The organism is Pigmentiphaga sp. YJ18 (assembly GCF_038066655.1).
Classification (GTDB): Bacteria; Pseudomonadota; Gammaproteobacteria; order Burkholderiales; family Burkholderiaceae_B; genus Pigmentiphaga.
In genome coordinates, this window is record NZ_JBBUKU010000001.1 from 1 (window position 1) to 56,047 (window position 56,047).

Here is a 56,047-nt window from a genome sequence, read left to right on the forward strand (position 1 = left end):
ACCCTGCCGCAAGGCCCCTTCTTTTGGTCGGCTGCTTCGCTGCGCCCGCTTATGCGTAACCGCTGCTGAAACTGCCTTCCTCACCCTTCGCTTGCTTCGCTGCGCCGTTCGCGTTGCGTTGTTTGCATCGAGAAAGAGACTATAGCACGCATTGAAATCGGCACGCAAATCGATCCAGGCTTTCTTGTCAGTTTCGTGACCGGAATCGGGCCTTTTCAGGCCCCGATACAGCGCGCAAAGCGCGCTGTATCGCCGTTTGGCATGGGCAAAAAAAATTTTTACGACTCGCTGGCAGAGGCTCCTGCCCCACTACTACTTATGCTGGAACGACGGAGGGCGCTTGGCGATGAAGGCATCCATGCCTTCCTTCTGGTCGTGCGTGCCGAACAGCGAATGGAACAGGCGTCGCTCGAACTGCATGCCTTCGGCCAGCGGCGTCTCGAAGGCGCGGTTCACCGCTTCCTTGGCCATCATGACCGAGGGCAGCGACATCGAGGCAATGACGGTGGCCATTTCGATCGCCTCGTCCAGCAGCTTGTCCGCGGCCACCACGCGCGAGACCAGGCCCGCGCGTTCGGCCTCGGCCGCGTCCATCAGCCGGCCGGTCAGCACCAGGTCCATGGCCTTGGCCTTGCCCACCGCGCGCGGCAGGCGCTGCGTGCCGCCGGCGCCGGGAATGATGCCCAGCTTGATCTCGGGCTGCCCGAAGCGCGCCGTCTCGGCCGCCACCAGGATGTCGCACATCATGGCCAACTCGCAGCCGCCGCCCAGCGCATAGCCGGCCACGGCCGCGATCACCGGCTTACGGATGCGGCGCAGGGTCTCCCAATTGCAGGTGATGAAGTCCGAGGCGTAGGCCTCTATATAGGAGAGGTCTTTCATCGCGCCGATGTCGGCGCCCGCGGCAAAGGCCTTTTCGCTGCCGGTGATGACCATGGCGCCGATATCGGGATCGGCGTCGAACGCCAGCAGCGCCGCTCCCAGCTCGTCCATCAGCGCGTCGTTCAGCGCATTGAGCGCCTTGGGACGATTCAGGGTCAGCAGGCCGACCCGGCCACGATTTTCGACCAAAACCAGAGCTTCGCTCACGTCCACACTCCTTCCTATATATAGATGTACCCCGGGGGCGCCTCAAGCATACCTGCACCCGCGGCACCCGCGGCTTGAGTTTCCCCCCGCCATGGCGCACCATCTTCGGTTCCGTATCTCGAGGAAAGGACATGGCTGGAGGAGCAAGCAGCGGCCGCAGCATCATCGGACTGCTGCTGGCCGCGGGCCGGGGATCGCGCTTTTCGGCGGACGGCAGCGCGAACAAGCTGCTGGCCCGCGTCGACGGCCGGCCGGTCTGCGCCGGGGCGGCCCAGGCCCTGCGCGGGGCGCTGCCCCGGGTGGCGGCGGCGGTCTCGCCCACGGCTCCCGGGGTGGGCGAGGCGCTGCGGCAGGCCGGATGCGAGGTCATCGTGTGCGACCGCGCCGCCGAAGGCATGGGCGGCACGCTGGCGCAGGCCGTCTCGTGGCTGTCAGCCCGGGAGCAGGCGGCCGGCAACGAAGCGCCCGCCTGGTGCATCATGCCCGCCGACATGCCCTGGGTGCATGCCGATACTGTAGCGGCGCTGCGCGACGCCTGGCTGGCGCTGCCTCCGTCCCGGCGCGAACGCGCGGTGCTCGCGCCCACCTATCGCCAGATGCGTGGCCACCCGGTCCTGCTTGGACCGGACTGGGCCGCGGCGCTGGCGCAATTGCAAGGCGACGAAGGCGCCCGCGCCCTGATCTCCGGCCAGGTCACCCCCCTGGCCGTGGAAGATCCGGGCTGCGTTCGCGACGTCGACACGCCGGACGACCTGGCGCCGGGCCCGACGCTCCTGGGATGAGGAGCCCCCTAGGCGCTGACGCGCAGCGCCATGGATGACCAACATGAAGGAACCTATGCAACGGACCGCCGTTTCCAATCGCCCCGCGCCTCGCCGGCGCGCGTCCCAGCCGGACACGCCCATGGCCGAAGCCATCTCTTACCGCCTGGAACTCATCGATCCGGCCGGGCACCGCTGCCGGGTCACGATGTCCATTCCCGACCCCGACCCGACCGGGCAGTGCGTCAGCCTGCCCGCCTGGATACCCGGCAGCTACATGATCCGCGACTTCGCGCGGCAGATAGAAAGCATCGAGGCGCGGGCGTGGGGCCGCAAGATCGAACTGAGCAAGCTGGACAAGCAGACCTGGCAGGCCGCGCCCTGCCGCGGGCCGCTGCAGATCGTCTGCGAGATCTACGCCTGGGACCTGTCGGTGCGCGCCGCGCACCTGGACCAAAGCCACGGGTTCTTCAACGGCACCAGCGTCTTCCTGCGCGCGGCCGGCCACGACGGCGTGCCCTGCCTGCTGGAACTGGTGGCGCCGCGCGGCCTGGACTGGAAGGTCTACACCAGCCTGCCCGAGGCCGAGGGGCATCCCCAGCGTGCGCCGCGCCACGGTTTCGGCATGTACCGCGCGCCGGACTACGACGCGCTGGCCGATCACCCCATCGAGATGGGCACACCCCAGGTCGCCAGTTTCGAGGCCTACGGCGCGCGGCACGAGCTGGTTTTCACCGGCGACATTCCCAACCTGGATCTCGAACGGCTGGTGACGGACATCCGCAAGATCTGCGAGAAGCAGATCGCCTTCTTCGAACCGCGGACGCGGCGGGCGCCGTTCCTGGACAGTTCGGACCGCTATGTCTTCATGACCATGGTCACCGGCGACGGCTACGGGGGCCTGGAACACCGTTCGTCCACCGCGCTGATGACCTCGCGCTCGGACCTGCCCGTGCAGGGACGGCCCGAGCAGACCGACGGCTACCGCAACTTCCTGGGCCTGGTCAGCCACGAGTATTTCCACACCTGGAACGTCAAGCGCATCAAGCCCGCGGCCTTCGCGCCCTACGACCTGGACCGTGAGAACCATACGCGGCTGCTGTGGCTGTTCGAGGGCTTCACGTCCTATTACGACGACCTGTTCGTGCTGCGGGCCGGCGTGATCACCGAACCGGACTACCTGCGCACGCTGGCCAGGACGGTATCCCTGGTGCACGCGGCACCCGGCCGCTTCAAGCAATCGGTGGCGGAAAGTTCGTTCGACGCCTGGACGCGCTACTACCGCCAGGACGAGAACTCGCCCAACGCCATCGTCAGCTACTACACCAAGGGCTCGCTGGTCGCGCTGGGGCTGGACCTGCTGCTGCGGCACGAAACCGGCGGGCGCCACAGCCTGGACGACGTGATGCGGCAGCTGTGGGCGCGTTATGGCCGCGATTTCTACCGGGGCGGCGCGCGCGGCGTCGAGGAAGACGCCATGCCGGACCTGATCCGGGAAGCCACCGGCGTGGACGCGCGCGATTTCCTGCGCCGCCACGCCTACGGCCGCGAGGACGTACCCTTGGCGGAACTGCTCGCGCAGCAGGGCTATGCCCTGACCTGGAAGGCCTCGTCGCCGCTTCCTTCCCTGGGCGTGAAGACCGCGCGCCAGGGGGAGGACCTGCGCCTGGCCACCGTGTACACGCTCGGCCCGGCCCACCGGGCGGGGCTGTCGGCACAAGACGTGCTGGTGGCCATCGACGGCCTGCGCGTGCAGAACGGCAACCTGGACAAGCTCCTGGCGCGCTACCGGCCCGGCGACCTGGTCGAGATCCATGCGTTCCGGCGCGATGAACTGCGCCGGTTCACGGTGAAGCTCGAGCCGGCGCCGGAAACGGAGTGCGTGATCGCGGCGGCCTGACCCGGCCGCCGGCCCTCACCAGGCGACGGGTTCCCGCCCCTGCTCCGCCAGCCAGCGGTTGGCGGTTTCGAAGTGCCCGCACCCCAGGAACGGCACCGGCGGGCGCCGGGCCGACAGGGGCGAAGGATGATTGGCCATCAGCACCAGGTGTCTGCCGCCGGGCGGCAGCAATGCCTGCTTGGCCTGCGCGTGCGCGCCCCACAGCATGAAGACCTTGGGCGAAGGTTCGCGCGCGATCGCGGCGATGACCGCGTCGGTGAACGCCTCCCAGCCCTGCTTCGCGTGCGAGGCGGGCGCGCCGTCTTCCACCGTCAGCGACGTATTGAGCAGCAGCACGCCCTGCCGGGCCCATCGCTGCAGATCGTTGCCGAAAGCGGCGGGATTGCCGCCGAAGCTGGCCGCGATCTCGTTGAAGATGTTGCGCAGGCTGGGCGGCCGCTTGAAGCCGTCCGGCACCGAGAACGCCAGGCCCTGGGCCTGGCCGGGGCCGTGATAGGGATCCTGCCCCAGGATCACGACCCGGGTGGACTCCGGCGTGGCCAGATCCAGCGCGCGGAACGGCAAGGCCGGATAGATCACCGCGCCCGCTTCCCGGCGCAGGTCGACGAAGCGCCGCAGCGCGTCGAACGACGGGCTGGCCAACGCCTCGGCCAGCAATTCGCGCCAGCCGGCAGGCAGGCGATCCACGTGGCCTTGCAGCGGTTCGGCCAGGCGGTTGCCCGGCTCCGCCGCGAACAGATCGGCGGGCGCGCTCACTGGACTACCCTCCTGTCGCTGCGCGACATCCTCCCCGAGGGAGGTCGCGCGCCCTTCGGGCGGCCGGGCGGGCGCGCTCATGCGAACAGCCGCGACAGTTCGGCGCCGGGATCGGGCGCCCGCATGAAGGCCTCGCCCACCAGGAAGGCGTTGACGCCGTACTCGCGCATCTGGCGGACCTCGGACTGGCCCAGGATGCCGCTTTCCGTGACCACGCGCTTGCCGGCCGGAATACGTGGCAGCAGGTCGATCGTGTTCTGCAAGGAGACCTCGAAAGTCCGCAGGTTGCGGTTGTTGATGCCGAGCAGGCTGGTACGCAATTCCAGCGCCGTATCCAGCTCGGCCGCGCCGTGGACCTCCACCAGCACGTCCATGCCGAGTTCCAGGGCCAGCGCTTCCAGGTCCCGCAACTGCGAGGGCGCCAGCGCGGCCACGATCAGCAGGATGCAATCGGCGCCCATCGCACGCGCCTCGACCACCTGGTAGGCATCGACGATGAAATCCTTGCGCAGCACGGGCAGCGCGCACGCGGCGCGGGCGCGGCGCAGGTAGTCCTGCGATCCCTGGAAGAACTGCACGTCGGTCAGCACGGACAGGCAGGCCGCGCCATGCGTGGCATACGAGGCCGCGATCTCGTCGGGCTGGAAGTTCTCGCGCAGCAGACCCTTCGAAGGCGAGGCCCTCTTGATCTCGGCGATGACGCCGGACTGGCCCGCCGCCACCTTGGCCTCGATCGCCTGCGCGAAGCCCCGCACGTCCTGCCGGGCCTCGGCTTCGCGCCGCAGGTCGGACTCGCTGCGAAGCAGGCGCGCGGTGGCGACCTCTTCGGCCTTTACTTCCAGTATGCGTTGGAGAATGTCACTCATGACCCACCCATCAAGATTCCTGTGCGAAGGCGGCTTATTGCGCCGCCTTCCTGGTGAACGATACGAACTCGTCCAGCCGCGCGCGCGCGGCGCCGCTGGCGATCAGCTCGAAGGCCTTGCGTATACCCTCGGCCACCGATGACACGGTATTGCCGGCATACATGGCCAGGCCGCCGTTCAGCGCAACGATGTCGCGCGCGGGGCCTGGTACGTTGGACAAGGCTTCCAGCACGAGTTCACGGGATTCGTCGCGATTGGCGACTTTCAGGCTGCGGTTGGACACCATCTGGAGACCGAAGTCCTCGGGATGGATCTCGTATTCGTGCACTTCGCCGTCGCGCAGCTCGCCCACCATGGTGGCCGCGCCCAGCGAGGCCTCGTCCATGCCGTCCTTGCCGTAGACCACCAGCACGTGCTTGGACCCCAGGCGCTGCAGCACCCGCACCTGGATGCCGACCAGGTCGGGATGGAACACGCCCATGAGCTGGTTGGCGGCGCCGGCCGGATTGGTCAGCGGCCCCAGCAGGTTGAAGATGGTGCGCACCGCCAGTTCCTTGCGGATGGGCGCGATGTTCTTCATGGCCGAGTGGTGAACGGGCGCGAACATGAAGCCGATGCCGGTGGCTTCGATGCATTCGGCCACGGCCGCGGACGGCAGCATGACGTTGGCGCCCAGCGCCTCCAGCACGTCGGCGCTGCCCGAGGACGACGAGACCCCGCGATTGCCGTGCTTGGCGATCTTGGCGCCGCCGGCCGCCGCCACGAACATGGCCGCGGTCGAGATGTTGAAGGTATGCGCGCCGTCGCCGCCGGTGCCGGCCAGGTCGACCAGGCGGTCGGTATCGGGAACCTGCACGCCGTCGGCGAACTCGCGCATGACCTGCGCGGCCGCGGTGATCTCGCCTATGGTCTCTTTCTTGACGCGCAGGCCCATGATGAGCGCGGCCGCGGTCGCCGGCGACATCTCGCCGCGCATCAGCATGCGCATCAGCGACAGCATCTCGTCGTGGAATATCTCGCGGTGTTCGATGCAACGCACCAGCGCTTCGGTCGGGGTAATGGACACCATGGACTCCTTGGGAAATCGTTGCCGCTGGTTCATGCGTTCAACTGCAGGAAATTGCGCAGCAAGGCATGGCCATGCTCGCTCAAGACGGATTCGGGGTGGAACTGCACCCCGTAGACGGGAAGGCTGCGGTGGCGCAGGCCCATGATCTCCCCATCGTCGGTCTGCGCCGTCACCTCCAGGCAGTCGGGCAGGCTGTCGCGTTCGATCGCGAGCGAGTGGTACCGGGTGACCGTGTAGGGAGACGGCAAGCCTTGGAACACGTCGCTGCCCGTATGGGTCAGGGCCGACGTCTTGCCGTGCATGATCTGCCGCGCGCGGACGATTTTGCCACCAAACGCGGCACCGATGGACTGGTGGCCCAGGCACACGCCCAGGATGGGCACCTTGCCGGCATAGGCCTGGATGAGCGGCACCGAGATGCCGGCCTCGGCGGGCGAGCACGGCCCGGGCGAGACGCAGATGCGCTCGGGCGCCAGGGCCGCGATCTCGTCCAGCGTGATCTGGTCGTTGCGATACACCCGCACGTCCGCGCCGAGTTCGCCGAAATACTGGACCAGGTTGTAGGTAAAGGAATCGTAATTGTCGAGCATCAGCAGCATGCCGCTCTCCCCGTGGAATCGAACAGGCCGGTGGCCGGGAACACGTCGGCGATCGCGCCGTCCGGGAGCTGGCGCCACCACGCGAGCGACGAGCCACGATGCACGTGTGCGGGGGTTCGGCTGGCAAGGGGGGATACTGCTGGATACACGGACAATCTCCTGGATCGGGAGCCGCCGTGCCGGGGGAGCTGTGTGAATTCGCGACCTGCCACCGGTTACGGCGGCAGGGTGCAGTTCTCGAACCGCAACAACGTGCCGCTTCCTAGCGGAAGCGCCACCACTGAGCTGCTTGGTTCGAAACGATGCGGTTCATGTCTTGAAGTGAGTCGGGAGCCGCGGCCATGTGCGCGTTTCAGCTCCGGCGGGAATTCTAGCGCGTCCGCGTTTCGCTTGTCGAACGGAAGAAATGGGGACGGAACAAGAACGTCCCCACCGCCTTCTTCCCTAAAACGGCACCCCGTCCAACCGCCCCATCTTGCCGCTGGCGAAGTCGCGCTTGGCCTGCAGCAGGCGCTCGGGCGTGTCCATCACGAACGGCCCACCGAAGAAAATCTGCCCCTGCGCCGGCGGCCCGCCCAGCAGAGCGACGTCTGCGGGGCCCTGCGCCGTGGCCCGCAGCTCGACCGAGTCGCCGGGCGCCAGGACCGCCAGCGCGCCGGCGCCGAGCGTCCTGCCATCGCCGAGATCCAACTGGCCGTCCAGCACGACCAGGCCCAGCTCCTCTTCCGGCACCGGCAGCACGGTACGCCCTCCCGAAGCCAGCCGGACATGTGCCAGCAGCGTGGGCATGGTCGTGGCCATGGGGCCGGCATGCCCACCGATGTTTCCCGCGATCACGCGCACGCGCGCGCCGCCCTGTTCGAATTCGGGAATGCTGCCGCGCCGGAAGGACGCATAGGCGGGCTCGATCAGCTTCTGTCCGGGTGGCAGACTGGTCCAGAGCTGCAGGCCATGGCGGCCGCCGGCCGGCTGCTCGGCGTGGAGCATGCCCCGGCCGGCCCGTATCCATTGGGCGTCGCCCGCGCCCAGGCGGTCGCGGAAACCTTCGCTGTCGCGGTGCTCGACCTCGCCCTCCAGCAGGTAGCTGATCACCTCTATGCCCGCGTGCGGATGCGGCGAATCGCCGATGCCGCGCCGGGACCGATGGCGATAGTGGTCGATGAAAACGAAAGGCCCCAGCGAAATCCGGTCCCGCTGCGGCAACGCGCGCCACAGCAGCATGTCGCCGTCATCGATGACGCGCTGCGCGGGCAGCACGGCGGATACAAGGCGTTCGGTCATGATGAAGATTCTCCTGTCGTCGTTCAGGCGCCGGCCGCGGCCAGGCCGTCGATCCGCAGCGTCCCGACGGCGCCGTGCATCTCGATCGGCGCGATGTCCTTGCCGTGGACCACCACGCCGCCCGCGATCTCGATCTCGCGCGCCGAACCGCCGGACTTGACGCTGAGCGCGATGGCCGACAGCTTCACGACCACGCCCTTGACCAGCGAATCGCCGGTGCCGCCAAAGGTCTCGATGCCGCGGCGCACCGACAGGCGGCCGATGGGCTGGCTGATCTGGATCCCGACCGCGCCGTCCGCATGCGTGACGAGCCGGTCGAACTCCGCCACGTTGACGGTACCGTCGTAGACGTTGAAGGCGCGCGCGCCCTGCCCGAAGGTTTCGATGGGCGCGTGCACGCGCAGTTCGTTGACCACGCCGAAGTTGACGAAGCCGATACCGCTGGGGCCATACGAGGTCAGCTTTTCCCGCGCGTCCCAGCGATCCACCGTGCCCCAGTTGTCGAGCACCATGTCGTTGACGCCGTAAGTCACGACCGGCCCGAGGTTGCGCACCACGTCGACGAAGGCGTTGCTGACGGTGAACACGCCGCCGGTGATCTGGTCGGGCGTGCCGGCGGGAATCCGGCCGTCGCTATGGACCGCGCCGGTTTCCAGCAGGGACACAGCCAGGCGCCCTCCCCCGGCCATGCCGCTGACGAAGATCCCGCTGCCCAGCACGGGTGCGGTGGGCCGGCCGGCCGACAGGCCGGTCAGGCGTGCGCTGATGGTCACGGCGGCATCGTCCTGCATGTTCCACAACGTGAAGGCGCCCTGGGTCACGTAGACGCCATAGCCTTGCGGCCGGTCGGCCCGGGCCCGCGCATCGGCCGCGACGATGTCCAGTCCGTCGACCTCGACATGGCCCGCGCGGACCTTGTCGCGGGCCAGGATCTGGACCTGTCCGACGGTGGTCACCGCCGCGAGGCGGATGCGGCCCAGCCCGTCCACCCCGGTATCGTTGAAGATGGCTCGCCGGTCGGGCGAGGCTTCGATGCGCAGGTCACGGATCTCGTTGTCCTCGCTCAGCTGCACGCCATCGCTGCCCGCGGCGAAGGCCAGGACCGCGCCGGCTTCCCCGCCGACCAGGGACTGGCCCGGCAGCAGCCGGATCGAAGGCAGGCCGGACAGCAGCCCGCCTACGGCGATGACCTGCCTGCCGGCGTCCTGCACGGCAGCTTGAAGTGCTTCGGAAGTGGTGACGAGTGCTTGCGATGCCATAATGGCGCTCCTGGATGATGGAAGGCCGCGGTAGCCGGCCCGAGAAGCCCTACTCTAGGCTTGGGGGCGATGCCGATGAAGGGGACGGCGGGCACTTCATTTGTGCCCAGCCGGCATCAATCCATGGATCGCGCGGACGAATGCGCGCACAATGCTCGTCGGACGATGCGGGGCGAACGGCATGAACGAAGCGTCAGGCAAACTGGACACGGTGGAGATGTTCTGCGCGGCGGCCCGGGCCGGGAGCTTCACCGCGGCCGCGACCGTGCTGGGTACGACGCCTTCGGCGATCAGCAAGGCCGTGCGGCGCCTGGAGGACAGGCTGGGCGTCAAGCTGTTCGCGCGAACCACCCGCGCAATCCGGCTGACGGACGACGGACAGGCCTATTACCGCACGTGCAGCCAGGCCCTGGAAAACATCCACGACATCGAGCGTTCGCTGACGGGACACCGGCTGCCACGCGGCGAACTGCGCATCAGCGCTCCCGCCAGCTACGGCATCAAGCGGCTGATCCCGCTCGTGCCACGCTACGTGGCGCACCATCACGGGCAGGTGAAGGTGACCGTCTCGGTCAGCAACGCCGTGGCGGATTTCGTGATGGACGACGTCGACATGGCGATACGCATCGGCGAGGTCGCGGACTCGCGGCTGGTCGCGCGGCCGCTGCACCCGGCCAGCCCGCGCATCGTCGCCTCGCCGGCCTATCTGCGCCGGCACGGCACGCCCGCCACGCCAGAGGACATGGCCAACCACGCCTGCCTGGGATTGATCATGCCCGACAGCGGCCGCGCCATGCCCTGGACCTTCGCGCCGTCGGCTGATGGCATGGCCACGCAGGTCCGGCTCCAGCCCGCGATGAACTTCGACCATCCGCTGGGCACGCTAGCGGCCGCGTTGAGCGACGCCGGCCTCGCGCAGTTGCTGGACTTCACCGTCGAGGACGACCTGCGCAGCGGCCGCCTGGTGGAGGTCCTGGCCGCGTGGCGTCCGCCAGCCCAGCCGGTTTCCGTCGTCTGGCCCGGCAATCGCCATGTGCCCGCCACGGTGCGCAGCTTCGTGGATTTCCTAGTCGATACCGCCCACGCCTGACCGGCCCTATCAAATCCCTTTATCGCCCACCGCCTCGATTCGATTGGCGCCGATGCCGCTCGCGTTCGCATAATCATCCCACCTCGATGCCCCGGCGCGGCCGGACGCATCCGGGGCCAATCGGAGACGTGTCGATGCGATTCGCGGTAACAGAGATAGTCGAGGACTTCGTGGGCGAAATCGAGGACTTCCCCTTCGATGCCATCGACCAGGATGTCGTTGCCCAGTTGAAAGCGGCGTGGTTCCGCTACCCGGTCCTGCGCTTTCGCGGCGTCCGGATCGGCGATCGGGAGCAGGTGGCCTTCAGCCGTGCGCTCGGCCCGGCGGTGTTCCATCCTCGGCAGCTCCAGGAAGGCAGGAATGCCGAGTTCCCCGAAATCCTGGTCATCAGCAACAAGAAGAAGGCCGACGGTTCGCCGGCGGGCGACCTGGGCGACGGCGAAGTGCGCTGGCACACGGACACCTGGTTCGTCGAACAGCCGCCGTCGGCCGCCATTCTGCGGGCGGTCGAACTGCCCGACCAGGGCGGCAACACGTATTTCGCCAACATGTATGCCGCCTACCAGAGCCTGGACACGGCAATGAAGGCGCGCCTGGACGGCCTCGCCATCCATCACCAGTCGGTCGTCGACGGACGCGGGGAGGTCAGGCTGGGCAAGACGCCGCCGGCATCCGACGACTACGCCGCCTGGGCCGGCGTCGATCACCCGCTGGTCCGGCGGCATCCCGGATCCGGCCGTCCATGCCTGTACCTGGGCGGCGATCGTCCGCACCAGTCCATCCCCGGCATGCCCCAGGACGAAGCGGCGCCGTTGCTGGCGGCCCTGTGGGCGGCGGCCACCGATGCCCGCCACGTCTGGGCGCAGCAATGGCGGCCCGGCGACATGATGATGTGGGACAACCGCTGCCTGCTGCACAAGCGCGATGCCTTCGACCCGCGATCCGTGCGGCGCCTGCATCGGACCACCGTCGAGGGCGAGCGGCCGATCGCGGCGGAGCTGGCCCATGCCTGAGGCAGCCTTCCGCTTCGGCGACCTGCCGGCGCCCCTGCCGCCCGAGCTGCGCGCGCTGGCCGACGGCCTGGAACCCGCCGCGCTGGGCCACCTGCTGGACCAAGGCTTCACCGGACCGCGCCACCGCCATCTGGCGGGCCGCCGCGAGCCGTCGGTGGGCATGGTCGTGACCTGCTTCAGCCCCGGCGCTGACAACGCCATCGTGCATCACGCGGTTTCCCGCCTGCGGCCCGGCGATTTCCTGGTCATCGCACGCGGCCCGGACCGCCCCGAGGCCTGCCTGGGAGGCGGTCTGGCACTGGCCGCCGAACGAGCGGGCTGCGCCGGCATCCTGGTGGACGGCCCGGTCACGGACGTGCAGGAACTCCGGCAACTGGCCTTGCCCGTCTGGGCGGTCGGCCTGACCGCGCTGACCTGCAAGCGCCACTATGAAGGCGGCACATTCTGCGAGCCCGTCTCCATCGATGGCATGGACATCGCCCCCGGGATGCTGGCGCTGGGCGACGAGAACGGCGTGCTTTTCGTGGACGGCCCCCGCCTGCAGGCATGCGCGCCGGAGGCGAAGGCGCGGCAGTCCGCGCAGGCGGAACGCTATGCCCGGGTCCGCGCGGGCGGGCGCCTGGCCGCGCTCAACGGCACGGACGAGGCGTTCGCGCGGATCCTGGCGGAGACGGCGCGATGACCCCGTTCTCCCTGGAGCCCAAGCGATACGACGAACTGGTCCGGATCCGGCGCGACATCCACCGCCATCCCGAACTCGCGTTCGCGGAGCGGCGCACCGCGGCCATCGTCCGGCACGACCTGGCCGAGTTGGGGCTCGATGCCGTTTCCGGCGTGGCCGGCACCGGCGTCGTGGCGGTGCTGGACACCGGTCGCCCCGGGCGCACGGTCGGGCTGCGCGTCGACATGGACGCCCTGCCCATGACGGAAACCGCCGACGTGCCGTTCAAGTCCGAGGTGCCGGGCGCGGCCCACACCTGCGGCCACGACGTGCATTGCGCCATCGGACTGGGCGCGGCCTCGCTGCTGTGCGAGCGGCGGCACACCTTGCGCGGCCGCTTCAAGTTCCTTTTCCAGCCTGCCGAGGAAACGCTGGAGGGCGCGCGGGCGATGATCGAGGCGGGCGTGCTCGAGGCGCCGGCGGTGGACGTGCTGCTGGGCTGCCACAATTCACCGCAGCTGGACACGGGCCGGATCGGCTACCGGCACGGGGCGTCCATGGCCTCGTCCAGCGCCTTCGTCATCGACGTTCGCGGCGCGGCCGGCCATGCCGCCCATCCCCGCTCCGGCGTGGATGCCTTGCAGGCCTTGCCCATGCTGCTGACCGGGCTCAACGCGATACGCGCCAAGGAAGTCGCCGCCGACCAGCCCCTGATCCTTTCCGTGGGCCGGATCCAGGGCGGCCGCGCGCGCAACGTCATCTGCGACGCGGTCACGCTGGAAGGCACCTGCCGGACGCTCGACGACGCCGTGCGCGGCGAGGTCGAGGCCGCGCTGCGCCGGCTGGCGCAAGGCACGGCCACGGCCACGCGGACGGCGGTGGACGTGCAATGGCGTACCCTGGCCCCCGCGCTGGTCAACGACCGCGACACCCTGGAGCGGGCCATCCGCGCGATCGAACGCGGCCTGGGCGCCGGCGCCCTGGTCGCACTCGATGCGCCGTCGATGGGCGGCGAGGATTTCGCCTGGTACGGACAACATGTCCCCGTCGCGCACCTGCGCATCGGATCCCGTTGCGCGGGACCCTCGACACAACTGCACCAAAGCGATTATTTCTGCGACGAACGCGCCATCGAGGCCGGGGCCCTGGCCCTGGCCGCGGCGGCGGCCGAGCTGGCCGCGACCTGACGCGGCGCCGTTCGCACCTACCCTGCAAGGAAACCCTCATGGAACGACGACGATTCCTGTTTGGCCTGGCGGCGGCCGCCGCGATGCCCACGGCCCGGTCCCAGAGCCGGCCGATCCGTTTGCTGGTCCCCTTCGCCCCCGGCGGCGCGACCGACGTCATCGCGCGCGAGATCGCGGTGCTGATGGGAAAACACCTGGGCGCCGCCGTGGTGGTGGAGAACCGCGGCGGCGCGGGCGGATCGATCGGCACCTCGGAAGTCGCGCGCGCCGCCCCCGACGGCTACACGCTGGGACTCGCCACGCAATCGACCCACGCGGTCAACCCCGTCGTCTACCGCAAGGTGGGATACGATCCCCTGACCGACTTCACGCTGCTGGGGGAGATCGCGCAGGCGCCCGGCATCCTGCTGGTCAACAGCAAGGTGCCGGCCACGACGCTGGCGCAATTCGTGCAGCATCTGCGCAGCCATCCCGACCAGTTGACCTATTCGTCCCCCGGCAACGGCACCATCGGCCACGTCTGGGGCGAACAGTTCAAGCACTCGACCGGCACGGCCATGCTGCACGTGCCGTACAAGGGCGCCTCGCAGGCCCTGGCCGACCTGGTGGCGGGCCAGGTCGATTCGACCTTCACCTCGGTCGCCTCGGCCATGCCCTATCTGCGGAACGGCCGGGTACGCGCGCTGGCGGTAAGCTGGCCCAGGCGCCTGGACATGCTGCCCGCGGTGCCGACCTATGCCGAGGCGGGATGGCCGGACAACAACCAGCCGACGTGGTACGGCCTAGTGGGACCGGCCGGCCTTGCCGAGGACACGCGCGGCGCGCTGCGGGCCGCCATGCGGGCCGCGCTGGACGACCCCGGCCTGCGGGAAAAGTACCGCGGACAAGGCGTGTTTCCCGCCCTGGGCACGCCGGAGCAGTTCGCGGCGACCATCCGGCGCGACATGGACAGCATCGCGGCCATCCGCAGGACTGCCCAGATTTCGGTGGACTAGCCGGCGTTTCTGCCCGATCATCGTCTCCGGTTTTCTTCCAGGCGGACGATAGACCTTGGCATTGAAACTCAGGCAGATCGAAGCCTTCCGGGCGGTCATGCGGGAAGGCAGCATGGTGCGGGCCAGCTCGGCGCTGGCCATCACCCAACCGGCCGTCAGCTACCTGATCGGATCGCTGGAAAGCGCCGTGGGTTTCGCGCTGTTCCGGCGCGAGAAGGGCAAGCTCATTCCCACGCCCGAGGCGCACCAGCTCATCGACGAGGTCGACCGCCTGTACGAAAGCGTGGACGAGGTCGAGGCGGTGGCGCGGCTGATCGCCAATCACCAGCGCGCGGTGCTGCGCATCCTGCTGACCCCCGCCCTGTCCACGGGCGCCTGCGTCCAGGCCATCGGCCGCTACGCGGCGCGGCACCCGGGCATCCGCCTGGACATCGATACCGCGCACCGGGCGACGATCCTGCGCCGCCTGCTGTCGGGCCACGCCGACCTGGCGGTGCTGTCGCTGCCGGTGGAAACGGATCGGATCGTGGCGACCAGCGTCTTCACCAGCGATCTGGTCTGCGTTCTTCCGGCGCACCACGAACCGCCCCGGCCGAACACCATCACCCCAGGCGACCTGGCGGGCGTCCCGTTGATCGGGCTCAAGCCCAGCGGCGTGATCCGCCCCATCGTCGACCGCTGGTTCTCGGCGGCGAACGTCACGCCACGCTTCGACATCGAGGTGCGCGATGCCTGGACCGCCATCGAACTCGTGCGCGGCGGCGCGGGTGCCGCCATCGTGAGCCGCATCAGCGTCCCGCCTTTCGGCGCGGATCCGCTGCGCGTGCTGACGCTCGCGCCGGCCGGGCACATCGAGATCGGCATCGTGTCGCCGGCCTCGCTTCCCGTCCACCGTACGGTGGGCGCCCTGGCGGATTTCCTGCGCGAGCAGATGCGGCTCAAACCGTGCGCCGCGTCTTCATCAACATGTCGTAGAGCAACTGCGCCACCGGACTGAGCTGCCTGCCGCGCCGGTGGATCAGCCCGATGTCCCGGCTGACGGCCGGCTCGCGCAGGGGCTTGCTGACCAGGGCCGCATGCCGGCCCTTGGGCATGGCCAATTTCGGCACGACGCCTATGCCCACTCCGGCTTCCACCAGGCTGACCAGCGCGGGGACGTGCTGGACCTCGCAGAACCATCGCGGCTGCTGCGCGCTATGCGCCAGCGCCTGGTCCATCAGGAAGCGGTTGCCGCTGCCCTGGGCCAGCCGGATGAAGTGATGATCGGCCAGCTGCGCCCAGGTCAGCGTGCGCCGCGCCGCCAGGGGGTGGTCGCGCCGAAGCGCCACCACGAAGGGTTCGTTCAGCAGGGGCTGGTAGGTGATCTCGGCGTCCTGCGTGCCGATGTAGGTCAGGCCGAAATCGGCATCGCCGCGCGCCACCGCCGTCAAGACTTCGGACGATGACTCGTCGATGATGCGGATACGGATGCGCGGATATTGCTGGTGGTACTGGTGGATGACCTCGGGCAGGAAATAGGCCACCGCCGACGGCACGCAGGCGATGGTGACCTCGCCCGACAGCTTCTCGGCCACGTCCTGGATCCCTATCAGGGCGCTCTCGAGCTCGTTCAGAACGTTTCTTGCGCGCGGCACGAAGCCGCGTCCTATGGTCGTCAGCTGGACCTTGCGCGTGGTCCGCTCGAACAGCTTGACGCCCAGGGCATCCTCCAGCTTGTCCACTCGCCGGGACAGCGCGGACTGCGACACGTGCAGGGACTCGGAAGCGGCTCGGAAGCTTCCCAGGTCCGCCACGGCAAGAAAGGCTCGCAGATCGGCCAGGTCGAATTTCATGCGTTTTTGTCAAGAATCCATCCAATTTTTGCACTTTACTCCCATTTGTCCGTCGCCCAAGATGCGTTCCATAGCCTTCTTTCCCTACGCAGGAACGCCTCATGCCCGCCACCGTTGTCCCGCCCCCGAAATATTCCGAAGCAGAACTGACCCGCCTGGGCATCCTGGCATTCCGCGCGCTCGGCCTGCCCGAGCAGGACGCCCAGGACGTCGTCCGCGTGCTGGTGCTGGCCGACATGTTCGGCTTGTCGACCCACGGCCTGAGCCGCCTCGAATCGTATGGCGATCGCCTGAAGGTCGGCGGTATCGCCGCGCGCGCCCAGGTAACGGTGAGCACGGTGGCCCCCGCGCTGCGCCTGGTCGACGGCGGCAACGGCGTCGGCCCGCTGGTCGGCATGCATGCCCTGCGCGCCGCCATGGAGGCCGCGGGCGAATGCGGCGTGGGCGTCGCGTTCGCCCGCGCCAGCAATCATTTCGGCCCGGTGTCGCCGTACTCGCTGATCGCCGCCCAGAGCGGCTTCGCCAGCATCATCGGCAGCAACGCCACCACCACCATCGCCCCCTGGGGCGGCAGCGACGCCAGGCTGGGCAACAGCCCGATCGGATTCGGCGTCCCCAACCCCGGCGGCGATCCCTTCCTGCTCGACATGGCGATGAGCGTCGTCGCCCGCGCCAAGATCCGCCGGGCCCTCAAGCAGGGCCAGCCCATCCCCGATAGCTGGGCCACCGACCAGGCCGGCCGCCCCACCACCGACCCGGCCGCCGCGCTGGACGGCTTCCTGCTTCCCATCGGCGGGCACAAGGGCTATGGCCTGGCCCTGATGGTGGACCTGTTCGCCGGCCTGCTGTCCAACGCCGCCTACCTGACCCACGTGAAGTCGTGGGTCGAGGCGCCGGACGAGCCGCAGAACCTGGGGCACTTCTTCATCCTGATCGATACGCGCCGGCTCGGCTCCACCGCCTGGCTGGCCGAGAGGATGAAGGACTTCGCCGCCATCCTGCACGGCAGCTCGCCCATCGATCCTGCCCACCCCGTCATCGTCCCGGGGGAAATCGAACTGGGCCGGCTGGCGCGCAGCCGCGCGGAGGGCATCGAACTGGATGCCGACACGGCCGCCCTGCTGGCCGCCTACGCCGCGCCTCGTTAAGGCCACGGCCAGACCAAGGAGGAAGACATGAAGACACTGGCAACGCTGGCGATGCTCGCCCTGGCACTGCCCGGGCACGCGCCCGCCGCGGACAAATATCCATCCAGGCCCGTGCGGGTCATCGTGCCCTACGTCGCAGGCGGCGCCGCCGACATCACCACGCGGGTGGTCGCCCAGAAGCTGTCGGACCGCCTGGGCGCGAGCTTCGTCGTCGAGAACAAGCCCGGCGCCAACGGCATGATAGGCACGGACTTCGTCGCCAAGGCCAAACCGGACGGCTATACCCTGCTGGCCGATGCCAGCGGGCCGCTGGTCGTCAACCCCTCCTTGTACGAAAAGGTGCCGTACGACCCGGTGAAGGACCTCATACCCGTCAGCCAATTGACCAGCTACCAGTACGCGCTGGTCGTGCCCGCGGCCTCGCCGCTGCACAGCCTGGACGACCTGGTCCGCGCCGCGCGGGCGCAGCCGGGCAAGCTCAGCTACGGGTCGGCCGGCATCGGCGCCGGCGGCCACCTGGCCGGCGAACTGCTGGCGCTGATCAGCAAGACCGAACTCACCCACGTTCCCTACAAGGGCAACGCCCAGGCCCTGGCCGACATCCTGGGCGGACAATTGTCCTTCACCTTCGACACCATCGTGACCGCCGTGCCGCACATCCGCGCCGGCAAGCTGCGCGCGTTCGCGGTGTCCGGCCCGGCGCGCTCGCCCGCGCTGCCCGACGTGCCCACCATGGAAGAGCTCGGCTACAAGGGCTTTCACATCACGCAGTTCCAGGGCATGCTTGCTCCCGCCGGCACCGATCCGGCCATCGTGAAAACCCTCAACGACGCGGTGGGCGCCGCCATGCGGGAACCCGACGTGGTCAAGCGCCTGGCCGACGAAGGCGGCTACGAGATCGTTGCCGGCTCCCCGGCGGATTTCGCCCGGCTGATCGCGACCGAACTCGACATGTACCGGCGTCTGATCCACGACGCGAACATCAGGATGCAATGAACATGACCACGATCGATGTCCTGGTCCAGGGCTACCCTGGACGCGCGACCCATCACGGCGGGCTGGGTTGGAGCACGGTGACGCTGGTGCGCACGGGCGGCCGCAACGTCCTCGTCGACGTCGGCGCCTTCGGCGCCCGCAAGCCCATCCTGAAGGCGCTTACCGAACGCGGCGTGCAGCCGGCCGACGTCACCGACGTGGTCCTGACCCATGCCCACTACGATCATGCGGTCAACTTCACGCTGTTTCCGTGGGCCACCGTCTGGATCGGCGACGAGGAACTGAGCTGGGCCGCCGCGCAGCCGCCGGGTTTCAACCCCATTCCCGAGCTTTACGTGCGCGAGCTGTGCGCCTCGCCGCGCGTGCGGCGCGTGCGCGACGGCGAAACCTTCCTGCCCGGACTGCAGGCCATCGCGGCCCCCGGCCACACGCCCGGCCATCTCCTGTTCTACCTGACCGATACGGAAGAACCGGTGCTGTTCACCGGCGATGCGGCCAAGAACCGCGCCGAACTGCTCAGCATGAGCGTGGCGGACACCGACGACGCGCGGGCCAGCGCCCGCAGCCTGGAAAAAATCTGGCAGCTCTGGAAACAGCGGCCCGGCACCTTGCTGGTCCCCGGCCATGACCTGAGCATGCGCCTGGACGCCGAAGGCCGCCCTGTCTATGTGGGCGAACGCGCCGCGGAAATCGGCGTCTGGTTCAGCGAAACGCTGCAACAGGCCAGGATCGACCTCTGCTGCGCACCCCGGCTCGATTTCTCTGAACTCGCGAACGACTGACCATGCCCATCACTCCCGACGTACGCGCCGCCTTCGCCCCCAACGGTGTGCTCCGCGCCTCCATCAACATCGGCAATCCCATTCTTGCCTCGCTGGATGCAGGCAGCGACACGCCGCGCGGCGTATCGGTCGACCTGGCGCGGGAACTGGCGCGCCGGCTGGACCTCCCCATCGAACTGAAGGTCTTCAAGAGCGCCGGCGAATCCGTTCGCGCGGTCACCGATGAAGCGGCCGACGTCGGCTTCTTCGCCATCGACCCCGAACGCGGCCAGGGCATAGGGTTCACCGCGCCCTACGTGATCATCGAGGGATGCTACCTGGTGCCTCATGACTCGCCGCTGCGCGACAACGACGAAGTCGACGCCGCCGGCACCACCGTCGTGGTCGGCCGAGGCAGCGCCTACGACCTGTTCCTGACCCGCGCGCTCCAGCATGCGACGCTGCTGCGTGCGCCCACCTCGCCATCGGTGGTCGAGGTCTTCGTGAAGGAAGGCGCCGACGTCGCCGCCGGCGTGCGCCAGCAGTTGGAGGCCGACATGGCGAACCGCGAAGGACTGCGCCTCCTGCCCGGACGCTTCATGGAAATACGTCAGGCCATGGGCCTGCCCAAGGGCCGCGGCGATGCGGCCGCCCGGGTGCTGCGGACCTACGTGGAAGAAGCCAAGGCCTCCGGCTTCGTGGCCGAGGCCCTGGAACGCCACCGGATCGAGGGCGTATCGGTGGCGCCGGCGGATTGACTCGAACGCGCAGCTAGGCAGGTCAACGCGGGACGGGTATCGCCAAGTGCAGCGTTTGATTGCAGGTATATCCTGTCATCGTCCGACTCATCAACTGCGCAACCTTGGCGTCCGGTGCTATCTGCGGGTAGGACGCCTTCAAGTACGCCTGAGCCTGCTCGAGCCTCTCCGAACGAGCGAACATCAATTTCTTCTCTGAAATGAGGTACTGAAAATCCCCGAGATAGAGGACCTCGCCCGGTTTCGCCTGGAAGGTAATGACGTCCTGGCCGTTGCAAGGCCTGAACGCCGGTCCGATGAGGCCCTCTCCAAGCACCTGAACAATGGCATGTGCCTCGCTCGGCTGGTTTGCCGACACACGAGCCACGATGTAACCGTTTTCAGGCCGGACATTGAACTCTCCGACACGCCAATCCGAATTTTGAAAAGTCGTCGGCGTGACAACGCCTGGCTTGACTGCAATCCGATAGGCTGGACTGACGCCCATGATTACAACGGCTTCGGGCGAATTCGATCCAAAGACTGTGCTTCTTTCGATATTCTGCATTGACATGCAGCCTGTAAGTACCAAAGCGGTGATACAGGGGCTCAGGACTCTTGAAACAAGGCGAAGATGCATGGGCATACCGTTGGCGAGTTGGGACAGGGCAGGTGCGGCCCCTGCCGCTGGTGATCTTGTATCCAAGTACGACGGGGATCCTATCAGACCGGATCATCCAACCCCAGCTGCACCTGCTCCGCCGCCCGCAGCACCGCCCGGGCCTTGGCCTCCGTTTCCGCCCATTCCTTCTCGGGCTCGGAATCGGCCACCACGCCGGCGGCCGCCTGCGCATACAGCATGCCGTTCTTGATCACGCCGGTGCGGATGGCGATGGCCAGGTCCATCTCGCCGCCGTAGCTCAGGTAGCCCGCCGCCCCGCCGTACACGCAGCGCCGCACCGGCTCCAGTTCGTCGATCAGCTCCAGCGCCCGCACCTTGGGCGCGCCGGACAGCGTGCCCGCCGGGAAGGTCGCGCGCAGCACGTCCATGGAGCTCATGTCCCGGCGCAACAGCCCGGTGACGTTCGACACCAGGTGCATGACGTGCGAATAGCGTTCGATCGCCAACTGGTCGGTCACCTGCACCGAGCCGATCTCGGCGATGCGGCCGACATCGTTGCGGGCCAGGTCGATCAGCATGACGTGCTCGGCGATTTCCTTGGGATCGGCGCGCAGTTCCTCGGCCAGCGCCAGGTCTTCCTCGGGCGTGCCGCCGCGGGGGCGGGTGCCGGCCAGGGGCCGGATCGTGACGCGGCTGCGGGTCTCGCCCTGTTCCTGCACCGCCTCCTGCCGCACCAGGATCTCGGGCGAGGAACCCACGACGTGGAAGTCGCCGAAGTTCCAGAAGTACATGTAGGGCGACGGGTTGAGCGAACGCAGCGCCCGGTACAGCGACAGCGGCGAATCGCGGAAGGGCTTGGCGATGACCTGGCCCACCTGGACCTGCATCAGGTCGCCGGCGGCGATGTATTCCTTGGCCTTGAGCACGGCCGCCAGGTAGTCCGGCTTCTGGAAGTCGCGGCGCGTCTCGGTGACCATGCTGGCCTGGCTGTACGGGATCTCGGCCGGGCGGCGCAGCTGCGTGCGCAAGTCCAGCAGGCGGGTGCGGGCGCGGGCATAGGCCTCGCGCTGGCCAGGGTCGGCGTAGACCATCAGGTAGAGCCGCCCGCTCAGGTTGTCGATGATGGCCAGTTCGTCGATCAACAGCAGCAGCAGGTCGGGCACCGGATCGCCCATGCCGGCGGGATCGGGCTTGGTGCAAGGGCCAAGCCGGGGCTCGATGTGCCGGACCATGTCGTGGCCGAAGTAGCCGGCCAGGCCGCCCACGAAACGCGGCATGCCGGGGCGCAGCGCCACCTTGAAGCGTTTCTGGTACTCGGCGATGAAGGCCAGCGGGTCGCCCTCGTGGCGCTCGACCACCTGGTCGTCGGTCACCACCTCGACGTTGCGGCCGCGCGCCCGGATGAAGGTGCGCGCGGGCAGGCCGATGAAGGAATAGCGCCCGAAACGCTCGCCGCCCACCACGGACTCCAGCAGGCAGCTCATGGCGCCGCGCCGGGGCCCGCTCTGGGCCAGTTTCAGGTAGAGCCCGAGGGGGGTATCCAGATCGGCATAGGTCTCGGACACCAGCGGGATGCGGTTGTATCCCTGGGAGGCCAGGGCCTGGAATTCGACTTCGGTCATGCTTGCCTCGTATCGCGTGGAATGTTGCGGTTCCGCCGGAGACCTTGTCCGGAACGCACGAGCAGACATGCCCCGACGGTCCGGCAGGACTCGGGCGGGGAGATTCGTATCGGGTTTTTTTGCTAGGGGCCGGTCAGCGCGCTGGCTGACGGCCGGAGAGAATCACCACCACCCGGCAGACGAACGCCACCAGCGCCACCAGGCGCGGGGTTGGGCGGACGACCGGATCATGGCAACCATATGTACGGGGAAAGACCCTGGGAGTATCTGGAGCAACGAACTAGAACGACGCCGGCGGAACCACCGTGGTCCGGGACAGGACCTGCGACTGGGAAATCCACAGCGCCGCGTCGACAAGCGTGGAAACTATACCATCGGACTCGATGGCATGCACATCCCGCCCCTCGTTGTAGCCGTAGGGCACGAGCAGCACGCGGCAGCCGGCCGCCTTGGCCGCCGACGCGTCGTTCATGGAGTCGCCCACCACCACGGCCTCGGCCGGCGTGACGCCCAGCAGTTCGCAGGCGTGCAGCACGGGATCGGGATCCGGTTTCTTGCGGGGGACGCTGTCGCCGCTGACCACGGCGTCGAAATAGGCGCGCAGCCCGATCCGTTCCAGCAGCGGGCCGGTGAATTCGGCCGGCTTGTTGGTCACGACCGCGATGCGCAGGCCCTGCGCCTTCATGGCCTGCAAGCCCTCGAGCACGCCGTCGAAGATGCGGGCGGTCTCGCCGTTGACCTCCTGGTAGGCATCGCGGAAGACGTCCAGCGCCTCGGGAAAACGTTCCTGCTCGGCGCGGCCGTCCAGGCTGCCCGACAGCGCGCGGTGCACCAGGTTCTCCATGCCCTTGCCGACGAAGGTGGCAATGACGTCCTCGCGCAGCGGCACCAGGCCGAACTCGACCCGCATGATGTTCGCGGCGCGCGCCAGGTCGGGCACGGAATCCACCAGGGTCCCGTCGAGGTCGATCAGTACGGCGCGAAAACTCATGCTGGCTCCTTGCTTCCCGGGTTCGGGCTCAGGCGTAGGACGCGTCGCCCTTGGCGATCTGCGCACGCATTTCCTTGATGACGGCCGCGTAGTCGGGCTTGCCGAAGATCGCCGATCCGGCAACGAAGGTATCGGCGCCCGCCGCGCGGATGGCGGCGATGTTGTCGGCCTTCACCCCGCCGTCGACCTCCAGCGCGATGGCGCGGCCGGTTTCCGCCTGCCAGCGGTCCAGCCGGGCGCGCGCCTGGCGCAGCTTGTCCAGCGTGGACGGCAGGAAGCTCTGGCCGCCGAAGCCGGGGTTGACCGACATCAGCAGCACGATGTCCAGCTTGTCCATCACGTAATCCATCCAGTCCAGGGGCGTGGCGGGATTGAACACCAGCCCGGCCTGACAGCCGTGGTCGCGGATCAGCGCCAGGGTGCGGTCGACGTGGCGCGAAGCCTCGGGATGGAAGGTGATGACGTCGGCGCCGGCCTTGGCGAACATGGGGATCAGCGCATCCACGGGCTCCACCATCAGGTGCACGTCGATGGGCACCTGCACGTGGGGGCGGATGGCCTCGCAGACCATGGGGCCAATGGTCAGATTGGGCACGTAATGGTTGTCCATCACGTCGAAATGTATCCAATCCGCACCGGCGGCCACGACATTGCGCACCTCTTCCCCCAAGCGGGCGAAATCGGCGGATAGAATGCTGGGGGCGATACGCGTGGAAGCGGGCCCGGAAATGGTGAAGGCTGGCATAAGATATTCCGTTTACAGGAGCAAGCCGCGGGACATCCCAGCGGACGCCGAGCCCGCGGATGCCGGCCCGGCCGGATGCCTCCCATTGTAGAAGCTTGTCAGACCCCTATGGCGCACGCATGAAATCTCATGAACTGACGGTTACCGTACAGCCCCGCTACCTGGCCGACCAATCCGATCCGGGCAAGCGGCAGTACGTCTTTGCGTACACCATCCGCATCACCAACAGCGGATCCGAACCCGCCCAGCTGATCAGCCGTCACTGGATCATCACCGACGGCAACCAGCAGGAACAGGAAGTCCGGGGCCTGGGTGTCGTGGGCCAGCAGCCCTTGCTGCAGCCCGGAGAAAGCTTCGAATACACCAGCGGGTGCCCGCTCTCGACGCCGGTCGGCACCATGCGCGGCACCTACCACTGCGTCGGCGAGAACGGCATGCCCTTCGAGGTCGACATCCCCGAATTCGTCCTGGCCATGCCCCGTACGCTGCACTGATGAGCGCCCCTACTCCTCGCCGGCATCTGTCCCAGAACGCAACGGTGGGGACACAGGATGCAGCGGATCCGGCTTTGCCGGTCCGCTCGCATCGCCCCCTGGGGGGCGCGCGGAGCGCGTAGGGGGGGGATTGACCCTACCTCGCATGGTCCACACCACGATGAAGACGAGTATGGAAAGCGCCAGGAGCGCTTCCAGCAGGAGCAACCACATAATGTCCCTTCGCGAGTTCATTGCCAGAAACTGGCATTGCCGCCAATTTAACCGCTTCCCCCTGCCCGCGCTTGCCCTGGCCGCGGCCGTGGCCGGCTGCGCGCAGCCGGCCGGCACGGTGCAGCCCCAGCAGGACGCGGGCGCGGCGCCGTCCCAGCCCGCCGTGACCGCCCCGCCGGCCACGGCCGCACCCGCGCCGGTACCCGACAGCGCCCGGCCGCTGCCCCCGCCGGTCCCCCGCCCGTCCAGCAAGCCGGCCTTGCAGAGCAGCAAGCACTTCGTGCGAGGATCCTGGCAGCAGTTGCCCGGCTGGCGGACCGATACGGTCGAGGCCATATGGCGGCCGTTCCTGGCCAACTGCCGGTCCATCATCCTGCGCACCGGCCGGCCGGTCTCGAATACCGCCCCGCCCATGGCCGATCCGTATGCCTGGCAGCAGGCGTGCGCCGCCGCGCGCGACCTGCCGCCCACGCCCTCGGCCGACCAGGTGCGCGCGTTCATGGAACACTGGCTGCAGCCCTGGTCGGTGCGCGGCCCTGGCAGCGAAGTCGCCTCCGGCCTGGCCACGAGCTACTACGAGCCCCTGGTCCACGCCTCGCGCGAGCGCGGCGGCGCCTATCAGTGGCCGCTGTACGCGGTCCCGGCCGATCTGCTGACCATAGACCTGGGCGGCCTGTATCCGGAGCTGGTGGGCAAGCGCGTGCGGGGCAAGCTTGACGGCAAGCGCGTCGTTCCCTACGACACCCGCGGCGAGATCGAGCGGCCCGAACGCCAGCCGCCGGCCATCGTCTGGGTCAACGACCCGGTCGACGCCTTCTTCCTGCAGGTGCAGGGCACGGGCCGCGCGGTGCTGGACACCGGCCCCGGCCAGGGCAGCACCATACGCGTGGCCTATGCCGACCACAACGGCCATCCCTACGTGTCGATCGGCAAGTGGCTGATCGACAAGGGGGAACTGACGCTGGCGCAGGCCTCGATGCAGGGCATACGGGCCTGGGCCCAGCGCAACCCGGCGCGCGTCAAGGAAATGCTCAACGCCAACCCGGCGGTGGTGTTCTTCCGCGAGGAAGCCGTGGCCGATCCGTCCGAGGGCCCGCGCGGCGCCATGGGGCTGCCCCTGACACCCCATCGTTCGCTGGCCGTGGATCCGTCCATCGTGCCGCTGGGCAGCCCGGTGTTCCTGTCGACGACCCAGCCGGCCTCGCGCCAACCCATGAACGTCGTGGCCCTGGCCCAGGACACCGGCACGGCCATCAAGGGCCCGGCCCGGGTGGATCTGTTCTGGGGATTCGGCGACGAGGCCGGGGAAATGGCCGGCCGCATGAAGCAGCCGACCCGGCTGTGGGTGCTGTGGCCGAAGAACGAAGGGGTGCCGGCGCCCGCGCGCTAACTCTTGCGCCGCCGGGCGCGCGCCGGCTGCACGTCGGCGCGCAGGCCGCGCGCCTCCTGCTCGAACGCTTCGTACAGCCGCTGGGCCGGGACGGTCAGCGGCGCGTCGGCCCGCGCCACCAGGTGGATCGTGGTCGCGGGCAGATCGTCCGCGATGGGCAGGGCCACGAGATTCATCGCCGGACCATGCCGCTGGAAGAATCCCTCGGGCACGACGCCCAGGATGTCCAGGTCCGGCAGGATGGCCAGCAGCGTGGAGAACGACTCGCACTCCAGGTGCACGTCGGGCGCGGGCAACCCGCGCGACTCGAAGTCCATCCGCCGCGGGTCGCCCGGCCCGCCCGCCGGTCCCGTCAGTACCCAGGCCGCCTGGGCCAGGTCGGCCAGCCGGGTACGGTCCGCCAGCGGATGGCCGCGGCGGGCGGCGATCAGGTTCCGGCTCGTGAAGATGGGGTGGATGGCCAGGTCGCGGCGCGCGCCTTCCACCGGCAGCGGCCCGATCGCCAGGTCCAGTTCCCCGGCGCGCAATTGCGCGAACATGCGCGGATACAGCGTATCGACCAGCCGGATCCGCACCTGCGGCCAGCGCGCCCGGAAGCGCGCCAGGGCGCCGGGCCCCAGCAGGATGGCGCCGCCGGGCGACAAGCCCACGGTGACGCTGGCCTGGGCATGCTCGGTGTGCCAGGCGATCTCCTCGCGCGCGCGCCCCAGTTCGCGCATCACGGTGGCCGCGCGGGCGGCCAGCATCTCGCCCGCGGGCGCCAGCCGCACGCCCTTGGCCGTGCGCAGCACCAGCGTGGTCCCGAACTCGTCTTCCAACTGTCGCAGCGATTTGGTCAAGGCCGGCTGCGAGACGTGAAGCGTCTCGGCCGACGCGCGCAGGCTGCCGGTCTGGGCCAGCACGAGCAGGAGCTGCAATTGTTGGAGGCGCATCGTCCGGAGGGTGATAACCCCAAGTAATCGATATCAAAAAAAGCGAAGAGCCTGTCCGCGCCGCGAAGCCTAGGATTGTCCGTAACGAGAACGGCCAAACCTTACTCCGGGAGTCGCAATTGTCCAAGCGCGTGAAGAACATTCTCTTCATCATGTGCGACCAGCTCAGGGCCGACTACCTGTCGTGCTACGGGCACGAGCGCCTGATGACCCCCAACCTGGACCGCCTCGCCGCGCGCGGCGTATTGTTCGAGCGGGCCTACGTGCAATCGCCGGTCTGCGGCCCCTCGCGCATGAGCTACTACACCGGGCGCTACGTCCAGTCCCATGGCGCGAGCTGGAACTTCGTGCCGCTCAAGGCCGGCGAGATGACCCTGGGCGATCACCTGCGGCCGCTGGGCGTGCGCTCGGTGCTGGTGGGCAAGACGCACATGCGGGCCGACCTGGCCGGCATGTCCCGGCTGGGCATAGACCCGGACTCGACGGTGGGCGTGCGGATAGGCGAATGCGGCTTCGATCCCTACGAACGCGACGACGGCATCCACCCCTACTCGGGCCACGACCCCGACCCCGCCTACAACGACTACCTGCGGCGCAACGGCTGCGACGGCGACAACCCCTGGGAAGCCTGGGCCAACACCGGCACCGACAGCGATGGCCAGGCGCGCTCGGGCTGGTTCCTGAAGTACTCGCGGCTGCCCGCCCGCGTTCCCGAGCAGCACTCCGAAACGCCCTACATGACCCGGCGGGCCATGGACTTCATGCGCGAGGCCGGCGAACAGCCCTGGTGCCTGCACCTGTCGTACATCAAGCCGCACTGGCCCTACATCGTGCCCGAGCCCTACGCCTCGATGTACGGTCCGCAGGACGTGCCGCCGGTAGCGCGCAGCGAGGCCGAGCGCCAGGATCCGCATCCGGTGTACGCCGCCATGATGAAGCACCGCGTGTCGCGCACCTTCTCGCAGGACGGCGTGCGCGAGGCGGTGATTCCCGCCTACATGGGACTGATCAAGCAGATCGACGATCAGATGGGCGTGCTGTTCTCGTTCATGGAGGAAGCGGGCCTGATGGACTCGACCATGATCGTGTTCACGTCCGATCACGGCGACTACCTGGGCGATCACTGGATGGGGGAAAAGGACCTGTTCCACGAGCCCGTCATCCGCGTGCCGCTGATCGTGTACGACCCCGACGCCCGGGCCGACGCCACGCGCGGCACCCGCTGCGCCGACCTGGTCGAGGCGGTGGACCTGGCCCCCACTTTCCTTGACGTCTGTGGCGGCGCGCCGGTGCCGCACGTCATGGACGGCCGTTCGCTGCGCCCGCTGCTGTTCGGCCAGCGCCCGGCGGACTGGCGGCGGGAAGTGGTGTGCGAGTACGACTACGCGTTCCAGGACGCCCGCATCGAACTGGGCACCGCCCCGCGCGACGCGTGGATGCGCATGATCTTCGACGGGCGCTGGAAATACGTGCTGTTCGAGGGCTACCGGCCCATGCTGTTCGACCTCGCATCCGATCCCGACGAGTTCATGGACCTGGGCGCGTCGCCGGCGCCCGAACACGAAGAAGCGCGGCGGCGCCTGCACGAGGCGCTGTTCCGATGGGCGCTGCGGCCCCGCCAGCGCGTGACCGTGCCGGACGCCGCGATCGAATCGGTGGAAGTCCAGCCCCGCATTTCCGAGGGCGGCATCCTGATCGGCTACTGGGACGAGGACGATCTGGCCCGCGCCCGGCAGTCGTTCAAGCCCCGGTTCTCGTCCACCAACCCGCTCGTCCGGTCGACTCTCGACCGCCTGACGGGCAAGCAGGGAGCCCCGCAATGAGAAACGAAACGCCCGACATCACCCGCGCCCACACCGGCATCGACGGCGTGTCGTGGAACATCCTCGGCCAGGTGTACGTGCCCAAGCAGATGTCCGAGGACAGCTTCTCGTGGCACGCCACCTTCCCGGTCGAGACCTTCGTGCCGCCGCACATGCATCCCCACCAGGACGAGTACATCTTCGTGCTGGCCGGCCGCATCGACCTCATCCTGGACGGCAGGAAGCAGACCGCCGGCGCGGGCGACCTGGTGCGCATGCCGCGCGGCATCCCGCACGCCTTCTACAACAACTCCGGCGCCCCCGCGACGGCGTTGTTCTGGGCGGCCCCCTCGGGCAAGCTGGTCGAGCTCTACCAGCGCATCCACAATATGTCGAACCCGGCCGAGGTCGTGCAGACGGCCCGCGAATACGACGTCGTCTTCCTGCCGCCGGTCTCGGCCGCCGCCTGAAACCACCCCGGTTGCCTCTTCCTCGGAGTGCCCAGCCATGCCCCTGTTACGTAGCGTATTCGCGGCCCTGCTGACGGCCGCCCTGGCCGCGGGTCCGGCCTGTGCCCAGGACTACCCGTCCCGGCCGATGCGCATCATCGTGCCCCTGCCCCCCGGCAGTCCGCCCGACGTGCTGGCGCGCCTGGTGGGCGAACGCCTGCAGGCGGCCTGGCACCAGCCCGTGGTGGTCGAGAACCGGCCCGGGGCCACCGGCATGATCGGACTGGCGGCCGTGGCGCAGGCCCAGCCCGACGGCTACACCATGGGCATGATGTTCCTGACCCATACGGTGCTGCCCGCGCTGTTCGGCAAGGTGCCCTATGACACCGCCAACGCCTTCGCGCCCATCTCCAACCTGGTCTGGATCTACAACGTGCTGACCGTGCCGCAGGGATCGGACATCGCCACGCTGGACCAGCTGATCGCGCGGGCCAGGAATGCCCGTGGCACCGTCACCTACGCATCGGGTGGCAACGGCTCTCCGGCGCACCTGATCGGCGAAGGCTTCGCGCAATTCGTCGGCGCGCAGATGCTGCACGTGCCCTACAAGGGGCCGGCCGAGGCGGTGCAAGGCTTGCTGTCGGGCGACGTCTCGGCCATGTTCGCGACCTCGTCGGTGGCCGTGCCGCTGGTCAAGGCGGGCAAGTTGCGCGCGCTGGCGGTGACCAGCCCCACGCGCCTGGCCACGCTGCCCGACGTCCCCACGCTGGAGGAAAGCGGCGTGCGCGGCTTCAGGATGAAGGAATGGGAAGGCCTGGTCGCACCGGCCGGCACGCCGGCCGCGGTGATCGCCAAGTGGCATGACGAACTGGCCCGCATCATGGCGCAGCCCGAGGTGCTCAAGCAGGTTCGCGAACTGGGCATGACGCCCGCCGACCCTCACACGTCGGCGGAATTCGGGACGCTGATCCGGTCCGAGCTGGACACCTGGACCCGGTTCATCGCCAAGGCCGGCCTGCGCCCCAATTGAACGCCGGTGCCGGCCTGGCCTGCGGATGCTAGCTGGCCTTGCCCAGGGAATCGAGTTTCTGGCGCAGCCGTTCGGCGGGAATCGCGCCGCCCACCCGGGTGTCGTCGCCGAAGATGATGGTGGGAGTGCCGGTTACCTGCAGCTTCTTGCCCAGCGCCAGCAATTCCTTGAGCGGCGCGTCGCAGGTGCCGGCCTTGGGCGCCTTGCCGTTCAGCATCCATTCGTCCCACGCCTTGCCCTTGTCGGGCGCGCACCAGACCGCCTGCGACTTGACGGTGGAATCGGGCGACAGGATGGGATAGAGGAAGGTATAGATGGTGACGTTGTCGATGCCTTCCATCGACCGGCGCAACTGCTTGCAATAGCCGCAGTTGGGGTCCTCGAACAACGCGATGCGCCGCGAACCGTTGCCGCGCACCTGCTTGATGGCCAGGTTCAGCGGCAGCTCGTCGAACTTCACGGCCAGCAGTTGTTCCTTGCGTTCTCGCGTCACGTTCTTGCGGGTCGAAGCGTCGATCAGGTTGCCGTCCAGCACGAAGCTGACTTTCTCGTCGGTGTAGACCAGCTCGCCGCCGATGCGCACCTCGTACAACCCGTAGGGCGTGCGGGACACGCCTTCGACGCCCACTTCGCCGAAACGCTGCACGAAGCGCTGCTTGACCGCTTCCTCGGTGGTGGGGGCGTTCTTGTTCGCCGCTTGCGCCCACGCCATGGACACGGGCGCGGCCATGGCCGCGGTCAGCAACAGGGAAGTCAGCATGCGTTTCATCGAATCTCCTAAACAATCGGACCGCGCCCGTCAGGCGCGAGTTCCTGTACCCGAAGCGCCATTCACCAGCATACGCTTGAGCAGGGGCATACGGTCCACCAGATCCAGCCCGGCGTTGCGCAGCCACGCGACCGGCGCCGCCTGGGTACCGAACAGATGGAACAGCCCGTCGGTGACTGCGCGCATGGCCAGCAGCGGTTCCGCGCGCGACCGCTGGTAGCGGCGCAGCAGACGCGGATCGTCGACGGGCCGGAACGGCTCGCGGCCGCCCAGCACCTGCGCCAGCGCCTTCACGTCTCCCAGGCCCAGGTTCAGGCCCTGCCCGGCCAGCGGATGCACCACGTGGGCGGCATCGCCCAGCAGGACGACGCCCCGGTGGGCGAGCTGGGAGCAGTGTTGCAGGACCAGCGGAAAGCCGAACAGCGGACCGCGCACGCGCAACGCGCCCAGCCGGCCCCCGGTGGCCGCGGCCAGCCGGGCCTGCAGCGCATGCGCGCGGTCCGGCTCGGGCAGCGCCAGCAAGGCGGCGGCCTGTGCGGCTGGCATCGACCATACCATCGAGACCTGCGGCCCATCCTGGGTGTCGGGCATGGGCAGCAGGGCCAGGATGCCATCGGGCGTGAACCATTGGCAGGCGCATTCCTGGTGCGGCAGCTCCGCGCTCAGGTGCGTGACGACGCCGGTCGCCCCATAGGCCGATCGCTGGGCGGACAGCCCCGCGGCCTCGCGCAATGTCGAGTCGGCCCCGTCGGCCGCCACCGCCAGCCGCGCCCGCAGGGCCTGGCCGCCGGAGGTCCGCAGGGTCACGCCTTCTCCGTCGCGCCCGGCTTCGAGCCCGACGAAATCTTCCGTGGTCCAGCGTATGCCGGACCACTGCACCGCCTGCCGCAGGACCCGCTCCAGTTCACGCGATTCGGCGATCCAGGCCAGGTGGTCGCAACCGGCCTGCCACGCAGACAGATCCAGCCGGCCGGGGCGATCGCCCCAGGCGGGCCGGTCGCCCAGGATTTCCATGCGCCGCACGCCGGTGATGCGCTCGGCCGGCAGGGCATCCCAGATCCCGAGATCCGCCAGCAGGTCGCGGCTGGCCGGCGACAGCGCGTAGACGCGCGGATCGAAGCTGCCCGCCTCGGGTGCCGGCAAGGGCGCACGCGGCCCGAGCAGGCCCACGCGCAGCCCCTGGCGGACCAGCGCGAGCGCGGCGGCCAGCCCGGCGATGCCGGTGCCGACGACGAGGATGTCCGCTTGGGAAGAAGTGGCTTGGATCATGGCTGGAACGACGTTACAGGCGCCAGTGTACAGCGCCGGACTCAGCCTTCCGCCGCCTGGTCCTGCAATTGCCGGTAGTAGTGGGTCAGCACTTCCTGGCCCGTACGCACGCGCCGGTTGCTGGGGCAGGGAAAGCGCAGCACCACGTCGAGCCGCTTGGGATCCACGGGCTCGATCACGGCCAGCGGCTCGCTGGCGGGCAGCGCGATCAGGTAGGCGCCCTCGATGTGCCGGAAATGCACGTCGGCCTGTTCCAGCCAGGGCTCGCACACTTCCCTGCCCGCCCGCAGCAGCCGCTCCTGGGCCGCCGGAATGTCGTCCCCCGGCTCCAGCGGCACCCGCACCGACTCGAGCACGAAGGTGCCCATGGCCGAGATCGTGCGCACGGGATTGAGCAGCAGCATCATGTTGGGGAAGCGGCAGACGCGGCCCGTGACCAGGCCCGACGACGTCTGCTCCAGCAGCGCGGTCGTGAACAGATCGATGGTCAGCACCTCGCCCTTCATGCCGCCGATCTCGATCACGTCGCCCACCGAGTAGGTCCGCTGGGTCGCACGCATCAGCGAGCCCAGGGCGCTCATCACGTATTCCTTGCTGGCAATGGCCACCGCCGCCGCCAGCGCCGCCACCGACAGCGCGAAATGGCGCAGTTGGCCGCCCCAGATGAACAGCATCAGCAGCATCGTCACGATGACGATGGAGTTGCGCACGGTCAGGTAGCTGGTGCGGCGCTCTTCGGTCGAGCCCGAGCCCTTGCCCCGGTAATAGCGCGTGGTGGCGCGCGTGGCGAACATGGCGGCGAACAGCACCACCAGCGACACCACGAGCTGGGCGGGAGTGTCGGAGGCGGTGAACCACGCCACCAGCCGGTCCCAGAGCGAAACGATGACATCCATGAAGCGAAAAGGCATGCGCCTGAATGAGCGATCACGCCATTCTACGTTGGCACCGGCCACATGCGCGGTGTATGGTGACGCCTGGGCGCATCGTCGCCCAGGCGGTGCGCCCTGCAAGCGGCGTGCCCCACCCGGGAAGCGGCCGCGCCGCTCTCCCGTGCCCGACCGCGTCTCGCGACGCACTCCCTTCGAGCCCCGCCCCGGCCGTTCGCGGCCACGCAGCAAACGGCGGCGGACTCGTCCAACCCCACTCCGAATGGCAACCCGTCATTGAGGATGTCCCGCCGCATGCGCGCCATGCGGCCTGGTGCAATAAGGAGAACGCATCGATGTTCAAGACCCGTCATATCGCTCCCCTCGCCTTCGCCCTCGCAGCCGCTCCCGCCTGGGCGCAGGCGCCGCTGAAAACCGACGGCAAGTGGCGCGGCTCCATCAATGCCGGCGCCAGCCTGGCTTCCGGCAACACCGACTCCACGTCGTTCAACCTGGGCGCCAACGCGGGCCGCGCCACGGACCTGGACCGCCTGAACTTCACGCTGACCGCGCTCTACGGCACCAAGAAGGAAAACGGCAGCAGCAGCGAAACCGCCAACCTGCTGCGCATGGGCGGCAAGTACGACCGCGACATCACCGACCGGACCTTCGGCTTCGGCTCGCTGGACATCGAACACGACAAGCTGCAGGAACTGGACATGCGCGGCGTCGCGGCGGCAGGCGTCGGGCGGCACATCATCAAGACCGAGAAGACGATCTTCGACCTGTTCACCGGCCTGGCCTACAACCACGAACGCTTCACCACCGAGACCCGCAATTCGACCGAACTGCTGCTGGGGGAAGAGTCCACCCACATGATCTCGGACACGACCTCGCTCAACCAGCGCCTGGCGCTCTACCCCAACATCAGCGACGGCGGCGAGTACCGCATCCAGTTCGACGCCGGCATCACCACGTCCATCACGAAGAAGATCGAGCTCAAGGTCACGCTGTCGAACCGCTACATGAGCAATCCGCAGCCGGGGGTGAAGAAGTCGGACACGCTGCTGTTGACGAACATCGGCTACCGCTTTGAATGAATAGCCCCCCTACGCCCTTCGGGCGCCCCCCAGGGCGCCGCGGATCCGGCTTTGCCGGTCCGCCAGCGCCGCCCCCTTGAGGGGGAGCGGCCGAAGGCCGCATGGGGGTGGGCTTCCCTAGAGACCGCGCTCGTCCAGGGGGGAGGGACTGACGTAGGCCCTGATGGTGTGGTTCAGCACGCCCGCGGGGGCCAGGTCGTTCAGGTCGAACGCGCCACGGACGCCGTTGAACTTCACGGCGAAACTCCTGCCGTTGACGTCGAAGCGCACGGTTTCGCCGTACTGCACGTTGATGTAGCGCGTGCCGTCGTTCAACGCGATGGCGCGTTCGGCGCTCTCGACGGTGACCGGCGAACCCAGCAGATCCGGGCGGACCGACGCGGCATGGGCCGAGACGCTTGCCAGGCCGATCAGCGCCGCGGCGACGAAGGAAAAGACTTGGACTTTCATGACGGGTACTCCAGGATCTGGTCAGGCGCGCGGCCGGGCCGGGGATGCGGCCCCGGCCGGCTCGCGGCGCGGCTTACAGGTTGTTCGGGTATTCGCCCGGGCCGCCCGCGCGGCGGGCCAGCTCGGCGCGCTTGAGCTCTTCGACCACCTGGGCCCGGCTGACCGGCGCGGCCTTCTGGGCCGTTTCGTCGGGGAAGCCTTCCTGGCCGTAGACGATGCCGCCATTGGCCTTGGCCTCGGCCAGCTCGGCCAGCACCTGCGCGCGGGTCAATTCATGCGTGGCCGAGATCCCGGGAGGGGGAAAATCGTTGCCGTAGTTGTTGCCCTGGTCGGCATGGGCAGCGGCGCCGATGAGGGAAGCGGCAATCAGGGCGGTATATGCAAAGGTCTTCATGATGAACTCCGTTTTTCTCGTTGATCTTTCAGCCTGAATCAAGGGTATGTGCTAATTGCTTGATTGACTGTGTAGGAATATTGCGCCTTTTGAAGGCATAATTGAAATCAATAAGTCGAATTATTGACATAAGGATTGGATTATGGCTGGCCGCGTGGACCTGAACCTGCTCCTGACCCTGGAGACCCTGCTCAACGAGTTGAACGTCACCAAGGCGGCGGTCAAGCTCAACAGCAGCCAGCCGGCCGTATCCGCGCAACTGGTGCGGCTGCGGCGCATGTTCGACGACCCCTTGCTGATCCCCGGCGCCCGGGGAATGACGCCCACGCCGCGGGCGCTGGAGCTTGCCCCGCGGCTATCCGAACTGCTGGACGGCTTCCGGACGCTGGTCCAGCCTGACCACTTCGACCCCAGGACCGCGCAGGGCGGCATCCTGATCGGCACCAACGACGCGACGCAGTGCCGGCTGGCCAAGTGGTTCGGCAATCTCGCCAATACGGCGCCGGGCGTGCAGATAGGCTTCGTCACGGCGAATCGCTCGACGGTGCCCGACGTCGAGCAGCACATGGCCTCGGGCCAGGTGGATCTGGTCATCTCGCGCCGCTCGGCCTTTCCCGACCGGCTGCACGTGCGCCCGCTGCATGACGAGACCTTCGTCTGCGCCATGCGCTGGGACCATCCCTATCGGAAGAAGCAGATGACGCTCAAGGACTTCATCGCCATGCGGCATGTGATCGTGCTGCCCCTGGGCGGGGAGTTCGACGACGTCACCGACGAAATCCTGAAGGAAATGGGCCTGTCGCGGCAGACCGTGGTGTCGGTGCCGAGCTTTCTCGTGGCCGAGCGCGTGCTGCGCAACACGGACTTCGTCTCGGTGTTTCCGACCTCGCTGGCGCGCGGCATGATGTCCACGCTCAAGAGCTATCCGCTGCCCTACACGCTGCCCAAGTTCGAGTTCGCGATGGCCTGGCACGTCCGCACGCACCTGAGCCCGCTGCACCGCTGGGTGCGGGACCAGATCGCGGAAGAACTGATGGCCGGACGCGAGGAAGACGGCGATCCGATGAGCCAGATCGCCTGGTAGACCGCCCCGCGGCGGCGGGGCCCGCCGCTACGCCCGGTAGCGGGCCAGCAGCGCCCGCAGCGGCGCGGCGTCGTCCTGGCCGCCCGGCAGGAAGGCCAGCACGTAGCGATCGGGCCGGACCAGCATGGCCTGCGCGCCGGCCTCGGCCATCACCCGCGTCAGGACGCCCTCGCAGTCGCGCACGACCAGGCGCTCCGGCGTCTCGGGCCAGGGAAAATCGTCCTGGGCGGCCACCAGCTCGACCCGGCGGACGTCCATCGCGGCCATCCAGCTTTCGACCTCCGGATCCAGCGGCTGGCCCGCCCGGCACAGGCAGGCGAAGCCGGGGCCGAGCGCTTCGTCCAGCAAGCGCCTGCGCCCGCCAGGCCATTCCACGCGGGGCTGCGGCAACAGTTGCCCCGCCTTGATCGCCGTATCGGGCGCCTGGCAGGACACGAAGAAACCCTCCCCGAAACGCGGCTTGGGCTTGAACTTGAGTTGCAGCACATAGTCCCGCGCCGGCGGATACAGGCTGCATAGCTTGAGCGCCCATTGCGCGGCCATGGCCTCCAGCCGCGACTTCGGCTGCATGTAGCGGCCGATGCGTATCGCCATCTCGATCAGCGCCCAGGCGTGCGGCTTGCGTTCCATCTCGTAGGTATCGAGCAGCGCGGGATCGCATCGCCCCTGCACCACGGCATGCAGCTTCCAGGCCAGGTTCGTGGCATCGCGCACGCCGCTGTTCATGCCCTGGCCCGCGAACGGCGGCGTCAGGTGGGCGGCGTCGCCCGCCAGCAGCACCCGCCCCTCGCGCCAGCGTTCGGCCAGGCGGGCATGGAAGGTGTAGACCACCTTGCGGGCGATGGGCAGGTCCTCGTCCAGCGGCTCGCGCTCGCGGATCCAGCCGCGCAGCCGGGCCTCGTCCAGCACGTACTCGGCGGTCTCCCCTTCCTTCAGCATGAATTCGTAGCGCACCGTGCCCTGCGGACCCGGCAGGCGGATGGCCGGACGGACCGGGTCGCAATAGGTCCGGGTATGGCGGAAAGGCGTCTTGCGGTCGAGCAGGTCCACGATCAGCCATTTTTCGGCGAAGGTGTTGCCCGACAACGGAATGCCCAATTGCTCGCGCACGCCGCTGCGGCCGCCGTCGCATGCAACCAGCCAGTCGCAGCTCAGCGTGACCGGCGTGCCGGCATGGTCGACGTCCAGGACCACCCTGTCGCCCGCCTGCTCGAAGCGCCGCAGCTCGTGGCCGAACCGCGTCTCGACGTGCGGGAAGCGCCGCAGGCCGTCGCGCAGCTGCGCCGCCAGCACGGCCTGTCGGAAGGCATTGCGCTTGGGGTAGCCGTACTCGGTCGATTGCGGCTCGATGCGCGCGAACTCGCGCCCCGACCACGAGAAGTAGTGGACCCCATAGCCCTGGACGATGGATGGCAGGATCTGATCGATCAGCCCCGCCGACTGGGCGGTCCGCAGGCTCTCGTCGTCGATCGACACGGCGCGCGGTTCGTCCACCGTCGACGCATTGCGTTCCAGCAGCAGCGTGCGGACGCCGTAGCCCCCGAGCAGGTTCGCAAGGGTCAAGCCGGTCGGGCCGGCACCGAGGACGATGACCGGATAGTGGGAGGTTGCGTGCATGATTGCTATCTTTTGCTGCGAGCCCGCAGACGTTCGTTTTCGAGAGTCGATTCGATGGAGGACGCGACCGAGAAGACCTTGGACAGCACGGTCTTGCTGCGCGCGGCGGGCAGCCGGGCCAGGGGGATGACGACACTGAGGCTGCCCAGCACCCGCGGCCCGTCCAGCAAGGCGACGGCCAGCCCCGCCATGCCCGCGTCGACCTCGCTGTGCGTCACGCAGGCCTTCGCCTCGCGCAGCGGTTCCAGCTCGGCCAGGAAGCCTTGCAGGCCGGACGGGAAACCGGCCGCGACGATGGTGGCGCGGTCGCGATGCCACAACCGCTCCAGCTCGGCGCGCGGCAGGTGCGCCAGGATGACCTTGGAGGTCGCGCCCCGGTACAAGGGCATCGCCCGGCCGCGTTCATAGCTGACCGGCGTGACCGGGTCCGAAGGCATTTCCTGGTGGATGCACAGGACCTTGTCGCCATGCACGCGGCACAGCAGCACGGTACCGCCCGTCTCGGCCGCCAGCTTGCGCAGCAGCTTGCCGGACGCCTGCAGCAGCGGATCGGCCAGCCGGATCTGGCGATCCAGCTCGACGATCAGCGGGCCCAGCGCATACCCCCGGTCGGCCACCCGTTCGAGCAGGCCGGCCTCTTCCAGCGCCTTCAGGTCCCGGTAGATGCTGGCTCGCGACACGCCCAGTTCGTCCATGAGCTGGGCCGGCTTGCGTACCGGGCGGCTGAGATCGAAGGATTCGAGTATGCGCAGCAGGCGTTCGGACACGATGGCCTCAATCGCGCATGATGGCCTTGCCCCAGAGGTTGAGGGTGCGCTCTTCGTGCACCCACACCCCCGCGGGGCGGTCCGGCGGGCAGACCTCGATCTCGGCCGAGATCTCGGCCAGGTTGCCGTCCGGATCCCGCACCATGAAGAAAACGTCGTTGCCGGGACCATGGCGGCCGATGCCCCAGACGATGGTCTCGCGGATGGCGGCCATGCGGTCTCCCCAGGCCTTCATGTCGTCCCACGACGTGGTCTCGAAGGACTGGTGGTCGAAACAGCGCACCGGGGCGCGGAACAGCGCCAGCGCGTGGTGCAGGTTTTCCGTGCGCAGGAAGCAGGCGCGCAGCACGCCCTCGTCGTCCTGCACGCGGTCCGACAGCGTGAAGCCGAGCACGCCTTCGTAGAAGGCCAGCATGGGCGCCGGGTCCAGGGTGCGCAGCGCGAAGTGCTGCAAATGGGCCTCGGGCAGCGTGTCGCGGGACGGTACGCCCACGGGCGTGCCGGGGCGCAGCGCGAAGACGACCAGGTTGCCGTCGGGGTCGCGCACGGCCAGCGCGTCGTCGCACGCCACCGGCAGCGGCGGCACCTCGGCCGTCGCCCGCGCGCCGACTCGATCCTTGAACGCCTGCCAGCGCCCGGCGTCGGCGAAGCCGAACAGCGCGTGTTCCAGCCGGTTGGCCGGCCCTTCCGACAACACCAGCGTGCGCCCCGGCGCCGCGCACACCCAGCGGCCGGCCTGCTCGCTGGCGGCCAGTCCGTGGGTGCGGGCATAGAAGTTCGCCAGCCGCCGCGGGTCCGGCGAGGTCAAATGCAGATGATGCAGCGATGCGCCCAATTCCATTGTTTCGTTCCACCCATGGCGTTTCGTTCCTGTTGGGCGAACTATCCCGCGCCGGATATCCGGCGTCAACGGAATTTCTCACGTATTGAGACGATGGGCGCGCAAGCGGATCCTCAGTTTGCAGCGATGCCGCGGGCCTCGATCACGCGGGCCCAGCGCGCGAGGTCCGCGCGCACCAGCGCATTCAACTCCGTTGGCGTGCTGACCGCGCCCGTCATGCCCTGGGCCTTCAGGCTCTGCCGCATGTCCGGCTCGGCCAGCGCGGCCTGCATCTGGCGGTGCAGTTTGTCGATGACCGCCGGGGGCGTGCCCGCCGGGGCGAACAGCCCGTACCAGAGATCCACGTCGAAGGGCTTGCCCACCGACTCGGCCACCGTCGCCACGCTGGGCAGGGCCTCCTGGCGCACGGGGCTCGACACCGCCAGCGCGTGCATCTTGCCGGCCTCGATCTGCGCCAGCGCCGACTGGATGGGCACGAAGCCCACTTCCACCTGCCCGCCGGCGATGGCCGTCACGGCCTCGCCCGCCCCCTTGTGGGGAATGTGCACGATGTTCATGCCCGTCGCCTCCTTGAGCAGCTCCATGGCCAGGTGCTGCGGCGTGCCGACGCCGGACGACGCGTAGTTGTACTGGCCCGGCGCCTTCGCCGCGGCCGCGATGAACTCCGCGAGATTGCGGGCCGGCACCTTGCTGGAGGCCACCAGCACCATCGCCCCCTTGAACAGCAGCCCCACGGACGCGAAATCCTTGACCGGGTCGTAGGGCAGGTTCTTGTACAGGCTGGGGTTCATGGCCAACGTGTTAGCCACCACCAGCAGCGTGTACCCGTCAGGCGCCGAGCGCGCGACGAACTCGCTGCCGATGTTGCCGCCCGCGCCCACCTTGTTCTGCACGATGAACGGCGCCTTCATGCCCACGCGCAGCTTCTCGGCCAGCGCCCGCGTGGCGGTGTCGATGCCCGTCCCCGCGCTGTAGGGCATGACCAGGGTCACCGCTCTTGCGGGATAGTCGGCAGGCCCCTGCGCCTGCGCCGGACAGGCCAGCACGGCCGCGATTCCCATCCCCAGGACTGTCACAAGCTTCTTCATGCTCCACCTCTGCTAGACGCCATGCGGCTCCCCTGCGGGCAGCCGGGTGAACTTCGGAAGACACGGCCGGCGGTCCGCCCGGACCGCCGCCGCCAGACGGTACCGCCACGGCCTTGCTCAGACCGGAAACACCAATGAGGCCGGCGCGGGTGTCGGCTCGTCGGCGGGCGCGCGAAGACCGTCAGTCTGCTGTGCCTCGAACGCCGCGGCAATACGCCGCCTGATCCGGATCATGTCGCGGTCCGGGCCGAACAGGATCTCGTTCGCGCGGGACTCCACCAGATCGCCCGCCACGCGCGCCATTTCCCGGTCCTCGGCCGCGGTCTTGAGCTGCCTGGGCTTGACCACGCTCTCGAAATGCCGCGCCAGTTGCTCGCGTGCCTCCGGCGTGTCGGCGCGCCAGGCCGCATAGCGGAACAGCCGCGTGCGGCGATAGTCGATCGGCACCTGGAACAGCCGCGACACATAGGGCGCGGCGTCGGCCTTGGGCCGCAGCACGTTGGACACCAGCCCCGGCAGGTTGAAGCGCTCGCCCTGGATCCTGTCCAGGCCATGGCCGTGGTCCAGCATGTTCCCTTCCAGGTCCACCGAGATGCCGCGCAGGCCGTGGCCGTCGGTCTCGACGATCTTCACCCGCCGGTCCTCCAGCGGCGTCAGCTTCTGCGCCGCGCCGCCTTCTTCGTCCCCCAGATAGCGGGCCACGGCTTCGTGATACTGCGACTCCATGTGCAGCGTGACGGCGTGATAGGCATCGCTGCCGTCGATCACCAGCAGCCAGTTCGCGTCCCACTCTTCGGTGGGCAGCCGGAAATGCACGAAGCGATCGGGGTGCAGGAGTTCTTCCGGCACGCACGTTTCGATGGGCGGCGCGGGGAAGCGGTCGGTGTCCCCGATGTAGGCCCAGACATAGCCGCCCAGTTCGGCACAGGGATAGGACCGCGCGCGCGCCTTCTCCAACTGGCCGGCGCTGGCCTCCGTATCCCACGGAATCAGCGTGCACGCCCCCGTGCCGTCGAAGCGCAGGCCGTGGTAGGCGCATTGCAACTGGCCATCGAGCACCCGGCCGCTGGAGAGCTGCACGTACCGGTGCGGGCACCGGTCGAACAATACGCCGGGCACGCCGGCGCCGTCGCGAAACACCACCAGGTCCTCGTCCAGGCACCGCACGCCGACCGGCTTGCCGGCGGGCAGCTCCTCGCTTTGCATCACGGGATACCAGTAGTTCCTCAATCCCCGTTCCAACCCTCGCGGTACGCCGCGGACGAGTTCGGGACCATCCTGCTTGTCGCTCACCTTCTCCTCCTTGTCGGGCAAGACGCCGGCCATCTCAATCAATTAGATAGCTAACGTTTTATTAAAAGAAAACTCCAAGCCATTCATGCCTGCATCGCCTGCTCGCATTCCCACGCCCAGGCCAGCAACTGCGCATCGTCGCCGGGCGCTCCGGTCAATTGCATGCCGATGCCGGGATGCCACGGCACCGGCACCGAGATCGACGGCGCCCCCGCCGCGTTGGCGAAGGTCGCGTACAGGGCGCCCGCCCGCGGCGATACCTGGCAACCATCGATGCTGGCCGGATACGGTGCATCGAGCGGCCAGGCCAGGCAGGGGGAAGCCGGAGACAGCACCACGTCCGCCTCGGCCCAGAGCGCCCGCGTGCGCTGCCGCCAGTCGAGCAGGCGCGCGATCGTGCGGTACACGTCCACGGCCGACGGCTCCGACGAGCGCCGCGCCAGATCGCGCAAGGCGGCCGGCAGCGCGGACTCGTCCAGGCCCAATTCCTCGACGGCGGCGCGCACGCCATGCGGAATGAGTTCCAGCCAGAAGGCGTCGACCTGCGCGACCGAGTACGGCATCGGCTGCCAGTCGACCCGATGGCCCGCGCGCGCCAGGCGTTCCACGCATTCGTTCAACGCCGCCGTGACCACGGGTTCCTGCCCCTGGTCGGGCGGCACGACGGCCACGATGCGCGCGCGCCGCGCCTGGGCCCGCTCGCGCAGCCAGGCCTGCGGCCGGGCCGCCTGCCCCTGCCCGGGAAAGCACGACGCGCCGGCGGCGATCGTCGTGGCCAGCAGGGCGCAGTCCTCCACCGATCGCGCCATGGGGCCGACGACCTGGAAATCCAGGGACGTGCGAGGGAAGCCGGAGGAAGACAGCACCGCGCCGGCCGAGGGCTTGAAGCCGACGGTGCCGGTATAGGCCGCCGGCCGCCGTATCGATCCGCCCGCGTCGGTCGCCAGCGCCAGCCCGCCCATGCCCGCTGCCAGCGCGGCGGCGGCACCGCCACTGGAGCCGCCCGGCGTCATGGCCGGGTCCAGGGGATTGCGCGTCGGGCCGTACACGCCGTTGCCGGTCGTGGCCGCCAGGGCCATGGGCGGGACATTGGTCTTGCCCAGGATGATCGCGCCCGCTTCGCGCACGCGGCCCACCACCGGCTCGTCATGATCGGGCACGAAGGTGGCCAGTGCGTCCACACCCCAGGTCGCCGGCAGCCCCCGCACCCAGAGGTTGTCCTTGACCGTCAGCGGGATGCCGTCGAGCGCGCCGCCGGGATTGCCCGCCGCGTATCGCCGATCGGCGGCGCGGGCCTGCGCCAGCAGGGATTCCGCATCGACCTGCGCGACGATGGCATTGAGCGCCGCATTGCACGACCGCATCCGCTCCAGGGCGGACTCGATCAGATCCACGCTGGCCAGCCGGCCGGCCCGCAACAAGGCGGCGCTTTCGCTGGCGCCTGGCGGCCATGGATGGCCCTCTGGATGAATCGCGCTCACGGTACCTCCCGGCTCCGATGTTGATTGACACTATACACCAAACAATTTAGATTGCTATCTAATTAATTTCAGGATGGCGCCATGAGTCTTTACGCGGTCCAGAGAGTGATCTTCGAACTCAAGCACGACAAGCCCCGGGCCGCGCTGCTGCGCACGGACCCCCACGCCGCGCTGCGGGATGCCGGCCTGACCGAGGCGGAGCGCGACGCCCTGGCCCGCGGGGACCTGGCCGGGCTTTATCTGATGGGCGTCCACCCCCTGCTGCTCGCGCCGTATTCGCGCATGGCCGGGCTGTCCCGCAACGACTACCAGCGCGCGCTGGCCCCCCTCAAGGGCGCCCGCCATTTCTCCAGCGACTACCGGCTCGACGGCCACAGCGAGGCTTGAATGGGATCCCTAGAATTCGCCGCGGCAATGAGCCATGCTCCGGGCATCGCCGCCTTCACCCAGGCCGCCCCCGCCGCGCAGCGGCAGGCCTTCCTCGACGCCGCGGGCACCCTGAAAGCGGCTGCCTCCGCGGCCAGGCTGGACGCGATGGTGGTGATCGCGCCCGACCATTTCTCCAACTTCTTCATGGCCAACATGCCCGCCTGCTGTGTCTCGCTGAACGAGCGCTACAGCGGCCCGGTGGAAGACTGGCTGGGCGTGCCCAGAATGGACGTTCCCGGCGCGCCGGGCCTGGCGGACCTGATCATGCGGCACGCCTACGGCCGGGGCATCGAACCCGCCGGCGCCGCGCAGACCGAGCTGGAACACAGCGTCATCGTTCCGCTCTCGCTGGTCACGCCCGCGTTCGACATCCCCGTGGTCTGGGTCATGATGAACTGCCAGGTCCCGCCGCTGATGTCCCTGCCCCGCTGCCACGAACTGGGCCGCGCCATCCGCGCCGCCATCGATGCCAGCGGCCTGCGCGTGGGCGTGCTGGGCTCGGGCGGGCTGTCCCACGCGCCCGGCGCCGCCGAGGCCGATCGGCTGGACGAGGCGTTCGACCGCGAGTTTCTGTCCATGCTGGACCGGGGCGACCTGGACGCGATCCTGTCCATTCCCGCCGCCCGGCTGGACGAGGCGGGCTTCGGCGCCTGGGAGGTGCGGCTGTGGGTGGCCGCCATGGGCGCGGCCCACGACCGCCGTCCCCGCACGCTGGCCTACGAGCCGATCGAAGCCTGGGACACCGGCTGTGCGGTCGCGATCTTCGACGGAGCCGGACGATGACGCCGCTGCCCACCGTGCGGCTGGCGCTCGGCCTGCGCTCGACGGCGCAAAGCCTGGGCGTCATCGGCCGCGATGCCGGCGTCTTCCGCGAACAGGGACTGGACCTGGTCATCGCGCGCGAGGAAACCGCCGGGCCCGAGGGCGTGCGCGGCCTCGTCGCCGGGGAATACGACCTGGCGGAATTCGGCGCCGTGCCGCTGGTGCAGGCGGTCTATGAAGGACACGACCCGGTCATCCTGCTGGCGGCCGAACAGACCAATGCCATGTACCTGCTCGGCTCCGCCCGCATCGGCGCGCCGGGCGAACTGCTCGGACAGAAGATCGGCGTGCTCAGCATTGCCGGCCAGACCGGCGTCAGCGCCGCCGCCATGCTGGACAAGTGGGCGCTTCCCCGCCAGGACGTGGAACTGGTGGAACTGGGCACCTATCCCGCCATTTATCGCGCCTTGCAGGACGGCGGCATCGCCGCCGGCGTGCTGACCGCCGACTACGGCGTTGCCGGTTCGGTCGCCTTCGGCCTGCACCGCCTGGCCGACCTGGGCCAGGAACTGCGGTTCCAGGGCCCCATCGTCGCCACCACCCGGCGCTACGCGCGGGCGCATCCCGACCGCGTGCAGCGCGCCGTGACCGCCTACGTGCGCACCATCGAACTGTTCATCGACCAGCCGCAGCGCGTCCTGGCCAGCATGCGGCGCCACCTGGGTTTCCTGGATCACGCGCAGGCGCTGGCCGTCCACGATTTCTATTCCCGGCGCTTCCAGCGCCAGCCCCATCCGTCCGCAGCCGGCCTGCAGCGGGTCATCGACCTGTATGCCGACGGCTCGCGCCCGCCGCTGCGGCTGGAAGACGTCTGGGATCGCACGTTTCTGGACCGCAGCCTGTCGGCATGACGGGCACGCGGCCAACCACCCCATCGCAAGGATGACACCATGGATCTGGGAATCGCGGGACGCACGGCATTGATCACGGCTTCGAGCAAGGGCATAGGCAAGGCCTGCGCGATGGAACTGGCCAGCCAGGGCGCCAACATCGTCATGTGCGCGCGCGGACGTCAGCAACTGGAACTGGCCGCCGAGGAAGTCCGGGCCGTGGCACGCGGCGAAGTCACCGCCATCCCGGCGGACCTGACCTCGGCGCAGGACATCGACGCGCTGGTCGAGGCCGCCGAACGGCGGCACGGCGGCATCGACATCCTCGTTTCCATCGGCGGCTCGCCCAAGCGCGGCGGCTTCGATGCCATTACCGAACAGGACCTGCGCGACGCCTTCGAGATGTCGGTCATCGCCGCCTTCCGATTGTTGAACCGCACGCTGCCCGGTATGCGGGCCCGCGGCTGGGGCCGCGTGGTCACCGTGCAGTCCCGGGCCGTGCGCGAACCCATTCCCGACCTGGTGACCTCGGTGTCCACCCGGCCGGGCGTCAACGGACTGTTCAAGTACCTGTCCAAGGAAGTGGCCGCCGACGGCGTCCTGCTCAACACCATCGTACCCGGGCGCATCATGACCGATCGCTTCAAGGGCGGCCAGGACCTGGCGGCGGACAGCCAGGCCTACACGGCCGGCAAGCTGGCCGGCATCCCCGTGGGCCGCTTCGGGCAGCCCGAGGACATCGCCGGCGCCGTCGCCTTTCTTTGCTCCGAACGCGCCTCGTACATCAACGGCACGGCGCTGCAGGTGGACGGCGGCGTCATCAACGCCATCTGACCCGCGAGGCCCGCGGGCCGGGCCTCACTCCCCGGGTCCGATATTGGTCTCGATCCGGCCCAGCACCCGCATGAAGGTCGCGAGGTCGGCCTTGGTGATGCCTTGCAAGGCGACCTCGTTGATGTTCTCGACCCGGGGCAGCAGCACTTCCTCCAGGCTCCTGCCCTTTTCGGTCAGGGACACCAGCACCTTGCGCTTGTCCACGGAATCGGGCTGCAGGGTAACCATCTTCTGCGCCTCGAGCTTGCGCAGCGCCGCCCACGCGGTGGGCTGAGTCAACCCGACCATCTCGGCGATCTCGCGCTGACTCACGCCGTCCTTTTCCCACAGGGCGCGCAGGAAGAACCACATGCCATACGAAATCCCGGCGCTGTTGATCTGCTGTTCCATGATCGGGCGCAGGCGGCGGAAGGTCCTGCCGAGCAGGAAGCCTATGCTGCGATCGATGGGATAGTCTTGAGTGCGCATAATCGTGAACATCATTGGGCCCAGGCAATGATAGCTCACGCGCTTTCGCCATACGGCGCGCAGCCGATCGGCATGAACAAAAAAGGCGCCCCATTCGGAGCGCCTTTCAACACTGCCGGACAGCCCGGACGGGCCGTCCTTTCTCACCTGTCGATCACACGCCGACCGAATCGGCCACATCCTTGAAGTCAGGAATCTGGTCGAAGTTCATGTAGCGGTAGATGGTCTTCTCGTGCTCGGCCAGGACGCCGGTCTCGGCCATGTACTCTTCCTTGGTCGGGATGCGGCCCAGGCGCGAGCAGATGGCGGCCAGTTCGGCGGAACCCAGGTACACGAACGAGTTCTTGCCGAGGCGGTTCGGGAAGTTGCGGGTGCTGGTCGACATGACCGTCGCGCCTTCGCGGACCTGCGCCTGGTTGCCCATGCACAGCGAGCAGCCCGGCATTTCCATGCGGGCGCCGGCCGAACCCAGGACGCCGTAGTGGCCTTCCTCGGTCAGCTGCTGCTGGTCCATCTTGGTGGGCGGAGCAACCCACAGCTTGACCGGGATGTCGCGCTTGCCTTCGAGCAGCTTGGACGCCGCGCGGAAGTGGCCGATGTTGGTCATGCAGCTGCCGATGAACACTTCGTCGATCTTGGCGCCGGCGACGGCGGACAGGGTCTTGACGTCGTCCGGGTCGTTCGGGCAGGCCACCAGGGGTTCGTGCACGTCGGCCAGGTCGATCTCGATGACGGCGGCGTACTCGGCGTCGGCATCGGGTTGCAGCAGTTCCGGATTGGCCAGCCAGGCTTCCATGGCCTTGACGCGGCGGCCGATCGAACGCTCGTCTTCATAGCCGTTGGCGATCATCCACTTCAGCAGCGTGATGTTGCTGTTGATGTACTCGATGATCGGTTCCTTGTTCAGGCGCACCGTGCAACCGGCGGCCGAACGCTCGGCGGAGGCGTCGGACAGTTCGAAGGCCTGTTCCACCTTCAGGTCCGGCAGTCCTTCGATTTCCAGGATGCGGCCCGAGAAGATGTTCTTCTTGCCCTGCTTCTCGACGGTCAGCAGGCCCTGCTGGATCGCGTAGTAGGGAATGGCGTTGACCAGGTCGCGCAGCGTGACGCCGGGCTGCAGCTTGCCCTTGAAGCGGACCAGCACCGATTCGGGCATGTCCAGCGGCATGACGCCGGTGGCCGCCGCGAAGGCGACCAGGCCCGAGCCGGCCGGGAAGCTGATGCCGATGGGGAAGCGGGTGTGCGAGTCGCCGCCGGTGCCGACGGTGTCGGGCAGCACCATGCGGTTCAGCCACGAGTGGATGACGCCGTCGCCCGGGCGCAGCGAGATGCCGCCGCGATTGCTCATGAACTCGGGCAGCGTGTGGTGCGTCTTGACGTCCACGGGCTTGGGATAGGCGGCGGTGTGGCAGAACGACTGCATCACCAGGTCGGCCGAGAAGCCCAGGCAGGCCAGGTCCTTCAGCTCGTCGCGGGTCATGGGGCCGGTGGTGTCCTGGCTGCCGACCGAGGTCATGCGCGGCTCGCAGTAGGTTCCCGGGCGGATGCCCTTGCCTTCCGGCATGCCGCAGGCGCGGCCGACCATCTTCTGGGCCAGCGTATAGCCCTTGCCGGTGTCGGCCGGGTTGTTGGGCAGGCGGAACAGGGTCGAGGGCGGCAGGCCCAGGGTCTCGCGCGCCTTGGCAGTCAGGCCGCGGCCCACGATCAGCGGAATGCGGCCGCCGGCGCGCACTTCATCGAACAGCACGTCGGACTTGATCTCGAACTCGGCGATGACTTCGCCGTTCTTCAGCGCCTTGCCTTCATAGGGGCGCAGCTCGATGACGTCGCCCATTTCCATCTTGGAGACGTCCAGCTCGACCGGCAGCGCGCCGGCGTCTTCCATGGTGTTGTAGAAGATGGGAGCGATCTTGCTGCCCAGACAGACGCCGCCGAAGCGCTTGTTCGGCACGAAGGGGATGTCTTCGCCGGTCCACCACAGCACGGAGTTGGTGGCGGACTTGCGCGAGGAGCCGGTACCGACCACGTCGCCGACGTAGGCGACCGGATGGCCCTTTTCCTTCAGGTCATTGATGAGCTTGAGCGGACCGACCTTGCCGGGCTCTTGCGGCTCGATGCCCGGACGCGGGTTCTTGAGCATGGCCAGCGCGTGCAGCGGGATGTCGGGGCGGCTCCAGGCGTCGGGCGCGGGCGACAGGTCGTCGGTGTTGGTTTCGCCGGTGACCTTGAACACGGTCAGCGTCAGGCTTTGCGGCAGTTCGGGGCGGCTGGTGAACCACTCGGCGTCGGCCCAGCTTTGCAGCACGGCCTTGGCGTTGGCATTGCCCTTGTCGGCCTTTTCCTTCACGTCGTGGAAGGCGTCGAACATCAGCAGGGTCTTCTTCAGGCCTTCCGCGGCGATGGTGCCGACCTGCGCGTCGTCCAGCAGCTCGATCAGCGCGCTGATGTTGTAGCCGCCCAGCATCGTGCCCAGCAGCTCGGTGGCCTTGGCGCGGTCGATCAGCGGGCAGGCTTCCTTGCCCAGGGCGACGGCGGCCAGGTAGGACGCCTTGACCTTGGCGGCGTCGTCCACGCCGGCCGGCACGCGGTGGGTCAGCAGATCGACCAGGGTCTGCTCTTCGCCCTTGGGCGGGTTCTTGATCAGCTCGATCAGGTCGGCGGTCTGCTGCGCCGACAGCGGCAGCGGGGGGATGCCAAGCGCGGCCCGCTCGGCAACGTGTTGACGGTAGGATTCAAGCATTGGAAGTGTCCCGGTATGAAGGGATTGAGGGCGATCGCCGGGATTGTAGGACTAGCGGCGGCGAGCTGCAACTGTCTTATATCTTATATAAGACATGCGCATCCCCCGCGTACGGTCGAGCCAGGATAGAATCATTTTCCCGATATTCGGCCACGAAGGGGTAATCGAGATGCATTCAACGAAATTGAATCTGGATTGCCCCACCGGGGCCCGACCGGCCGAAGCGGCCACCCTGATTTCCCCGTCGCGCCGCCACTGGATGCAGTTCGCCGGCGCCGGCGCCCTGCTCCACGCGCTGCCCGGCTGCGGCGGCGGCGACGATCCCGCGCCCGACGCCGGCCGGCTGTCCGAGGCCATCCAGTGGGGGCGCGACGCCATCCGCCAGGCCGTGCAGAAGAACCAGGCCACCGCGGTCTCGGTCGCGCTGATGACCAGCGAAGGCGTGATCTGGCAGGAAGCCTTCGGCGTCGCGGATCCGCAGGGCAACGTCGCCGCCACCGTCGACTCCCGCTTCAATATCGGCTCGGTCAGCAAGGTATTGGCCGCGCTGGCCGCCATGGTGCTGTGCGACCGGGGCAAGCTGGCGCTGGACGCGCCGATCACCCGCTATCTGCCCGGCTTCTCGATGCTGTCCAGCGAGTACGGTCGGATCACGCTGCGCCACCTGCTCAGCCATTCGTCCGGGCTGCCCGGCACCAATTGGCGCAACATCTTCGCGTTCGAACCCATTGCCGGCTACGCGCAGGACACCCAGGACGGGCTGGCCTACTTCCACCTGAAGCACCAGCCGGGGGAACTGGCCGTCTATTGCAACGACGGCTTCACGATGGTCGAGAACCTGGTGGCCGCGGTCACGGGCCAGTCGTACGCCGAATTCGTCCGGCGCGAGATCCTCGAACCCCTGGGTATGAGCCATTCCGCCTATCCCGTGCAGGCCTTTCCCGAAGGCAGTTTCGTGCACCCGGTCTACGAAGGGCGGCGCATGGGACAGGAATTCGTGTCGGCCTACGCCACCGGCGGCCTGGCCTCCACGCCCGGCGACATGATGCGGCTGGCGAAGATGTTCCTGGACCTGGGCATGTACCAGGGCAAGCGCCTGGTGTCGCAGGCGGCCGTGCAGGAGATGGGCACCGACCAGACCAAGGGCCTGCGCATCAACCCCTGCCCCGAATGGCGCTGGGGCCTGGGCTGGGACTCGGCGCTGCATCCCGGCCTGGACAGTGTCGGCATCAAGGCCTGGCAGAAGAACGGCGGCACGAGCTTCTTCTCGACCGAGTTCTTCGTGCTGCCCGACCAGCGCATGGCCCTGCTGCTGACGGGGGCCGGCACCACCTACGGGCCGCTGCGCATCGCCGAGGGCGTGCTGCTGCGGGCCCTGGCCACCACGCGCGCGATTCCCGCCGTGCCGGCGGCGCTGGAAGGCATCCCCGCGGCGGCGGCGCCCTCCGTCGATGCCGCCGGGCTGGCGGGCATCTATGCGAATTTCGAAGGACCGTACAAGGTCCAGGCCGTCAATGCCGGCACGATCGACGTGCTGCACAGGAAGGGCGACGCCTGGGATCCGGTCGCTCCGGGCCTGACCCTGCGCGCCGACGGCTGGTGGTGGAACGACGCGCCGTCGGGGAACAGCTACCGCTGGCTGACGCTGGACGGCAAGCATTACATGATCCAGCGCGTACCGGCCGGCTGGGGGCACTACCGGCTGACGATGTCCGTGGGCCAGCGCCTGGCGCCCCTGCCCCCGCTGTCCGCCGCCTGGCAGGCCCGCCTGGGCACGCGCTGGGAACCCACCAATGAATCGCCCGAGTCCGTGGCGCTGGCCCTGGGCGGCGGCATCGCCACGCTGGACGAGCTGGCCGAGCTGCCAGGGTACGTGATGTGGAGCGATGGCCAGTTGCTGCGGCCCGATGGCGACGACCGTGCCAGAATGACGATACAGGTGCCCGTCAATCACGGGCGGGACCTGGTCGAGCTCGAGTTCTCGACCGTGGACGGCCAGCCGCAGATGCGATCGGGGTCGTCGCTGTACCGCCTGCTGACAGAGGACTGATCCCCCATCTTGGAACTGCGCCAACTCCGCTATTTCGTCCGCGTCGTCGAACTGGGCAGCATGGGCCGCGCCGCGCGCGAGCTGGGGCTGGTGCCCTCCGCCCTGAGCCAGCAGATCAGCCGCCTGGAAGGCGAGCTGGCCACGCGCCTCCTGCAGCGCACCGCCACCGGCGTCATTCCCACCGACGCCGGGCTGGCGTTCTGGCGGCAGGCGCAGATGGCGCTGCGGCACGCCGATCAGGCCGTGGTCGCGGCGCGCGAGGCCCGGCTGTCTGGCGCGGTCAGCATAGGCTTCGCGCCGTCGACGGCTTCGCTGCTGGCCCGCCCTTTCATCGCCGCCATGCATGACCGCTACCCCGACGTGCGGCTGCATCTGGTGGAAAGCCTGTCCGGCCACCTGGCCGGCATGCTGAACGCTCGCCTGCTGGACCTGGCCGTGCTGTTCCAGACCGACAGCGGCCGGCACTGGAGCGTCCTGCCGCTGCTGGACGAAAAGCTGTTCGTGGTGGCCCGGCCCGATCTCGTCTCCGACCGCCAGCCCCGCCAGCCGATGACCGTGGCCGAGGCCGCGCGGCTGCCGCTGGCGATGCCCAGCAAGACGCATGGCCTGCGCATCCTGGTCGATGCCGCGTTCGACCGCGCGGGCGTGGAACCGGACATCGCGCTGGAGATCGACGGCCTGACCACGCTGATGAACACCGTGATCGACACCCCCATCGCCACCATCCAGCCGGGCGTCGCCGCCGGCGGGATGCACGAGGGGCGCCTGTGCCTGTATCCGCTGGACGATCCCTATCTGTTCCGGCGCAACGTCGTGACCAGCGTCTCGGACGACGAGCTGTCCCCGGCGGCGCTGGCCGCGCGGGTGGTCCTGGCGGACCTGATGCGCACGCTGGTGCGCGACGGCCATTGGCCGGGAGCCACCATTCACGAATCGTGAATACCCATTGCCCGCGCGCCGTCTAGCCCGGCCGGACCGCTCCGCCTACAGTGATTCCTCACTGATAGGAAAGCGGAATGATAGATGTCCTGGTCATCGGCGGCGGCAACGCCGCCTTGTGCGCGGCCCTGATGGCCCGCGAGGCGGGCGCCAGCGTCATGCTGCTGGAAGCCGCGCCCAAGGAATGGCGCGGCGGCAACTCGCAGCACACGCGCAACCTGCGCTGCATGCACGACGGTCCGGAAGACGTGCTGGTCGACAGCTACCCGGAAGAGGAATTCTGGCAGGACCTGCTCAAGGTCACCGGCGGCATCACCGATGAAAAGCTGGCGCGCCTGGTCATCCGGGCCTCGTCCAACTGCCGGGACTGGATGCGCAAGCATGGCGTGAACTTCCAGCCCGCGCTGTCCGGAACCCTGCACATCGCCCGCACCAACGCCTTCTTCATGGGCGGCGGCCGGGCACTGGTCAACGCCTACTACCGCAGCGCCGAGAACCTGGGCGTGCAGATCCGCTACGGCACGCCGGTGCATGCCCTGGAACTGGACGGCGACCGCTTCGTGGCGGCGCTGGCCGGCAACGAGCGCATTCCGGCCCGCGCCTGCGTCATGGCGGCCGGAGGCTTCGAGTCCAACCTGCAATGGGTGCGCGAGGCATGGGGCCAGAACGAGCGGGGCGAATGGCCGGCGGACAACTTCCTGGTGCGGGGCACCCGCTACAACCAGGGCGCCCTGTTGAAGTTCATGATCGACGCCGGGGCCGACATGATCGGCGATCCCACGCAATCGCACTGCGTCGCCATCGACGCGCGCTCGCCGCTGTACGACGGCGGCATCTGCACCCGCCTGGACTGCGTGTCGCTGGGCATCGTCGTCAATCGCGACGCCCAGCGCTTCTACGACGAGGGCGAGGACTTCTGGCCCAAGCGCTATGCGATCTGGGGCCGCCTGGTCGCCTTCCAGCCGGACCAGATCGCCTATTCGATCATCGACGCCAAGGCGGTCGGGCGTTTCATGCCGCCGGTGTTCACCGGCATCCGGGCCGACAGCCTGCCCGAGCTCGCGCGGCTGACGGGGCTGGACGAAACCCGCCTGATGCAGACCGTGCAGGAATTCAACGCGGCCTGCCGGGGCGAGCACTTCGACCACACCGTCATGGACGACTGCCGCACCGAGGGCATCTCGCCCGTCAAGACGCATTGGGCCCGGCCGCTGGATACGCCGCCCTACTTCGCCTATCCGCTGCGGCCGGGCATCACCTTCACCTACCTGGGCACCCGGGTCGACGAGAACGCCGCCGTGCACTTCGGCGGGCAACCCAGTCCGAACCTGTTCTGCGCCGGCGAGATGATGTCCGGCAACGTGCTGGGCAAGGGCTATACGGCCGGCGTCGGCATGTCCATCGGCACGGCCTTCGGCCGCATCGCCGGCACCCGCGCCGCCGAGGCCGCGCGGCACCCCCGTACTCACGGAGCATCCAATCTTGAAGCAGCTTGAGGACCTCGCGCACGACGCGCAAACCTTGGCGGCCGGCGTGCAGGCCGTGCCGGTCCAATGGCGGACCCAGGCCGCCGCGCAAGGCGGCGCCTGTTCGACCGCGCTGACCGCCGACGAAAGCGAAGCGGCCCGCGTCCTGCAGATATGCAATGCCTGCCGCTATTGCGAGGGGTTCTGCGCGACGTTCCCGGCCATGATGCGCAGGCTGGAATTCGGCAAGGCCGACGTGCACTACCTGGCCAACCTGTGCCACAACTGCGGCGCCTGCCTGCACGCCTGCCAGTACGCGCCGCCGAACGAATTCGGCGTCAACGTGCCCCGGGCGATGGCCAAGGTGCGCGTGCAGACCTATGGCGACTACGCCTGGCCCGGTGTCCTGGGACGCCTGTACCGGCACAACGGCGTCACGCTGGCCCTGGCGACGGCGTTCGCGCTGGCGCTGTTCCTGGTGCTGGCCGCCGGCATGAACGGCGGCATCTGGCACGAACCGCTGGCCGGCAACTTCTACGCCATCTTCCCGCACAACCTGCTGGTGGCGCTGTTCGGCACGGTGTTCGTGCTAGCCATCGTCGCGCTTGGGGTGGGCGTGACGCGCTTCTGGCGCAACGTGTCCCCCGGCTCGACCAGCGGTCCGGCCGTGGCCGAGGCCGCGCACGACGCGCTGCGCCTGAAGTACCTGGACGGCGGACACGGCAAGGGCTGCAACGAGGAAAACGACGCGTTCACGCTGGCGCGGCGGCGGTTCCACCACTTCACTTTCTACGGCTTCATGCTGTGCTTCGCCGCCACCTGCGTGGCCACGCTCTATCACTACGCGTTGGGGTTGCACGCGCCGTATGCGCTGACCAGCCTGCCCGTGCTGCTGGGCACCGCGGGCGGCATCGGCCTCTTGATCGGACCGGCCGGCCTGCTGTGGCTGAACCTGCGCCGCCACCCGGAGCACGGCGATCCCGACCAGCGTCCCATGGACCGCGGCTTCATCTGCCTGCTGTTCCTGACCAGCCTGACCGGGCTCGCGCTGCTGGCCGTGCGAGAGACCAGCGCCATGGGCCTGCTGCTGGCCGTGCACCTGGGCGTGGTGATGGCCTTGTTCCTGACCCTGCCCTACGGCAAGTTCGCGCACGGCATCTATCGATGCGCCGCGCTGCTGAAGTGGAGCATCGAGCGGCGCCAGCCGAGCAGCACGCGGCTGACGCCGGACTGAACCCGCCGCGGGGCGTCAGCCACGCGCCAGCGGCGGCCCCGCGAACGGCTTGGCGAAGGGCCCGATGGCGCGCATGTCGAACTCCACCAGCACGGCCGGCGCATCGCGGCCGGCCGCATCGCGCAGCACGCGCTCCAGGCCGTCCAGGTCGCGCACCGCGATGTAGTCCATGCCGACCGATTGCGCCAGGGCGCCCAGCTCGAAGCCGTGCAGGTCGCAGTAATAGCGGCGTCCGCCGTAGTCCGCGTCCTGGAGATTGCGCAGGATGCCGTAGCCGCCGTCGTTCATCACCAGCATGACGATGCCGGTCCGCTCCTGCACCGCGGTGGCCAGTTCGCCCAGGTTCAGCATGAACCCGCCGTCGCCGGCCAGCAGCCAGGTCTTGCGGTCCGGCCGGCCGGTGGCCGCGCCGATGGCCATGGCCAGCCCCTGACCGATCCCGCCGCCCACGGCGTGGATGCCCTGCCCCGGCGCGAAGACCTGCATCAGGCGATTGCCCCAGGTGCTGTTGGAAATGGTGACGTCGCGCACCCAGCCGAAGTCGCGGCCGCACACGGCCTGCAGGGCGTCGGCGATACGGTCGTAGGGCGCGATGGCGCCGCGCATCGTGGCCTGGGCGCGCTGCCTGGCGCGGGCGGCTTCGTCCGCCAGGCCGGCATCGGCCCGCATGCGCCCCGCGAGCCGGTCGGCCAGCCTGGCCAGCGTCAGGCGCGCATCGCCCCGCACGAACAAGGAGGTCGGATAGGCACGCTGCTCGGCCAGCGGATCCGCGTCGATCTGGATCAGCCTGCGCGGCAGCTGCAGCGTATGGGTCAGCGTTTCCGGCACGCGCAGCCGCGAGCCCACGACCAGCATCGCATCGCAGCCCTGGTAGAAGGCCTCGATCGCGGGCTGGCCGTTGAAGGCGCCCAGCGTGCGCGGAT

Annotated in this window: 54 protein-coding genes (1 of these 54 cut by a window edge); 27 read left to right on the plus strand and 27 right to left on the minus strand. The window is 68.7% G+C overall.

The annotated features are described in order from the left end of the window. Positions 1-312 precede the first annotated feature (312 nt). Positions 313-1,089, minus strand: coding sequence for an enoyl-CoA hydratase (locus WKR98_RS00005; protein WP_341431649.1), 777 nt, complete (start codon positions 1,087-1,089; stop codon positions 313-315). A gap of 131 nt (positions 1,090-1,220) precedes the next feature. Between WKR98_RS00005 and WKR98_RS00010 the strand changes: the two genes are divergently transcribed. Both WKR98_RS00010 and WKR98_RS00015 read left to right on the plus strand, forming a co-directional pair. Then, a complete protein-coding gene (locus WKR98_RS00010) occupies positions 1,221-1,871 on the plus strand; it encodes a nucleotidyltransferase family protein (protein WP_341431650.1) in 651 nt (216 codons plus the stop codon). 121 nt (positions 1,872-1,992) lie between these two features. Then, positions 1,993-3,750 (plus strand): M61 family metallopeptidase, encoded by a 1,758-nt coding sequence (locus tag WKR98_RS00015; protein WP_341431651.1) that lies wholly within the window; start codon positions 1,993-1,995, stop codon positions 3,748-3,750. Positions 3,751-3,765: 15 nt separating this feature from the next. Here WKR98_RS00015 and WKR98_RS00020 read toward each other — a convergent pair whose 3' ends face one another. From WKR98_RS00020 to WKR98_RS00045, 6 genes are all read right to left on the minus strand, one after another. Beyond that, positions 3,766-4,506: a uracil-DNA glycosylase gene (locus WKR98_RS00020; RefSeq protein ID WP_341431652.1), complete on the minus strand. Its 741-nt coding sequence runs from the start codon at positions 4,504-4,506 to the stop codon at positions 3,766-3,768. 77 nt (positions 4,507-4,583) lie between these two features. Continuing rightward, positions 4,584-5,372, minus strand: coding sequence for an indole-3-glycerol phosphate synthase TrpC (trpC, locus tag WKR98_RS00025; protein WP_124691254.1), 789 nt, complete (start codon positions 5,370-5,372; stop codon positions 4,584-4,586). Between the two features lie 34 nt (positions 5,373-5,406). Further along, a complete protein-coding gene (gene trpD / locus WKR98_RS00030) occupies positions 5,407-6,438 on the minus strand; it encodes an anthranilate phosphoribosyltransferase (protein WP_124692493.1) in 1,032 nt (343 codons plus the stop codon). Positions 6,439-6,470: 32 nt separating this feature from the next. Next, complete coding sequence (locus WKR98_RS00035; protein ID WP_341431653.1) at positions 6,471-7,040, minus strand: aminodeoxychorismate/anthranilate synthase component II; 570 nt, start codon at positions 7,038-7,040, stop codon at positions 6,471-6,473. Positions 7,041-7,484: 444 nt separating this feature from the next. Continuing rightward, the gene (locus WKR98_RS00040; protein ID WP_124691256.1) at positions 7,485-8,321 is read right to left on the minus strand and encodes a pirin family protein; all 837 of its coding nucleotides are present in this window, start codon (positions 8,319-8,321) and stop codon (positions 7,485-7,487) included. Positions 8,322-8,344: 23 nt separating this feature from the next. Then, entirely contained in the window at positions 8,345-9,580 is a 1,236-nt protein-coding gene (locus WKR98_RS00045; RefSeq protein WP_341431654.1) for a hypothetical protein, read from the minus strand. A gap of 181 nt (positions 9,581-9,761) precedes the next feature. Between WKR98_RS00045 and WKR98_RS00050 the strand changes: the two genes are divergently transcribed. The 6 genes from WKR98_RS00050 (at position 9,762) to WKR98_RS00075 (ending at position 15,523) form a co-directional block, all read left to right on the plus strand. Continuing rightward, complete coding sequence (locus WKR98_RS00050) at positions 9,762-10,670, plus strand: LysR family transcriptional regulator (RefSeq protein ID WP_341431655.1); 909 nt, start codon at positions 9,762-9,764, stop codon at positions 10,668-10,670. 134 nt (positions 10,671-10,804) lie between these two features. After that, the gene (locus WKR98_RS00055) at positions 10,805-11,683 is read left to right on the plus strand and encodes a TauD/TfdA dioxygenase family protein (protein ID WP_341431656.1); all 879 of its coding nucleotides are present in this window, start codon (positions 10,805-10,807) and stop codon (positions 11,681-11,683) included. Further along, entirely contained in the window at positions 11,676-12,365 is a 690-nt protein-coding gene (locus tag WKR98_RS00060) for an RraA family protein (protein WP_341431657.1), read from the plus strand. The genes WKR98_RS00055 and WKR98_RS00060 overlap by 8 nt, the downstream gene beginning before the upstream one ends. After that, on the plus strand, positions 12,362-13,531 hold the full coding sequence (locus WKR98_RS00065; protein WP_341431658.1) for a M20 metallopeptidase family protein: 1,170 nt from the start codon (positions 12,362-12,364) through the stop codon (positions 13,529-13,531). Before WKR98_RS00060 ends, WKR98_RS00065 begins: the two co-directional genes overlap by 4 nt. Positions 13,532-13,569: 38 nt before the next feature. Continuing rightward, a complete protein-coding gene (locus tag WKR98_RS00070; protein WP_341431659.1) occupies positions 13,570-14,526 on the plus strand; it encodes a Bug family tripartite tricarboxylate transporter substrate binding protein in 957 nt (318 codons plus the stop codon). Positions 14,527-14,581: 55 nt separating this feature from the next. Further along, positions 14,582-15,523 carry a LysR family transcriptional regulator gene (locus WKR98_RS00075; protein ID WP_341431660.1) on the plus strand — a complete coding sequence of 314 codons (942 nt, stop codon included), beginning with the start codon at positions 14,582-14,584 and terminating at the stop codon, positions 15,521-15,523. On the opposite strand, the gene WKR98_RS00080 is transcribed toward WKR98_RS00075, so the two are convergent. Then, a complete protein-coding gene (locus WKR98_RS00080) occupies positions 15,465-16,358 on the minus strand; it encodes a LysR family transcriptional regulator (protein WP_124691264.1) in 894 nt (297 codons plus the stop codon). The two genes, WKR98_RS00075 and WKR98_RS00080, sit on opposite strands and share 59 nt — an antisense overlap. 101 nt (positions 16,359-16,459) lie before the next feature. Here WKR98_RS00080 and WKR98_RS00085 point away from each other — a divergent pair, with 101 nt between their 5' ends. The 4 genes from WKR98_RS00085 to WKR98_RS00100 are packed head-to-tail and all read left to right on the plus strand — an operon-like array spanning position 16,460 to position 20,021. Then, positions 16,460-17,506 (plus strand): Ldh family oxidoreductase, encoded by a 1,047-nt coding sequence (locus tag WKR98_RS00085; RefSeq protein ID WP_341431661.1) that lies wholly within the window; start codon positions 16,460-16,462, stop codon positions 17,504-17,506. Positions 17,507-17,533: 27 nt separating this feature from the next. Further along, positions 17,534-18,502: a Bug family tripartite tricarboxylate transporter substrate binding protein gene (locus WKR98_RS00090; protein ID WP_341431662.1), complete on the plus strand. Its 969-nt coding sequence runs from the start codon at positions 17,534-17,536 to the stop codon at positions 18,500-18,502. Positions 18,503-18,504: 2 nt separating this feature from the next. Next, on the plus strand, positions 18,505-19,284 hold the full coding sequence (locus tag WKR98_RS00095; RefSeq protein WP_341431663.1) for an MBL fold metallo-hydrolase: 780 nt from the start codon (positions 18,505-18,507) through the stop codon (positions 19,282-19,284). A 2-nt stretch (positions 19,285-19,286) separates the two neighbouring features. Beyond that, a complete protein-coding gene (locus WKR98_RS00100) occupies positions 19,287-20,021 on the plus strand; it encodes an ABC transporter substrate-binding protein (protein ID WP_341431664.1) in 735 nt (244 codons plus the stop codon). Between the two features lie 22 nt (positions 20,022-20,043). Here the strand turns inward: WKR98_RS00100 and WKR98_RS00105 are convergent, their stop codons facing one another. The 4 genes from WKR98_RS00105 to rpe form a co-directional block, all read right to left on the minus strand. Beyond that, the gene (locus tag WKR98_RS00105) at positions 20,044-20,568 is read right to left on the minus strand and encodes a hypothetical protein (RefSeq protein WP_341431665.1); all 525 of its coding nucleotides are present in this window, start codon (positions 20,566-20,568) and stop codon (positions 20,044-20,046) included. A gap of 155 nt (positions 20,569-20,723) precedes the next feature. Continuing rightward, positions 20,724-22,244, minus strand: coding sequence for an anthranilate synthase component I family protein (locus WKR98_RS00110; protein ID WP_341431666.1), 1,521 nt, complete (start codon positions 22,242-22,244; stop codon positions 20,724-20,726). A gap of 280 nt (positions 22,245-22,524) precedes the next feature. After that, positions 22,525-23,235, minus strand: coding sequence for a phosphoglycolate phosphatase (locus tag WKR98_RS00115; RefSeq protein ID WP_341431667.1), 711 nt, complete (start codon positions 23,233-23,235; stop codon positions 22,525-22,527). Positions 23,236-23,263: 28 nt separating this feature from the next. After that, positions 23,264-23,980, minus strand: a complete 717-nt coding sequence (gene rpe / locus WKR98_RS00120; protein WP_341431668.1) for a ribulose-phosphate 3-epimerase — start codon at positions 23,978-23,980, stop codon at positions 23,264-23,266. A gap of 119 nt (positions 23,981-24,099) precedes the next feature. Here rpe and apaG point away from each other — a divergent pair, with 119 nt between their 5' ends. Both apaG and mltA read left to right on the plus strand, forming a co-directional pair. Beyond that, complete coding sequence (gene apaG / locus WKR98_RS00125) at positions 24,100-24,474, plus strand: Co2+/Mg2+ efflux protein ApaG (RefSeq protein WP_124691271.1); 375 nt, start codon at positions 24,100-24,102, stop codon at positions 24,472-24,474. 214 nt (positions 24,475-24,688) lie between these two features. Further along, positions 24,689-26,077, plus strand: coding sequence for a murein transglycosylase A (mltA, locus tag WKR98_RS00130; protein ID WP_124691272.1), 1,389 nt, complete (start codon positions 24,689-24,691; stop codon positions 26,075-26,077). On the opposite strand, the gene WKR98_RS00135 is transcribed toward mltA, so the two are convergent. Then, a complete protein-coding gene (locus WKR98_RS00135) occupies positions 26,074-27,009 on the minus strand; it encodes a LysR family transcriptional regulator (protein WP_341431669.1) in 936 nt (311 codons plus the stop codon). The genes mltA and WKR98_RS00135 overlap by 4 nt on opposite strands. A 119-nt stretch (positions 27,010-27,128) precedes the next feature. Here WKR98_RS00135 and WKR98_RS00140 point away from each other — a divergent pair, with 119 nt between their 5' ends. From WKR98_RS00140 to WKR98_RS00150, 3 genes are read left to right on the plus strand one after another with little or no spacing between them, the layout of a single operon-like run. Further along, positions 27,129-28,832 carry an alkaline phosphatase family protein gene (locus tag WKR98_RS00140; RefSeq protein WP_341431670.1) on the plus strand — a complete coding sequence of 568 codons (1,704 nt, stop codon included), beginning with the start codon at positions 27,129-27,131 and terminating at the stop codon, positions 28,830-28,832. Next, entirely contained in the window at positions 28,829-29,281 is a 453-nt protein-coding gene (locus WKR98_RS00145) for a cupin domain-containing protein (protein ID WP_124691275.1), read from the plus strand. Before WKR98_RS00140 ends, WKR98_RS00145 begins: the two co-directional genes overlap by 4 nt. A gap of 37 nt (positions 29,282-29,318) precedes the next feature. After that, positions 29,319-30,290, plus strand: a complete 972-nt coding sequence (locus tag WKR98_RS00150) for a Bug family tripartite tricarboxylate transporter substrate binding protein (RefSeq protein ID WP_341431671.1) — start codon at positions 29,319-29,321, stop codon at positions 30,288-30,290. 28 nt (positions 30,291-30,318) lie between these two features. On the opposite strand, the gene WKR98_RS00155 is transcribed toward WKR98_RS00150, so the two are convergent. Genes WKR98_RS00155 through WKR98_RS00165 form a run of 3 tightly spaced genes read right to left on the minus strand, consistent with a single transcriptional unit; the run spans position 30,319 to position 33,224 of the window. Next, positions 30,319-31,059 (minus strand): DsbC family protein, encoded by a 741-nt coding sequence (locus WKR98_RS00155; protein WP_124691277.1) that lies wholly within the window; start codon positions 31,057-31,059, stop codon positions 30,319-30,321. A 30-nt stretch (positions 31,060-31,089) separates the two neighbouring features. Next, the gene (locus tag WKR98_RS00160) at positions 31,090-32,328 is read right to left on the minus strand and encodes an FAD-dependent monooxygenase (RefSeq protein WP_341431672.1); all 1,239 of its coding nucleotides are present in this window, start codon (positions 32,326-32,328) and stop codon (positions 31,090-31,092) included. Positions 32,329-32,369: 41 nt separating this feature from the next. Continuing rightward, complete coding sequence (locus WKR98_RS00165) at positions 32,370-33,224, minus strand: mechanosensitive ion channel family protein (RefSeq protein ID WP_341431673.1); 855 nt, start codon at positions 33,222-33,224, stop codon at positions 32,370-32,372. 329 nt (positions 33,225-33,553) lie between these two features. Here WKR98_RS00165 and WKR98_RS00170 point away from each other — a divergent pair, with 329 nt between their 5' ends. After that, positions 33,554-34,297, plus strand: coding sequence for a DUF481 domain-containing protein (locus tag WKR98_RS00170; protein WP_161567934.1), 744 nt, complete (start codon positions 33,554-33,556; stop codon positions 34,295-34,297). Positions 34,298-34,414: 117 nt separating this feature from the next. Here WKR98_RS00170 and WKR98_RS00175 read toward each other — a convergent pair whose 3' ends face one another. Both WKR98_RS00175 and WKR98_RS00180 read right to left on the minus strand, forming a co-directional pair. Next, on the minus strand, positions 34,415-34,747 hold the full coding sequence (locus tag WKR98_RS00175; RefSeq protein WP_341431675.1) for a CzcE family metal-binding protein: 333 nt from the start codon (positions 34,745-34,747) through the stop codon (positions 34,415-34,417). A 73-nt stretch (positions 34,748-34,820) separates the two neighbouring features. Next, the gene (locus tag WKR98_RS00180; protein ID WP_124691282.1) at positions 34,821-35,141 is read right to left on the minus strand and encodes a DUF4148 domain-containing protein; all 321 of its coding nucleotides are present in this window, start codon (positions 35,139-35,141) and stop codon (positions 34,821-34,823) included. Positions 35,142-35,283: 142 nt separating this feature from the next. On the opposite strand from WKR98_RS00180, the gene WKR98_RS00185 reads away from it, so the two are divergent. Next, positions 35,284-36,225 (plus strand): LysR family transcriptional regulator, encoded by a 942-nt coding sequence (locus WKR98_RS00185; RefSeq protein WP_341431676.1) that lies wholly within the window; start codon positions 35,284-35,286, stop codon positions 36,223-36,225. Positions 36,226-36,252: 27 nt separating this feature from the next. Here WKR98_RS00185 and WKR98_RS00190 read toward each other — a convergent pair whose 3' ends face one another. The 6 genes from WKR98_RS00190 to WKR98_RS00215 form a co-directional block, all read right to left on the minus strand. Continuing rightward, positions 36,253-37,842 carry a bifunctional 3-(3-hydroxy-phenyl)propionate/3-hydroxycinnamic acid hydroxylase gene (locus tag WKR98_RS00190; RefSeq protein ID WP_341431677.1) on the minus strand — a complete coding sequence of 530 codons (1,590 nt, stop codon included), beginning with the start codon at positions 37,840-37,842 and terminating at the stop codon, positions 36,253-36,255. 5 nt (positions 37,843-37,847) lie between these two features. Beyond that, a complete protein-coding gene (locus WKR98_RS00195; RefSeq protein WP_341431678.1) occupies positions 37,848-38,609 on the minus strand; it encodes an IclR family transcriptional regulator in 762 nt (253 codons plus the stop codon). A 7-nt stretch (positions 38,610-38,616) separates the two neighbouring features. Beyond that, positions 38,617-39,450 carry a VOC family protein gene (locus WKR98_RS00200; protein WP_341431679.1) on the minus strand — a complete coding sequence of 278 codons (834 nt, stop codon included), beginning with the start codon at positions 39,448-39,450 and terminating at the stop codon, positions 38,617-38,619. A gap of 113 nt (positions 39,451-39,563) precedes the next feature. Next, positions 39,564-40,538, minus strand: a complete 975-nt coding sequence (locus WKR98_RS00205; RefSeq protein ID WP_124691286.1) for a tripartite tricarboxylate transporter substrate binding protein — start codon at positions 40,536-40,538, stop codon at positions 39,564-39,566. Between the two features lie 117 nt (positions 40,539-40,655). Further along, positions 40,656-41,831: a Rieske 2Fe-2S domain-containing protein gene (locus WKR98_RS00210; RefSeq protein ID WP_161567935.1), complete on the minus strand. Its 1,176-nt coding sequence runs from the start codon at positions 41,829-41,831 to the stop codon at positions 40,656-40,658. An 83-nt stretch (positions 41,832-41,914) separates the two neighbouring features. Continuing rightward, positions 41,915-43,312: an amidase gene (locus tag WKR98_RS00215; protein WP_341431680.1), complete on the minus strand. Its 1,398-nt coding sequence runs from the start codon at positions 43,310-43,312 to the stop codon at positions 41,915-41,917. Positions 43,313-43,393: 81 nt separating this feature from the next. Here WKR98_RS00215 and WKR98_RS00220 point away from each other — a divergent pair, with 81 nt between their 5' ends. Genes WKR98_RS00220 through WKR98_RS00235 form a run of 4 tightly spaced genes read left to right on the plus strand, consistent with a single transcriptional unit; the run spans position 43,394 to position 46,227 of the window. Further along, positions 43,394-43,699 carry a hypothetical protein gene (locus WKR98_RS00220; RefSeq protein ID WP_341431681.1) on the plus strand — a complete coding sequence of 102 codons (306 nt, stop codon included), beginning with the start codon at positions 43,394-43,396 and terminating at the stop codon, positions 43,697-43,699. Between the two features lie 27 nt (positions 43,700-43,726). Continuing rightward, positions 43,727-44,524, plus strand: coding sequence for a DODA-type extradiol aromatic ring-opening family dioxygenase (locus tag WKR98_RS00225; protein WP_341431682.1), 798 nt, complete (start codon positions 43,727-43,729; stop codon positions 44,522-44,524). Further along, the gene (locus WKR98_RS00230) at positions 44,521-45,414 is read left to right on the plus strand and encodes an ABC transporter substrate-binding protein (RefSeq protein ID WP_341431684.1); all 894 of its coding nucleotides are present in this window, start codon (positions 44,521-44,523) and stop codon (positions 45,412-45,414) included. The genes WKR98_RS00225 and WKR98_RS00230 overlap by 4 nt, the downstream gene beginning before the upstream one ends. Before the next feature lie 39 nt (positions 45,415-45,453). Next, positions 45,454-46,227 carry an SDR family oxidoreductase gene (locus WKR98_RS00235; RefSeq protein WP_341431685.1) on the plus strand — a complete coding sequence of 258 codons (774 nt, stop codon included), beginning with the start codon at positions 45,454-45,456 and terminating at the stop codon, positions 46,225-46,227. A gap of 24 nt (positions 46,228-46,251) precedes the next feature. Here WKR98_RS00235 and WKR98_RS00240 read toward each other — a convergent pair whose 3' ends face one another. Then, positions 46,252-46,695, minus strand: coding sequence for a MarR family winged helix-turn-helix transcriptional regulator (locus tag WKR98_RS00240; protein ID WP_341431686.1), 444 nt, complete (start codon positions 46,693-46,695; stop codon positions 46,252-46,254). Positions 46,696-46,849: 154 nt separating this feature from the next. Further along, positions 46,850-49,435, minus strand: a complete 2,586-nt coding sequence (acnB, locus tag WKR98_RS00245) for a bifunctional aconitate hydratase 2/2-methylisocitrate dehydratase (RefSeq protein ID WP_124691293.1) — start codon at positions 49,433-49,435, stop codon at positions 46,850-46,852. Positions 49,436-49,604: 169 nt separating this feature from the next. On the opposite strand from acnB, the gene WKR98_RS00250 reads away from it, so the two are divergent. From WKR98_RS00250 to tcuB, 4 genes are all read left to right on the plus strand, one after another. Further along, positions 49,605-51,485, plus strand: coding sequence for a serine hydrolase domain-containing protein (locus tag WKR98_RS00250; protein ID WP_341431687.1), 1,881 nt, complete (start codon positions 49,605-49,607; stop codon positions 51,483-51,485). Positions 51,486-51,494: 9 nt separating this feature from the next. Then, on the plus strand, positions 51,495-52,424 hold the full coding sequence (locus WKR98_RS00255; protein WP_124691295.1) for a LysR family transcriptional regulator: 930 nt from the start codon (positions 51,495-51,497) through the stop codon (positions 52,422-52,424). A 77-nt stretch (positions 52,425-52,501) separates the two neighbouring features. Beyond that, positions 52,502-53,920: an FAD-dependent tricarballylate dehydrogenase TcuA gene (gene tcuA / locus WKR98_RS00260; protein WP_341431688.1), complete on the plus strand. Its 1,419-nt coding sequence runs from the start codon at positions 52,502-52,504 to the stop codon at positions 53,918-53,920. Between the two features lie 46 nt (positions 53,921-53,966). Further along, complete coding sequence (gene tcuB / locus WKR98_RS00265; RefSeq protein WP_445936084.1) at positions 53,967-55,124, plus strand: tricarballylate utilization 4Fe-4S protein TcuB; 1,158 nt, start codon at positions 53,967-53,969, stop codon at positions 55,122-55,124. A 15-nt stretch (positions 55,125-55,139) separates the two neighbouring features. Here tcuB and WKR98_RS00270 read toward each other — a convergent pair whose 3' ends face one another. Beyond that, positions 55,140-56,047, minus strand: the 3' portion of a protein-coding gene (locus WKR98_RS00270; protein ID WP_341431690.1) for a thiamine pyrophosphate-binding protein. The gene runs 751 nt beyond the window's last position; the window shows 908 of its 1,659 coding nt (coding positions 752-1,659); the start codon falls outside the window, past its right edge; the stop codon is at positions 55,140-55,142.

Bases quoted from the DNA above. Each gene is read 5' to 3' on its own strand.
- acnB (WP_124691293.1), bottom strand. From the start codon at position 49,435: ATGCTTGAATCCTACCGTCAACACGTTGCCGAGCGGGCCGCGCTTGGC.
- WKR98_RS00060 (WP_341431657.1), top strand. From the start codon at position 11,676: ATGCCTGAGGCAGCCTTCCGCTTCGGCGACCTGCCGGCGCCCCTGCCG.
- WKR98_RS00100 (WP_341431664.1), top strand. From the start codon at position 19,287: ATGCCCATCACTCCCGACGTACGCGCCGCCTTCGCCCCCAACGGTGTG.
- WKR98_RS00145 (WP_124691275.1), top strand. From the start codon at position 28,829: ATGAGAAACGAAACGCCCGACATCACCCGCGCCCACACCGGCATCGAC.
- WKR98_RS00115 (WP_341431667.1), bottom strand. From the start codon at position 23,235: ATGAGTTTTCGCGCCGTACTGATCGACCTCGACGGGACCCTGGTGGAT.
- trpC (WP_124691254.1), bottom strand. From the start codon at position 5,372: ATGAGTGACATTCTCCAACGCATACTGGAAGTAAAGGCCGAAGAGGTC.
- WKR98_RS00070 (WP_341431659.1), top strand. From the start codon at position 13,570: ATGGAACGACGACGATTCCTGTTTGGCCTGGCGGCGGCCGCCGCGATG.
- WKR98_RS00185 (WP_341431676.1), top strand. From the start codon at position 35,284: ATGGCTGGCCGCGTGGACCTGAACCTGCTCCTGACCCTGGAGACCCTG.
- WKR98_RS00035 (WP_341431653.1), bottom strand. From the start codon at position 7,040: ATGCTGCTGATGCTCGACAATTACGATTCCTTTACCTACAACCTGGTC.
- mltA (WP_124691272.1), top strand. From the start codon at position 24,689: ATGTCCCTTCGCGAGTTCATTGCCAGAAACTGGCATTGCCGCCAATTT.
- WKR98_RS00045 (WP_341431654.1), bottom strand. From the start codon at position 9,580: ATGGCATCGCAAGCACTCGTCACCACTTCCGAAGCACTTCAAGCTGCC.
- WKR98_RS00080 (WP_124691264.1), bottom strand. From the start codon at position 16,358: ATGAAATTCGACCTGGCCGATCTGCGAGCCTTTCTTGCCGTGGCGGAC.
- apaG (WP_124691271.1), top strand. From the start codon at position 24,100: ATGAAATCTCATGAACTGACGGTTACCGTACAGCCCCGCTACCTGGCC.
- WKR98_RS00040 (WP_124691256.1), bottom strand. From the start codon at position 8,321: ATGACCGAACGCCTTGTATCCGCCGTGCTGCCCGCGCAGCGCGTCATC.
- WKR98_RS00170 (WP_161567934.1), top strand. From the start codon at position 33,554: ATGTTCAAGACCCGTCATATCGCTCCCCTCGCCTTCGCCCTCGCAGCC.
- WKR98_RS00205 (WP_124691286.1), bottom strand. From the start codon at position 40,538: ATGAAGAAGCTTGTGACAGTCCTGGGGATGGGAATCGCGGCCGTGCTG.
- WKR98_RS00165 (WP_341431673.1), bottom strand. From the start codon at position 33,224: ATGGATGTCATCGTTTCGCTCTGGGACCGGCTGGTGGCGTGGTTCACC.
- WKR98_RS00015 (WP_341431651.1), top strand. From the start codon at position 1,993: ATGGCCGAAGCCATCTCTTACCGCCTGGAACTCATCGATCCGGCCGGG.
- WKR98_RS00200 (WP_341431679.1), bottom strand. From the start codon at position 39,450: ATGGAATTGGGCGCATCGCTGCATCATCTGCATTTGACCTCGCCGGAC.
- WKR98_RS00050 (WP_341431655.1), top strand. From the start codon at position 9,762: ATGAACGAAGCGTCAGGCAAACTGGACACGGTGGAGATGTTCTGCGCG.
- WKR98_RS00180 (WP_124691282.1), bottom strand. From the start codon at position 35,141: ATGAAGACCTTTGCATATACCGCCCTGATTGCCGCTTCCCTCATCGGC.
- rpe (WP_341431668.1), bottom strand. From the start codon at position 23,980: ATGCCAGCCTTCACCATTTCCGGGCCCGCTTCCACGCGTATCGCCCCC.
- WKR98_RS00110 (WP_341431666.1), bottom strand. From the start codon at position 22,244: ATGACCGAAGTCGAATTCCAGGCCCTGGCCTCCCAGGGATACAACCGC.
- WKR98_RS00175 (WP_341431675.1), bottom strand. From the start codon at position 34,747: ATGAAAGTCCAAGTCTTTTCCTTCGTCGCCGCGGCGCTGATCGGCCTG.
- WKR98_RS00225 (WP_341431682.1), top strand. From the start codon at position 43,727: ATGAGCCATGCTCCGGGCATCGCCGCCTTCACCCAGGCCGCCCCCGCC.
- WKR98_RS00085 (WP_341431661.1), top strand. From the start codon at position 16,460: ATGCCCGCCACCGTTGTCCCGCCCCCGAAATATTCCGAAGCAGAACTG.
- WKR98_RS00065 (WP_341431658.1), top strand. From the start codon at position 12,362: ATGACCCCGTTCTCCCTGGAGCCCAAGCGATACGACGAACTGGTCCGG.
- WKR98_RS00105 (WP_341431665.1), bottom strand. From the start codon at position 20,568: ATGCAGAATATCGAAAGAAGCACAGTCTTTGGATCGAATTCGCCCGAA.
- WKR98_RS00090 (WP_341431662.1), top strand. From the start codon at position 17,534: ATGAAGACACTGGCAACGCTGGCGATGCTCGCCCTGGCACTGCCCGGG.
- WKR98_RS00235 (WP_341431685.1), top strand. From the start codon at position 45,454: ATGGATCTGGGAATCGCGGGACGCACGGCATTGATCACGGCTTCGAGC.
- tcuA (WP_341431688.1), top strand. From the start codon at position 52,502: ATGATAGATGTCCTGGTCATCGGCGGCGGCAACGCCGCCTTGTGCGCG.
- WKR98_RS00240 (WP_341431686.1), bottom strand. From the start codon at position 46,695: ATGCGCACTCAAGACTATCCCATCGATCGCAGCATAGGCTTCCTGCTC.
- WKR98_RS00220 (WP_341431681.1), top strand. From the start codon at position 43,394: ATGAGTCTTTACGCGGTCCAGAGAGTGATCTTCGAACTCAAGCACGAC.
- WKR98_RS00010 (WP_341431650.1), top strand. From the start codon at position 1,221: ATGGCTGGAGGAGCAAGCAGCGGCCGCAGCATCATCGGACTGCTGCTG.
- WKR98_RS00150 (WP_341431671.1), top strand. From the start codon at position 29,319: ATGCCCCTGTTACGTAGCGTATTCGCGGCCCTGCTGACGGCCGCCCTG.
- WKR98_RS00160 (WP_341431672.1), bottom strand. From the start codon at position 32,328: ATGATCCAAGCCACTTCTTCCCAAGCGGACATCCTCGTCGTCGGCACC.
- WKR98_RS00250 (WP_341431687.1), top strand. From the start codon at position 49,605: ATGCATTCAACGAAATTGAATCTGGATTGCCCCACCGGGGCCCGACCG.
- WKR98_RS00135 (WP_341431669.1), bottom strand. From the start codon at position 27,009: ATGCGCCTCCAACAATTGCAGCTCCTGCTCGTGCTGGCCCAGACCGGC.
- WKR98_RS00095 (WP_341431663.1), top strand. From the start codon at position 18,505: ATGACCACGATCGATGTCCTGGTCCAGGGCTACCCTGGACGCGCGACC.
- WKR98_RS00190 (WP_341431677.1), bottom strand. From the start codon at position 37,842: ATGCACGCAACCTCCCACTATCCGGTCATCGTCCTCGGTGCCGGCCCG.
- WKR98_RS00230 (WP_341431684.1), top strand. From the start codon at position 44,521: ATGACGCCGCTGCCCACCGTGCGGCTGGCGCTCGGCCTGCGCTCGACG.
- WKR98_RS00055 (WP_341431656.1), top strand. From the start codon at position 10,805: ATGCGATTCGCGGTAACAGAGATAGTCGAGGACTTCGTGGGCGAAATC.
- WKR98_RS00155 (WP_124691277.1), bottom strand. From the start codon at position 31,059: ATGAAACGCATGCTGACTTCCCTGTTGCTGACCGCGGCCATGGCCGCG.